This window comes from Nonomuraea sp. NPDC003709, assembly GCF_040610775.1.
GTDB classification, from domain to species: Bacteria; Actinomycetota; Actinomycetes; order Streptosporangiales; family Streptosporangiaceae; genus Nonomuraea; species Nonomuraea angiospora_A.
Genome location: NZ_JBEXMW010000003.1, coordinates 464567 through 521631, shown reverse-complemented (window position 1 = coordinate 521631; position 57065 = coordinate 464567). Strand labels below are relative to the sequence as shown.

At 68.0% G+C, this 57065-nt stretch carries 54 protein-coding genes, 2 tRNA genes and 4 pseudogenes (1 of these 60 cut by a window edge); 20 read left to right on the top strand and 40 right to left on the bottom strand.

The genetic code is table 11. The features are described from left to right. Positions 1-484, top strand: the 3' portion of a protein-coding gene (locus tag ABZX61_RS11095; protein WP_355193511.1) for an alpha/beta hydrolase. 629 nt of this gene lie to the left of the window's left edge; 484 of the gene's 1113 nt are visible here — the last part of the coding sequence; the start codon falls outside the window, past its left edge; it ends in the stop codon at positions 482-484. On the opposite strand, the gene ABZX61_RS11090 is transcribed toward ABZX61_RS11095, so the two are convergent. The 7 genes from ABZX61_RS11090 to ABZX61_RS11060 all read right to left on the bottom strand — a co-directional run bounded on the left by ABZX61_RS11090 (position 459) and on the right by ABZX61_RS11060 (position 6691). Next, positions 459-983: a DUF305 domain-containing protein gene (locus tag ABZX61_RS11090; RefSeq protein WP_350723817.1), complete on the bottom strand. Its 525-nt coding sequence runs from the start codon at positions 981-983 to the stop codon at positions 459-461. The genes ABZX61_RS11095 and ABZX61_RS11090 overlap by 26 nt on opposite strands. Positions 984-1020: 37 nt before the next feature. Next, complete coding sequence (locus ABZX61_RS11085) at positions 1021-1581, bottom strand: dihydrofolate reductase family protein (protein WP_350723819.1); 561 nt, start codon at positions 1579-1581, stop codon at positions 1021-1023. 29 nt (positions 1582-1610) lie between these two features. Beyond that, the gene (locus tag ABZX61_RS11080) at positions 1611-2558 is read right to left on the bottom strand and encodes a phosphotransferase (protein ID WP_355193509.1); all 948 of its coding nucleotides are present in this window, start codon (positions 2556-2558) and stop codon (positions 1611-1613) included. A 31-nt stretch (positions 2559-2589) separates the two neighbouring features. Further along, complete coding sequence (locus ABZX61_RS11075; RefSeq protein WP_355193507.1) at positions 2590-3756, bottom strand: WD40 repeat domain-containing protein; 1167 nt, start codon at positions 3754-3756, stop codon at positions 2590-2592. Between the two features lie 14 nt (positions 3757-3770). Further along, positions 3771-4397, bottom strand: a complete 627-nt coding sequence (locus ABZX61_RS11070; protein WP_355193505.1) for a class I SAM-dependent methyltransferase — start codon at positions 4395-4397, stop codon at positions 3771-3773. Positions 4398-4548: 151 nt separating this feature from the next. After that, a complete protein-coding gene (locus ABZX61_RS11065; RefSeq protein WP_355193503.1) occupies positions 4549-5184 on the bottom strand; it encodes a response regulator transcription factor in 636 nt (211 codons plus the stop codon). A gap of 160 nt (positions 5185-5344) precedes the next feature. After that, positions 5345-6691, bottom strand: coding sequence for a histidine kinase (locus ABZX61_RS11060; protein WP_355193501.1), 1347 nt, complete (start codon positions 6689-6691; stop codon positions 5345-5347). A 163-nt stretch (positions 6692-6854) separates the two neighbouring features. Here ABZX61_RS11060 and ABZX61_RS11055 point away from each other — a divergent pair, with 163 nt between their 5' ends. Beyond that, positions 6855-7844, top strand: coding sequence for a hypothetical protein (locus ABZX61_RS11055; RefSeq protein WP_355193499.1), 990 nt, complete (start codon positions 6855-6857; stop codon positions 7842-7844). 222 nt (positions 7845-8066) lie between these two features. On the opposite strand, the gene ABZX61_RS11050 is transcribed toward ABZX61_RS11055, so the two are convergent. Further along, complete coding sequence (locus tag ABZX61_RS11050; protein ID WP_355193498.1) at positions 8067-8315, bottom strand: hypothetical protein; 249 nt, start codon at positions 8313-8315, stop codon at positions 8067-8069. Between the two features lie 140 nt (positions 8316-8455). After that, positions 8456-8914, bottom strand: a complete 459-nt coding sequence (locus tag ABZX61_RS11045; protein WP_355193496.1) for an ArsI/CadI family heavy metal resistance metalloenzyme — start codon at positions 8912-8914, stop codon at positions 8456-8458. Positions 8915-8997: 83 nt separating this feature from the next. Between ABZX61_RS11045 and ABZX61_RS11040 the strand changes: the two genes are divergently transcribed. From ABZX61_RS11040 to ABZX61_RS11025, 4 genes are read left to right on the top strand one after another with little or no spacing between them, the layout of a single operon-like run. Beyond that, positions 8998-9381, top strand: coding sequence for a metalloregulator ArsR/SmtB family transcription factor (locus ABZX61_RS11040; protein WP_350723836.1), 384 nt, complete (start codon positions 8998-9000; stop codon positions 9379-9381). Then, complete coding sequence (locus ABZX61_RS11035; protein WP_355193494.1) at positions 9378-10100, top strand: MIP/aquaporin family protein; 723 nt, start codon at positions 9378-9380, stop codon at positions 10098-10100. Before ABZX61_RS11040 ends, ABZX61_RS11035 begins: the two co-directional genes overlap by 4 nt. Before the next feature lie 21 nt (positions 10101-10121). Continuing rightward, positions 10122-10547: an arsenate reductase ArsC gene (locus tag ABZX61_RS11030; protein ID WP_355194063.1), complete on the top strand. Its 426-nt coding sequence runs from the start codon at positions 10122-10124 to the stop codon at positions 10545-10547. Between the two features lie 2 nt (positions 10548-10549). After that, complete coding sequence (locus tag ABZX61_RS11025; RefSeq protein WP_355193492.1) at positions 10550-11071, top strand: N-acetyltransferase family protein; 522 nt, start codon at positions 10550-10552, stop codon at positions 11069-11071. A gap of 150 nt (positions 11072-11221) precedes the next feature. Here ABZX61_RS11025 and ABZX61_RS11020 read toward each other — a convergent pair whose 3' ends face one another. The 5 genes and pseudogenes from ABZX61_RS11020 to ABZX61_RS11000 all read right to left on the bottom strand — a co-directional run. Continuing rightward, entirely contained in the window at positions 11222-11632 is a 411-nt protein-coding gene (locus ABZX61_RS11020; RefSeq protein WP_350723842.1) for a hypothetical protein, read from the bottom strand. Between the two features lie 461 nt (positions 11633-12093). Further along, a complete protein-coding gene (locus tag ABZX61_RS11015; protein WP_355193490.1) occupies positions 12094-13533 on the bottom strand; it encodes a hypothetical protein in 1440 nt (479 codons plus the stop codon). A gap of 726 nt (positions 13534-14259) precedes the next feature. Beyond that, the gene (locus ABZX61_RS11010) at positions 14260-14796 is read right to left on the bottom strand and encodes a hypothetical protein (RefSeq protein WP_355193488.1); all 537 of its coding nucleotides are present in this window, start codon (positions 14794-14796) and stop codon (positions 14260-14262) included. After that, positions 14793-14930: pseudogene (locus ABZX61_RS11005) on the bottom strand (hypothetical protein); the annotation flags it as partial. The pseudogene ABZX61_RS11005 and the gene ABZX61_RS11010, both read right to left, overlap by 4 nt. Before the next feature lie 320 nt (positions 14931-15250). Beyond that, a pseudogene (locus ABZX61_RS11000) lies at positions 15251-15456 on the bottom strand (IS5/IS1182 family transposase); the annotation flags it as partial. A 286-nt stretch (positions 15457-15742) separates the two neighbouring features. On the opposite strand from ABZX61_RS11000, the gene ABZX61_RS10995 reads away from it, so the two are divergent. The 3 genes from ABZX61_RS10995 to ABZX61_RS10985 all read left to right on the top strand — a co-directional run bounded on the left by ABZX61_RS10995 (position 15743) and on the right by ABZX61_RS10985 (position 17952). Further along, entirely contained in the window at positions 15743-15862 is a 120-nt protein-coding gene (locus ABZX61_RS10995; protein WP_355194061.1) for a hypothetical protein, read from the top strand. Positions 15863-15957: 95 nt separating this feature from the next. After that, positions 15958-17076, top strand: a complete 1119-nt coding sequence (locus ABZX61_RS10990; protein WP_355193486.1) for a site-specific integrase — start codon at positions 15958-15960, stop codon at positions 17074-17076. Positions 17077-17271: 195 nt separating this feature from the next. After that, positions 17272-17952 carry a hypothetical protein gene (locus ABZX61_RS10985; protein WP_355193484.1) on the top strand — a complete coding sequence of 227 codons (681 nt, stop codon included), beginning with the start codon at positions 17272-17274 and terminating at the stop codon, positions 17950-17952. 128 nt (positions 17953-18080) lie between these two features. On the opposite strand, the gene ABZX61_RS10980 is transcribed toward ABZX61_RS10985, so the two are convergent. The 10 genes from ABZX61_RS10980 to topA form a co-directional block, all read right to left on the bottom strand. Next, a tRNA-Thr gene (locus ABZX61_RS10980) sits at positions 18081-18157 on the bottom strand. Between the two features lie 56 nt (positions 18158-18213). Beyond that, positions 18214-19044: a regulatory iron-sulfur-containing complex subunit RicT gene (gene ricT / locus ABZX61_RS10975; protein WP_350724339.1), complete on the bottom strand. Its 831-nt coding sequence runs from the start codon at positions 19042-19044 to the stop codon at positions 18214-18216. A 68-nt stretch (positions 19045-19112) separates the two neighbouring features. After that, on the bottom strand, positions 19113-20198 hold the full coding sequence (locus tag ABZX61_RS10970) for a permease-like cell division protein FtsX (protein ID WP_355193482.1): 1086 nt from the start codon (positions 20196-20198) through the stop codon (positions 19113-19115). Further along, positions 20195-20668, bottom strand: coding sequence for a SigE family RNA polymerase sigma factor (locus ABZX61_RS10965; RefSeq protein ID WP_350723851.1), 474 nt, complete (start codon positions 20666-20668; stop codon positions 20195-20197). The genes ABZX61_RS10970 and ABZX61_RS10965 overlap by 4 nt, the downstream gene beginning before the upstream one ends. A gap of 106 nt (positions 20669-20774) precedes the next feature. Beyond that, positions 20775-21689, bottom strand: a complete 915-nt coding sequence (locus ABZX61_RS10960) for a permease-like cell division protein FtsX (RefSeq protein ID WP_355193480.1) — start codon at positions 21687-21689, stop codon at positions 20775-20777. Between the two features lie 40 nt (positions 21690-21729). After that, the gene (locus ABZX61_RS10955; RefSeq protein WP_355193478.1) at positions 21730-22902 is read right to left on the bottom strand and encodes a DNA polymerase III subunit delta'; all 1173 of its coding nucleotides are present in this window, start codon (positions 22900-22902) and stop codon (positions 21730-21732) included. A gap of 135 nt (positions 22903-23037) precedes the next feature. Further along, positions 23038-25107 (bottom strand): dTMP kinase, encoded by a 2070-nt coding sequence (tmk, locus tag ABZX61_RS10950; protein ID WP_355193476.1) that lies wholly within the window; start codon positions 25105-25107, stop codon positions 23038-23040. Between the two features lie 132 nt (positions 25108-25239). After that, positions 25240-25785 carry a helix-turn-helix domain-containing protein gene (locus ABZX61_RS10945; protein ID WP_350723860.1) on the bottom strand — a complete coding sequence of 182 codons (546 nt, stop codon included), beginning with the start codon at positions 25783-25785 and terminating at the stop codon, positions 25240-25242. A gap of 75 nt (positions 25786-25860) precedes the next feature. Next, positions 25861-27075 (bottom strand): metallophosphoesterase, encoded by a 1215-nt coding sequence (locus ABZX61_RS10940; protein WP_350723862.1) that lies wholly within the window; start codon positions 27073-27075, stop codon positions 25861-25863. Between the two features lie 58 nt (positions 27076-27133). Beyond that, positions 27134-29818, bottom strand: a complete 2685-nt coding sequence (gene topA / locus ABZX61_RS10935; RefSeq protein ID WP_355193474.1) for a type I DNA topoisomerase — start codon at positions 29816-29818, stop codon at positions 27134-27136. A 190-nt stretch (positions 29819-30008) separates the two neighbouring features. Between topA and ABZX61_RS10930 the strand changes: the two genes are divergently transcribed. Beyond that, positions 30009-30194, top strand: coding sequence for a DUF5703 family protein (locus ABZX61_RS10930; protein WP_192788874.1), 186 nt, complete (start codon positions 30009-30011; stop codon positions 30192-30194). A 118-nt stretch (positions 30195-30312) separates the two neighbouring features. Here the strand turns inward: ABZX61_RS10930 and ABZX61_RS10925 are convergent, their stop codons facing one another. Together ABZX61_RS10925 and ABZX61_RS10920 are read right to left on the bottom strand one after the other, a co-directional pair. Beyond that, positions 30313-32328, bottom strand: a complete 2016-nt coding sequence (locus tag ABZX61_RS10925; protein WP_355193472.1) for a chaplin — start codon at positions 32326-32328, stop codon at positions 30313-30315. Between the two features lie 280 nt (positions 32329-32608). Next, entirely contained in the window at positions 32609-33205 is a 597-nt protein-coding gene (locus tag ABZX61_RS10920; protein WP_355194059.1) for a hypothetical protein, read from the bottom strand. A gap of 351 nt (positions 33206-33556) precedes the next feature. Between ABZX61_RS10920 and ABZX61_RS10915 the strand changes: the two genes are divergently transcribed. Further along, positions 33557-33642: transfer RNA gene (locus tag ABZX61_RS10915), tRNA-Leu, on the top strand. Positions 33643-34173: 531 nt separating this feature from the next. Here ABZX61_RS10915 and ABZX61_RS10910 read toward each other — a convergent pair. The 3 genes and pseudogenes from ABZX61_RS10910 to ABZX61_RS10900 form a co-directional block, all read right to left on the bottom strand. Beyond that, positions 34174-35286 (bottom strand): annotated as a pseudogene (locus ABZX61_RS10910) (recombinase family protein); the annotation flags it as partial. 222 nt (positions 35287-35508) lie between these two features. Next, positions 35509-36519 carry a site-specific DNA-methyltransferase gene (locus ABZX61_RS10905; protein ID WP_355193470.1) on the bottom strand — a complete coding sequence of 337 codons (1011 nt, stop codon included), beginning with the start codon at positions 36517-36519 and terminating at the stop codon, positions 35509-35511. Further along, entirely contained in the window at positions 36516-36980 is a 465-nt protein-coding gene (locus ABZX61_RS10900) for an XF1762 family protein (RefSeq protein ID WP_355193469.1), read from the bottom strand. Before ABZX61_RS10900 ends, ABZX61_RS10905 begins: the two co-directional genes overlap by 4 nt. Positions 36981-37236: 256 nt before the next feature. Here ABZX61_RS10900 and ABZX61_RS10895 point away from each other — a divergent pair, with 256 nt between their 5' ends. The 7 genes from ABZX61_RS10895 to ABZX61_RS10865 all read left to right on the top strand — a co-directional run bounded on the left by ABZX61_RS10895 (position 37237) and on the right by ABZX61_RS10865 (position 46482). Next, positions 37237-38394, top strand: a complete 1158-nt coding sequence (locus tag ABZX61_RS10895) for a hypothetical protein (protein ID WP_355193467.1) — start codon at positions 37237-37239, stop codon at positions 38392-38394. A 5-nt stretch (positions 38395-38399) separates the two neighbouring features. Beyond that, a complete protein-coding gene (locus tag ABZX61_RS10890) occupies positions 38400-39980 on the top strand; it encodes a conjugal transfer protein TrbL family protein (RefSeq protein ID WP_355193465.1) in 1581 nt (526 codons plus the stop codon). After that, positions 39977-40906, top strand: coding sequence for a PrgI family protein (locus ABZX61_RS10885; protein ID WP_355193463.1), 930 nt, complete (start codon positions 39977-39979; stop codon positions 40904-40906). Before ABZX61_RS10890 ends, ABZX61_RS10885 begins: the two co-directional genes overlap by 4 nt. 149 nt (positions 40907-41055) lie before the next feature. After that, a complete protein-coding gene (locus ABZX61_RS10880; RefSeq protein WP_355193461.1) occupies positions 41056-42639 on the top strand; it encodes a DUF87 domain-containing protein in 1584 nt (527 codons plus the stop codon). Next, positions 42636-44981 (top strand): TraM recognition domain-containing protein, encoded by a 2346-nt coding sequence (locus ABZX61_RS10875; protein WP_355193459.1) that lies wholly within the window; start codon positions 42636-42638, stop codon positions 44979-44981. The genes ABZX61_RS10880 and ABZX61_RS10875 overlap by 4 nt, the downstream gene beginning before the upstream one ends. Continuing rightward, entirely contained in the window at positions 44978-45811 is an 834-nt protein-coding gene (locus tag ABZX61_RS10870) for a replication-relaxation family protein (RefSeq protein WP_355193458.1), read from the top strand. Before ABZX61_RS10875 ends, ABZX61_RS10870 begins: the two co-directional genes overlap by 4 nt. After that, positions 45808-46482, top strand: coding sequence for an NlpC/P60 family protein (locus ABZX61_RS10865; protein ID WP_355193456.1), 675 nt, complete (start codon positions 45808-45810; stop codon positions 46480-46482). The genes ABZX61_RS10870 and ABZX61_RS10865 overlap by 4 nt, the downstream gene beginning before the upstream one ends. A 146-nt stretch (positions 46483-46628) precedes the next feature. Here ABZX61_RS10865 and ABZX61_RS10860 read toward each other — a convergent pair whose 3' ends face one another. The 6 genes from ABZX61_RS10860 to ABZX61_RS10835 form a co-directional block, all read right to left on the bottom strand. Continuing rightward, a complete protein-coding gene (locus ABZX61_RS10860) occupies positions 46629-47114 on the bottom strand; it encodes a hypothetical protein (RefSeq protein WP_355193454.1) in 486 nt (161 codons plus the stop codon). A gap of 200 nt (positions 47115-47314) precedes the next feature. Continuing rightward, complete coding sequence (locus tag ABZX61_RS10855) at positions 47315-47671, bottom strand: hypothetical protein (protein WP_355193452.1); 357 nt, start codon at positions 47669-47671, stop codon at positions 47315-47317. 348 nt (positions 47672-48019) lie between these two features. Beyond that, positions 48020-49126, bottom strand: a complete 1107-nt coding sequence (locus tag ABZX61_RS10850) for a DUF932 domain-containing protein (protein ID WP_355193450.1) — start codon at positions 49124-49126, stop codon at positions 48020-48022. Then, on the bottom strand, positions 49123-49653 hold the full coding sequence (locus tag ABZX61_RS10845) for a hypothetical protein (protein ID WP_355193448.1): 531 nt from the start codon (positions 49651-49653) through the stop codon (positions 49123-49125). The genes ABZX61_RS10850 and ABZX61_RS10845 overlap by 4 nt, the downstream gene beginning before the upstream one ends. A 133-nt stretch (positions 49654-49786) precedes the next feature. Continuing rightward, positions 49787-50845, bottom strand: a complete 1059-nt coding sequence (locus ABZX61_RS10840; RefSeq protein WP_355193446.1) for a DUF4192 domain-containing protein — start codon at positions 50843-50845, stop codon at positions 49787-49789. Between the two features lie 432 nt (positions 50846-51277). Further along, complete coding sequence (locus ABZX61_RS10835) at positions 51278-52087, bottom strand: hypothetical protein (RefSeq protein WP_355193444.1); 810 nt, start codon at positions 52085-52087, stop codon at positions 51278-51280. 519 nt (positions 52088-52606) lie between these two features. On the opposite strand from ABZX61_RS10835, the pseudogene ABZX61_RS10830 reads away from it, so the two are divergent. Continuing rightward, positions 52607-52981, top strand: a pseudogene (locus ABZX61_RS10830) (lipase); the annotation flags it as partial. A 183-nt stretch (positions 52982-53164) separates the two neighbouring features. On the opposite strand, the gene ABZX61_RS10825 reads toward ABZX61_RS10830, so the two are convergent. Beyond that, entirely contained in the window at positions 53165-53800 is a 636-nt protein-coding gene (locus ABZX61_RS10825) for a LysE family translocator (protein WP_355193442.1), read from the bottom strand. 87 nt (positions 53801-53887) lie between these two features. Beyond that, on the bottom strand, positions 53888-54802 hold the full coding sequence (locus ABZX61_RS10820) for an alpha/beta hydrolase (protein WP_355193440.1): 915 nt from the start codon (positions 54800-54802) through the stop codon (positions 53888-53890). A gap of 105 nt (positions 54803-54907) precedes the next feature. Here ABZX61_RS10820 and ABZX61_RS10815 point away from each other — a divergent pair, with 105 nt between their 5' ends. Beyond that, the gene (locus ABZX61_RS10815) at positions 54908-55324 is read left to right on the top strand and encodes a MarR family transcriptional regulator (protein WP_355193438.1); all 417 of its coding nucleotides are present in this window, start codon (positions 54908-54910) and stop codon (positions 55322-55324) included. Positions 55325-55636: 312 nt separating this feature from the next. Here the strand turns inward: ABZX61_RS10815 and ABZX61_RS10810 are convergent, their stop codons facing one another. From ABZX61_RS10810 to ABZX61_RS10800, 3 genes are read right to left on the bottom strand one after another with little or no spacing between them, the layout of a single operon-like run. Further along, entirely contained in the window at positions 55637-55906 is a 270-nt protein-coding gene (locus tag ABZX61_RS10810) for a winged helix-turn-helix domain-containing protein (protein WP_355193436.1), read from the bottom strand. Continuing rightward, positions 55903-56241 (bottom strand): helix-turn-helix domain-containing protein, encoded by a 339-nt coding sequence (locus tag ABZX61_RS10805; RefSeq protein ID WP_355193434.1) that lies wholly within the window; start codon positions 56239-56241, stop codon positions 55903-55905. Before ABZX61_RS10805 ends, ABZX61_RS10810 begins: the two co-directional genes overlap by 4 nt. A gap of 19 nt (positions 56242-56260) precedes the next feature. Further along, positions 56261-56842 carry a stage II sporulation protein M gene (locus ABZX61_RS10800; protein ID WP_355193432.1) on the bottom strand — a complete coding sequence of 194 codons (582 nt, stop codon included), beginning with the start codon at positions 56840-56842 and terminating at the stop codon, positions 56261-56263. Between the last annotated feature and the right edge of the window lie 223 nt (positions 56843-57065).

Genomic DNA, 57065 nt, shown 5'->3' with positions numbered 1-57065 from the left:
CATCTCCTACGCCCGCGGCCAGGGGGCGACCGGGGTGGTGCTGTACGGGTTCTCGATGGGCGGGGGCATCGCCCCGATGGCGGCCAGGATGTTACCCGGCGAGCCGATCAAGGGCCTGATCCTGGACAGCCCGGTCATGGACTGGAACGCGCCCATCGACCTGGGGGCGCGGCAGCGGGGGGTGCCGGGGTGGCTGGCCTCGGTGGGCAAGTTCGTGGTGGAGCGGCGTACGGGGATCTCGCTCGACGACCTCGACCACGTGCGGCACGCGAAGGAGTTCAGGCAGCCGATCCTGCTCTTCGTGGACGACGACGACACCAGCGTGCCCGTCGAGCCCTCGCTGCGGTTCGCGAAGCTCAGGCCGGACCTGGTGACGCTCGTACGCACGAAGGGCGGCGGCCACGTGGGCTCCTGGAACGTCGACCGGGCTCGCTACGAGCGGGCCCTCCGGGACTTCCTCACCGCTTCAGCAGCTTCATCATGATCTCGATCTGCCCCTTGCGCGAGGTCCGCACCTGCCCCGCCCACTGCTGAACGGCCGGATTGGCCCCGCCCGCCACCTCGGCGGCGGCCAGCTGCACGGCGTCGTCCTGATGCGCGATGAGCAGGTTGAGCAGGTCGTGCTCGAAGCTCTTGGACTTCCGCAGCGCCTGGATCCGCTTGACGTCGGTCTCGGGCATGCCTCCGTGGTGATCGTGCGCACCGCTCGGGGGCGTGAGCGGCTGGTCCCAGGAGTGCAGCCAGCGCAGCATCCGCTCGACCTCACTCTGCTGCGTGCCGGCGATGGCCGCGACCAGCGTCCTGAGCTCCGGCGTGGTGGCACGCTCCGCCCCTACCTTGGCGAGCTCGATGCCCTGCCGGTGGTGCGGCACCATCATCTGCACGAACATCACGTCCTCGGCGTTGACCGGGGCCTCCTGGGTCCGGGCCGGGCCGCAGGCCGTGATCAGCAGCAGGGCCGCTAAGGCGGGCAGCGCGCGCATAATCGATAGGAAACCTTCCTAAGGGTTTCCTGTCAGGCTACGTGACTTCGTAGCGAAGGTAAACGATCCCCGAGGGGAACGCCCGGGTTTCCAGCAGCCGGGTCCTGATGGAGGCGTCGAGCTGGGGGAAGAACGGCTTGCCCGCGCCCAGCACGAGCGGGTGGACGAAGATGCGGAACTCGTCCACCAGCCCGAGCCGCAGCACGCTCCACGCCAGCGTGGCCCCGCCCAGGTCGAGGTCGCCGCCGTCCTGCCGCTTGAGCCTGGTCACCTCCTCCTCGAGGTCGCCGGTGACGAGCGTGCTGTTCCAGCCGACCTGGTCGAGAGTCTTGGAGAAGACGTACTTGGGCATGGCCCGCCAGATCCTGGCGAAGTCGACCTCGAGCGCGTGGGCGTCGGGGCTCTGGTCGGCGGTGGGCCAGTAGGCGGACATGTTCTCGTAGAGGCGCCGGCCGTACAGGGATCCGCCCATTTCGCGGGACATGTCGTTGATGAACGCGTGGACCTCTTCGTCGGGCGCGGACCAGCCGATGTCGCCGTTCGGGGACTCCACGTAGCCGTCGAGGGAGATCAGCATCGAGTAGATGATTTTCCGCATGCCCTTAAGACTGCTCCGGCCCGCGGAACTCATCGCCTTCTCGTGAGGAACTCCAGCGCCTCCCCGCTGTGGAACTTCGAGATCCCCAGCATGAACTCCCGGTCCGGGAAGTCGCCGTCGAGCAGCCGGAGCGGCCCCGCGGTGAGCGACAGATGCTGGGCCAGCTCGTACAGCCTCAGCCGGCCCTCGTCCAGCCCGTCGACGCGCAGCCGTTCGTAATGCTCGTGGAACCGGATCCGCAGGAAGACGTGCTCCCATTCGACGTCGAAGAACATCGTGCCTTCGATGTCGATCAGCACCGGCGCGTCGTGGTCGTCCACCAGCACGTGGTCGGGCCCGAGTTCCCCGTGGATGAGCCCGTGATCCACGCGCGGCCGCACACCCGCGGCCATCTCCCGCAGCGCGCTCTCGAACTCCTCCCGGACCGCGCCGATCCCCCCGACCCGGACGGCCGCCTCGTCCAGGTCCCGCAGCGCGTGCTCCAGCACGACCTCGACCGCGGATCGCCGTCGGATCCCCTCGATCTTCCCCACCCACGGGGCCCGCTCCCGCCCCATGGCCTCAAGGCTCTCCGCCAGCCGATCCATCACGCGGCCCGCCCGCGCCGGGTCGTCGCGCAGCAACGCCTCCAGCGTCCCGCCGCGTACGTCCTCGACCACCACGACGTCGCCCGGCCGGTCCACCAGGTAGACCTCGGGCACCCGCACCCCGAGGCCGCTCAACCGCCCATGGGCGACCTCGAAGAACCGCAGCCCGGACGCATGGCCGAACGGGGTCTCCGCGTCGGCGTTCGCCGCGGCGGGCCAGAAGTCCTCCTCCTGGGACCAGACGTAGACGATCGCGCCGGGCCCGTCGTCGTCGAACGAGAGCCGATAAACGCCCTTCTTGCTCCCACCCTTGAGCCGCTCGACCCCTGCCGGCCGGCGCCCTTTCCCGAAGGCCGCACGCGCGATCTCGGCGAACCGCTGACCATCCATCACATGCCCCTCATCGCTGTGCCGTGGATCCTCAAGCGCCCAGACTCCACACCCGGATGGTCTTGTCGAGGCCGCTCGAAATGGCGACAGGGGTGCCGTCGCTGCGTTTCCCGATCGCCAGCGCGAATATCGCGCGAGTGTGCCCGGTGAAAACTCCGCCGATGCGATCTCCCGTGTCCAGGTCCCACACCGACAGGCTCCCGTCGCCATCGCCGGAAACGATGACCGGGGAGCCATCGCCTTGCTGCCCGACCGCGACCTCCATGGTGGTTTCGCTCCGGGAGGTGATGGATTCGCCGATGGGCTTGCCGGTGTCCAGGTTCCAGATCCGGATAGAGCTCTTGGGGGTGCCGCCTTCCTCGGCGGGACCTGGCGGGATTTCACTGGTGACGGCCACCGGAGTGCCGTCGCCGCGCTTGCCTACGGCGAGCCCTTCCACCAGGCAGATGCCACATCGGCTGAGAGATTTGCTGAGGGGCTTGCCCGTGTTCGTGTTCCAGATGCGCGCCCTGCCGTTGGTCGCGCCCGTGACGAACACAGGGGTGCCGTCGCTGCGTTTACCGGTCACCAGTTGGGTGACCGTGAACGCGAAGGGATTGACGGACGGCTTGCCGATGAGTTTTCCCGTGTCCAGGTTCCAGATTTCGACGTCCCTGGTCAGGGCGTCACCGCTGGAGATGATGACCGGGGTGCCATCGCTGCGCCTGCCGGTCGTCACCGCCCAGACAAGCCCGTTCCGAGCCTTGAGGGGCTTGCCGATCGGCTTGCCGGTGTCCAGGTTCCAGATCCGTATGTCATCGGCGGCACCGGAGACGATGACCGGGGTCCCGTCGCTGCGTTTGCCGACGGCGACATCGTAGATCTCACCCTTGTGGCCCTTGAGGGGCTTGCCGAGGGCCTTTCCGGTGTCCAAGTCCCAGATCCGCACGGTCTTGTCGTAGCCGGCGGAGACGATGACCGGAGTGCCGTCGCTGCGCTTGCCCACCGCCACCGCCTCCACCTGGGCTGTGTGCCCTTTGAGGGGCTTGCCGATGGGCGTGCCGAGGGGCGGGACATCGGCCCGCGACGAGGCCACGACAGCCGTACTGACCTGCTCGCCGGACGCGAAGTCGCTTCCCGCTGCCGGATCAGACAATCCGACGATCATCAACGCGCCGATTGCGATCGCTCTGGCCGACACCCTGCGGATTCCCCTCATAGTCCCAAAGCTGATCATCCAGATCGCCGCAACGTGAGCGACTGGAACCGGAGTTTGTCAGATCCCACGATGTGGAAATCCACCACCTCGAAAGTCTTGCGTGCGTACTCCTGGAGCTGCTCATCGCTGCGGAAAGAGAAGAACCGAGGAGGATGGTGATCGTCCCCTTCGAAGGGACCCTCACCCGTCACGCTGCCTCCGCCGTACACGCCGAGAAAGAAGAGGCCACCGGGCCGCATCAGCGTGTGGATCGTATCCAGTACCGCTGGAAGGTCGCTGTTGGGCACATGCAGCAAGCAGTTCAGCGCGTACACCGCGTCGAACGAACACGGTGCGAAATCGAGGCTCAGAAAGTCCATGACATGCGCTTCAATGCCCTTCTCCCGGCAGAGAGCCACCATGGCAGGCGACAGATCGACGGCCACGACTTCCAGGCCGTTTTCCTGAAAGTACGCGCTGTCCTGGCCCGTTCCGGCGCCGACCTCCAGCAGTCGCCCGCGACGGTCGCCCTGCAGACGGCTCAGGAACGCCTCCCGCTCCGCCAGCTTCCACGGGGCTTTGCCGCTGACCTCACGTCGCTCGGCGCCATCGTCATATGCCGTTCGGAGGGGGCCGATCACGTCGTCGTAGCGCACGCTCATCGCGCCATGATGCCCTACGAAGGATCTTCGACAACAGGCACCCGTTGGCCTGGAGCCGCCTTGGGAACGGCAGGACCTGCGACCGCCAGGGATGCGGCTCAGCGCGGCCTCGCCGGACGGCGGCACGAGGCCGGAGCCGGCCGGCGCTGTCCTATGAGGCGTCGTGGACGACCAGGGCCAGCTGAACGCGGTTGTCCAGACTCGCCTTGGTGAGGATGCGGGAGATGTAGCCCTTGACCGTGCCCACGCTCATGTGCAGCTCACCGGCGATGACGGCATTGGATTTGCCCTGCCCGACCGCGAGCGCCACCTCCCGTTCGCGCTCGCTGAGTGCCGACAGCACCCGCCGGGCGTCGGCCCGCCGCCGGTTGTCCTCCTCGGGCACCAGGTGGGCGATCAACCGCCGGGTGACGCTCGGCGACAGGCTGGGCTCACCGGCGGCGACGCGCCGGATCGCCTCGACGATCCCCTCGGGCGGCGTGTCCTTCAGCAGGAACCCGCTGGCTCCCGCGCGCAGCGCCCGGAACACGTGCTCGTCGGCGTCGAACGTGGTCAGGATGATGACCTCCGGCGCGTCCTGGCGGGCGCGCAGCCTGCGGGTCGCGTCGATGCCGTCCACGCCGGCCATCCGGATGTCCATCAGCACCACGTCGGGAGAGTACTCGCCGACCGCGGCCTGGACCTGCGCACCGTCGGCCACCGCGCCCACCACCTGGAGGGCGGGCGCGCCCTTGAGCATCAACGTCAGCCCGGTACGGACGAGCGCGTCGTCGTCCACGATGAGCACCCGGATCGCGGCGAACGCACCCCCGGACCCGCCGAGGGCCGCACCCGCAACCTCACCCCCGGCCGCACCCGCAGACTCACCCCCGGGCGGACCCGCAGCCCCACCCCCGGCCGCACTCGCAGACCCACTCACGGGCGGATCCGTGGACCCGCTCACCGGCTCACTCATGGGGCCGCTCACGTGGCCATGGTAGCCGCGCCGCCAGCCGGAACCCGCCGCCTTCGGTACGTCCCCGCTCCAGGCGCCCGCCCGCCAGCGAAACCCGTTCCTCCAGCCCGGCCAGCCCGGCCCCGCCCCCGGTCGTGGCCAGCTCCGCCGCCTCCCGCCCGGCGGCCGGCGGGTTGCGCACCTCGACCGTCAGCTCCCCACCGGCCGCGCCGGAGACCACGACGGTGACGGGCCGACCGGGCGCGTGCTTGCGCGCGTTGGTCAACCCCTCCTGCACGACACGGTACGCCGTGCGCCGCGTCGTCTCCGGCAGGTCGGCGAAGCGTACGTCGTGCTCGTACAGCTCGATGCGCATCCCGGCCCGCCGCGACTCCTCCACCAGCGGCGCGAGCCCGGTCAGCGGGAGCTCGGCCGACGAGCTCTCGCGCAGCACGGAGATGACCGCGCGCAGCTCCTGCAGGGCCTGGTGGGCGCTGGTCCGGATCACCCCGGCCGCCTCGGCGACCTCGTCCGGCCTGGCACCGGCATTGAACTCCAGCGCCCCGGCGTGCACCGCCAGCAGCGACAGCCGGTGGGCGAGCACGTCGTGCATCTCGCGGGCGATGCCGAGGCGTTCGGCGCGGCGGGCCTCCTCCGCGCGCAGCCGCTGGTCGGCCTCGGCGCGGCGGGCCCGTTCCGCCAGTGACGCCAGCAGCTCCCGCCGGGTCCTGGCCAGGATGCCCCAGCCGGTGATCGCCCCGCCGAACAGCACGCCGACCAGCGCCCACACCGGATACGACGCCAGCCCCGGCGGCCGCCAGGCGAACCTGACCAGCGTCGCCGCCACCCACGCCACCCCCACCGCGACGGCCATCGGCGGTCGCCGGTACAGCGCCGCGACGAGCGTGGCGATCCCCGCGGCCACCGACGCGGCCGCGGCCGGGACGGACAGCGCGATGACGACCAGCGAAGCGGCCACCGGCCACCGCCGGCACAGCCACAGTCCCACGCACGCAAGAGCCCCGCCGACCACGTCGGCCCACAGATACCAGCCGGGCGTCCCCGGGACCAGATCCCCCCAGACCACCGCCCCGGCCCCGGCCACGGCGAGCACGATGCCACCGGCCCCGACCGCCCAATCACGCCGCGACCGCCCCGCCCTGGCCACCGCTCCCGCCCCCGATCCCCAGCCACTCCCGCCCTGGCCACCGCTCCCGGCCTCGCCACCGCTCGCGCCCTCGCCACCGCTCCCGGCTGCGCGGTCCCGTCCCGAGCCGTCGTCGCCTGCGGTTTCTCCACGCCTCCGGGATTCGCCGTCGCGGCGGCCCCCGTCCTGGCCCTGTGCCTGTGCTGCGAACACAACTGCAGATCGTATCCGCCGGCCTTACACCTGGTAAGCAACCAAGGTCACCATCACCGCCCCACCATGGCAACCAAAGTCACCACCCGGAAGCGACCGAAGAGGCCAAGGACCGGCCTGACGGCAGCAGCGCCCCGCGCCCGCCGCGGGAGACCGTAAGCGCATGGTCACCTCACGAGCACGCGGCCGGTGGGCCGCGCTCCTGCTGGCCGGGCTCACCCCGGTCGTCGCCGAGCTCACGCTCGGCAATCCGCCCCTCCGCCAGGCGTGGCTGCTGCTGTTGTGGGTGCCGATCTACGGCGCCGGCACCGTACTGATCCGCGAACTGGTACGCCGTACCGGCCGGGGCTGGCTCGCCATCCTGCTGCTCGGGGCGGCGTACGGGATCGTGGAGGAAGGGCTGGCGCTGCAGGCGCTCACCAGCCCGACCATCTACGGCGTGGCCGACTGGGCGCCCAGGATCCTCGGCCTCAACAGCGCCTACACCGAGCTGAACATCCCGTACCACGCGGTCTTCAGCGTGGCGCTGCCGATCCTGTTGGTGGATCTCATCGTCCCGGATCTCCGCCATCGTCCCTATCTGGGGCGGACCGGGGTGGTCGTGGCGGGGGTGGTGTTCGTACTGGGCGCCCTGCTGCTGCGGTGGACGACGGCCTTCATCGACCCCGGCTACCAGGCCCCGCCGGCGGTGCTGGCGGCGTTCGTGCTGGCGATCGCGGTGCTCGCGGTGCTCGCGCTGCGGTTCGTCCCCCGCCCGACGGACGTGCCGGCCGCCGCGCCCCGGACGGTTCCCGCGCCGCCGGTCGTCGCGTGCCTGGCCGGGGTGATGGCGTTCGGATATCTCGCGCTGCTGTTCCCCTTCGGCGGCGCCCAGCACCCGGCCTTCACCCAAGGCGGCTGGGTGGCGGTCCCGATGCTGGCTGCGGCGCTCCTGGCGGTGGTGGCAGCGGTACTGCTGCGCCGATGGACGGCACCCGGCGGATGGCACGACCGGCACAGCCTGGCGCTGGCCGGCGGTGCGCTCGTGGCGCACACCGTGTTCGGGGTGATCGCCAACGGCGAGAACACCACCGACCGCCTGTCGCTGGCCGCGCTCGGACTCGTCATGACCGTCCTACTGGCCCTCCTTAGTCGGATCCATCGCCCTGCTTGACCAACCCAGACCGTGGCCGGGTGCGTGTGCGCGGTGGCGCGGTTGTGTCAGCGTGGGAGCGCCGCAGGTTGGTCACGAGAGGATCCCGGATGGGAGATCCGATCCTCATCCAGATCTTGGGCATACATACCAGGAGACGCTCCGCTCAACGCCTCCAGCCAACCCCGCGCCAAGCGAGCCGCCCCCGGCACCCGGCGGCGCACCCGAGCCGGCCGCGGCGTCCTAGGGCATCGCGCCAGTACGGCGTCTCCGGGGCACGTCCACGGACGCGGCGAGGATCTCCGGGCGGCCGTCGGCGTTGATGATGCGGCCGCCCTTGCGCACCTTCTGGGTCAGCGCGTCCAGCCTGACGAAGGTGTCCTTGCTGCTGGGGAACCCCGATGCGAGTAACGCCGAGACGGTTGGCCTGAGCGCTCGCCCTCTCGAAGAGACCGAGGACGTCCATGATCGAACGTCTTCGTTGTCACCCACTTCGTCACCCGGCCGGGACCCTCGAGTGCCAGGCACAAAGATGCAGCTCAGCGTGCCCAGCTTCGCAGAAGAGCGCGCCTACAGGGATGGCCTGCAAGCCTGTAGCGCGCCGGCCACAGCGAGAGAAGAGAAGCCTGTAGTCAGCAACAGTTGGCCGAGGCGCTGACCGGCTCGGTGGCCTGCTCGCCGGCCGGGGTGCAGCAGGCCGGATCGGATTCCCTGGTCAGCGTGTCGGCGTCGCCCTTGACCACGTACACCTCCCATGGCTCGGCGCCAGGACCGTGTACCCAGACCTTGTCCTGGAGGGCGTAGCAGCAGGAGGTGTCGTTCTCCTCGAAGGTGGCGAGCCCGGCGTCCTTGAGCCGCTGGGTGGCGGCGTTGACCTGGGCGGTGTCCTCGACCTCGACGCCGAGGTGGTCCATGCGGGTCGGCTCGCCCTCCTCCCCCTCGATGAGCACCAGCTTGAGCGGGGGTTCGGCGATGGCGAAGTTGGCGTAGCCGGGGCGGCGCTTGGCCGGTTCGGTGCCGAACAGCTTGGAATAGAACGTGATCGAGCTCTCCAGATCGGCGACACGGAGGGCGAGCTGGACGCGAGACATGACGATCTCCCATCGTTGTTTCGACGGATGTCTAAGTAGTGCCGAGTTTGCGCCACTGCTTAGGAATCTGTCAAATTAGAGATATGTCGAAACAGGAGCTGCCGGTGCTCGCCTCCGAGTGCTGCGCACCGCTGATCGCGGAGCCGATCGCTGAAGACGAGGCCGCGGAGATGGCTCGCGTGTTCAAGGCGCTCGGCGACCCGATCCGGTTGCGGCTGCTGTCCCTGATCGGCGCGCAGGAGAGCGGCCGGCAGATCGGCGACGGGGTGTGCGTGTGCGAGTTGACCGTTGCCTTCGCGGTCACCGCGCCGACGATCTCGCATCATCTCAAAGTGTTGCGTGAGGCCGGCCTGATCGACAGCCAGCGGCGCGGCACCTGGGTCTACTACTGGATCATCCCGGCCACGCTGAAGCGCCTGACCGGCGTACTGGCCCTGCCCGAAACGCTCGTCGCGGACGCGCGGTGAACCTGGCGCGCCGGGCGCTTGCCGAGTTCGCCGGCACCGCCGCCCTGGTGGCCGTGGTGGTCGGCTCCGGCATCATGGCAACCGATCTTTCGCGTGACGTCGGCGTACAACTGCTGGCCAACAGCCTGGCCACGGCGGCAGGTCTGGCGGTGCTCATCTTGATCCTCGGGCCCGTGTCCGGCGCGCACTTCAATCCGGTCGTCTCCGTGGCGGCCTGGGTACTCACCCGACGCGACGCTGCCCCGGCGATGCGCGGACGAGAAGTGGCGGCCTACCTGCCCGCCCAGGTCACCGGAGCCGTCGCGGGGGCAGTCCTGGCGAACGCCATGTTCGCGCTCCCGGCCGTTCAGATCTCGGCTCATGACCGGTCGGCCCCTCACCTGCTGCTGGGTGAGGTGGTGGCCACCGCGGGGCTCATCGTGGTCGTCTTCGCGTTGGCCCGGCAAGGCCGCGCCGCGCTCGCCCCGGTCACGGTCGGCGGCTACATCGGCGCCGCCTACTGGTTCACCAGCAGTACGAGCTTCGCCAACCCTGCTGTCACCCTGGGCCGGGCCTTCACCGACACCTTCGCCGGGATCGCTCCTGCTTCGGTGCCCGCTTTCATCGTCGCCCAGTTGGCCGGAGCCGCGCTCGGCGGCCTGCTGCTGGTCGCGCTCTACCCGAACAGCCCGCAGCCCGCTGCGGAGCCCGTCCCCGGCTCCGCCTACCAGCCTCGATAGGAGGAACCCGTGCCGAACCAGATCGACGCGCCGCCGCAGGTGTTGTTCGTGTGCGTGCACAACGCGGGCCGCTCCCAGATGGCCGCCGCCTTCCTGACCCACCTGGCCGGCGATCGGGTACGCGTGCGTTCGGCCGGTTCCGCGCCCGCCGATCAGGTGAACCCGGCCGTGGTGGAGGCGATGGCAGAGCGTGGCATCGACATCTCCGCCGAAATTCCCAAAGTGCTCACGGTCGATGCCGTCCAGGCCAGCGACGTCGTGATCACCATGGGTTGCGGCGACGCCTGCCCGATCTTTCCCGGCAAGCGCTACGAGGACTGGGTGCTGGTCGACCCGGCCGGCCAGGGCGTCGAAGCCGTGCGCCCGATCCGCGACGCGATCGAGGCCCGCGTACGTGCGCTGATCTCTGACCTCACCTCCACTGCCGCGGACACGGCGACCAGGTGAGCGTGGACGGGACGGCCCTCGGGCCGGTCATCGAGTCCATGCGTGCCACTCATGCCGATCAGGTTCTGGCCGTCTACCGGCTCGGCATCGACGAAGGCCAGGCCACCTTCGAGACCACCGCCCCGACCTGGCCCCAGTTCGACGCATCCAAGCTGCCCGACCACCGCCACGTCGCCCTCGGCACCCTCGACGGCACGCCTGATCGGCTACTCGGCTGGATCGCCGCATCGACCGTTTCGGCCCGCAGCGCCTACGCCGGGGTGGTCGAGCATTCGGTCTACGTGCACCCCGGTGCCCGCCGCCGTGGCGTCGGCCTGGCGCTGCTGCGGGCACTGATCGCCTCCACGGAGGCCGCGGGCATCTGGACGATCCAGTCCGGCATCTTCCCCGAAAACACCGCCAGCCTGACCCTGCACGCTCGCGCCGGTTTCCGGGTGATCGGCATCCGCGAACGCATCGGCCGCCACCACGGGATCTGGCGGGACGTCCTACTGATTGAACGTCGCAGCCCCATCGTCACCTGACCTCGCTACCGGGTCCGGCCGCAGTTCGAGGCTTCCCCGACGTCGGGGTCTCATCTGGGAGCCGGAAAGGGGGCCGACTTGGATGGGGTCGGCCCTTCGCGTTTACTGCCTGAAGGAGGGCGCAGTGGCGATGGATCGAATCTTCGGCGATCAGTGAACCTGTGCCGTGGTTGGCCGACGTCCCTGCCTCAGTCTCCGATCTCTGATCACCGCAAGCACAAGGAGATGAGTCAACAGGCCAATACCCAGGATCAGTCCAGCGACCTGAAACGCAGGCGTCGTGAGCTCACCGGACAGGGACTTGAAGGTCAAGGCAAACCCCAGCCAGAGCTGAGACCCGCCCCCGAGGCGTGCTCGAACCCAGGGAATGCTCCGCAGAACAGCCGCCGCCGAGATGACAAAAGCAAAGATCAGGAAGAACGCGGCAAGGTCGTGGGGAGGATTCATCAGCAACAGCGCCATCCCGCCCACGAGACCCACCGCTGATACTGCGACCACGATCACGCGCTGCGGCACGGTCAGAGCGTCAAACCACGACCTCTTCTGATCAACTGGCTCCACGGGCTCACTGTCCCACAAGTGGCCATAAGCGACCACCCGCGTCCCGACACCACCTTGCCAGGGAATCCTTAGACGTCCAAAAGCCCCTCGCGATCACGCGGGGGGCTTTTGGCCTGGAGCCGCCTTGGGGCTTCGAACCCCAGACCCTTCATTACGAGCAAAATCAAGGACTTGCTCATCCTCCCCCGCCGAGGAGGTGACCTGCCTTTTGCCGTCCGTCAGAGTCCGTGGACGTCCATGATCGAACTTCCTCGTTGTCACCCACTTCGTCACCCAGTCGGGTTGGCAAGACCTTCGGGTGCCAGGGACAAAGACGCGGCTCAGCGCGGCTTTGCCGACCCGATCGGTCCCAGGCCGCATGCCTGGTGGGCGACAGGCTCACGGCTGGGTGACGGCGCCCTGCGCCACCGCCCCTTGATCCCTTGAGATCCATTCGGCAGGGCGCTGGACGCCGTTTGGCCTCATTCCTTCAGTTCGGTCTTGGCGGCGAACAGAGTTCCCCGTTCCGTGCCCTGCCCCCGGCGAATGTTCAGGCCCTCCTTGCGGAAGCTGATCCATCCTTCACCGTCAGTCAGTCCCCGCACGATTCTGGTTTTCACGATGTCGTGAGTCGCATAACCGACGTCCAGATGAGTCAGGTGGCTGTCGTCCTTCCGGTGGACTTTGAGCCCCTCCACGGGGAAGGTGATCCATCCGTCGTCGGTGCTTCTTCCCTGCACCCATTCGGTGTTGATGCCGTTGAGATCGGCCTTGTCGGCGTGCACGGTTCCCCAGGCGTGCCCGGCTCCCTTACGCACGTCCAGCCCGTCCTTGGAGAAGCCGATCCATCCGTCGTCGGTGCTTCTTCCCTGTACCCATTCGGTGTTGATGCCGTTGAGATCGGCCTTGTCGGCGTGGACGGTTCCCCATGCCCCGCTTCCGTTGCGGACGTCGAGCCCGTCCTTGGGGAAGGTGATCTTCCCGTCGTCGGCGCTCCTCCCCTGCACCCACCCGGTGTTCACACCGTTGAGATCGGCCCTGTCGGCAGTCACGGTCCCCCGCCCACCAGAGTTGTCCGAGATCTCCACCCCTGTACCGGTGAAGGTGACGCGCCCCTTCTTTCCGTCCGCCGCCCCCTGGACCCAGGGCGTGTCAATGCCGGTGGTGGCGGTGAGCGTTTCCAGGACGGGGAAGCGCACTTGGACGGTGGTGGTGAGGAAGTGCTGCTTCTGGGTGACGGGGTCGGTGGCGACGAGCGTGTAGGTGGTGGCCCGCTTCGGCGCGTCGGGCGGGGTCCAGGTACGCCCGTCCGAGGAAATGTCCTTCTGCCCGCCGGGGAACAGGATCTTGTAGTCGAATTCGGGGGACCCCTCCCAGCTCAGCGTGAGGTTTTCGCCGACGCCCACCATGCCCTTGTCCGGGTGGAAGTCACGCGGCGCCGGAATCTCCTTCGGAGCGGTCTTGACCAGTGCCACCGACGTGTAGCGGGTGTGCTCCCCGTCATCGTCTTCGGTCTTCTCTCTCACCGTCAGCACGGCCGGCCCGGCGGTGGCGGCAATGGTGACGTTCTCCATCGTCAGCACCAGGTAGTCGCCGGGTTTGAAAGAAGCTACACCCCCGCTCTTGGGGGTGACTTCAAAGACGTTGGTGTCCCGCTGCGGGTCGACCTTCACCTCCTGGGTTATCGCCTGGGTTCCCCACCGGTTGTCGGTGTACTTGCCCTTCATCTCCGGGAGGTTCGGGGTGAGGTCGCCAACGCCGTCGCCGACGGGCACCCTCACCTCGATCCTGGACCAATCCGTCCTCCTTGCGGTGTTGGTGATGACCAGGTACACCGTCCCTGTGGATTTGGACCTCCGTCCGGCCGCTGACGCCTCCACGGACGCCGGGTCGGTGAAGACGGTGTAGGTCAATGCGGTCATGATCACGACTCCTTTTTGGAGGACGGCACAGGCCGATGAGCCGCCCGCCCCGAGCGCACCGGGGGCAGGACAGGCAGCGACGCTGGGACACATTCGAAACCCCCCGCTTGGAGATACGCCCCAGAAGATCGCCCTTTAGATCCAAACGTGCGCATTGGAGCGCGACAATAGAATGCAAGGCGGCCATAGCAGGGCGATTCAGCAATACCTTCAGCGTCTTGACAAGCATTCGGTCCATGCGCCACTGGCGCGCCGCGAAATGCCTGCCAAGCCGTGCGCCTGCGCGAGTGTCCCGGTTGCCGTCAGGATGGATGGCGTAAAGCCGGAACCCCGCCTCTCTTACGAAATACGGGCCGTCCTCGATGCTCAGGCCATGTGGCTGTGACTCCCCGAGAAGCCGCTCATGCGCACAGGCCTCTGGTCTTTTCCCGAGGACTGGGGCACGCTCTTCCCACCGGCCAGGCCGCCAGCCCGTTCACCGCTGCACTCGCCGAGCTGCTCGCCCTTCAGTCAACCAGTTACACATACGATTAGCGACGACGGCCCGGCCACCAACGCCAAGCTGCACAGCCCTGAGGGTGGCATTGATAGGCGGGGATCGGGTCTGGCCCACCAGCCCGAGAACGCTGGATAAGCACAGGTGAGAGGCGTATCCGTTGGATCCTGCGCCATTACTACCGGGACCCCTAGAAGCTCACGTAGGTGGGCACCCCAGCGATTGCCGGTCTAGTCGCTGTCCTGGGCGATGAACTCGGCGTAACCGTCCGCGTCCCAATTGAAATCGGACTTGGGCTTGTGGTCATGGATCTCCATCTCAAACAGCCAGCCCTCGCCGTAGGGGTCCCTGATGAGTAGCTCCGGAGTGTTGGCGAGCTCGGTGTTGACGGCGACGACTTTCGCCTCGACTGGTGCGCAGAAATCGCTCCAATCCTCGTCAGGAGCAGCATCCCCGTCCTCCCACTCCTCGTCAGAATCAGCATCCCCCTCCTGACTCCAACTGACCCGACCGAAGTCGTCACCCAACTCGACGTAGCTACCTACCTCAGGCAACTGCACCCGCAGCCCTCTGTCGGGGATCTGACCAATGAAGAAGGTGGTGAAGCCGACCCTCACCCGGTCGCCAGGCGTGTCCAGCTTCCTGTTGCGCTTGAACCACTCCCCGTTGCCCCACATGTGCAGCTCACCGGCGTACAGGCGATCCTGGGGGTACTCGCTCACTTCTTCCTCCCGTAGAAAGGCAAACCGAACTCTTCTGATCTTCACCGGCGGCGGCCATAGTGTCGAGGCCCCCGGACGGAGCGGTGCTGGACGACCGCCTTGGCGACCCTGTAGCGGGAGTAGGTCGCCCACCCGCGTAACATCCGGTTCAGACTCGTGATCGCTCGCCTGGCGGGCCGTCCCTTCCGAGCGGCCCGCCGGCGCCAAAACCTGCTGCAACCCCGGGGGCCCCTAGGGTGTTACAGCCTGCCTTCCGCGCGCAGCGCGCTCAGAAAGGCGTGCGAAGCACCATCGACTGGTCGGAGCATAGTTCGCTTGCCTGGGATCGCAGCTTGAGAGCGGCTGTTGAGGTCCCTGTCTTGGACTGCGTTAGTACTGGTCGCAGCACGTTCAGGGACGGCAGGGACACTGACGGCCGAGTCGCGTGTGCCCCATCTAGGGGCCCATGGGCTTCATGCCATGAAGCTCCAGCACCTGCCCGACGGCCGGCGTGCGCGGGTTTCGAGCCCGGCTTGGCGCAGTCGACCGGGCTCGGCCCGGGTCTGGGCCACCCTTGAGCGCCCGGACGTGCGAGCTGTCGATCACCGCCTTGGACCAGTCGAGCTGACCGGCGGCCTGCAATTCGGCGAGCAACACCTGGTGCAGCCGGTCCCAGACACCGACCGCGTGCCAGTCGCGCAGCCGCCGCCAGCAGGTCATCCCTGACCGGCGCACGCGCCGAGGAGCTTCGGGCGCTGCAAGGGGATGCCTTGGTCTGACAGCTCCGAGTAGCGAGACAGCACTTTGTTCTCACCGAAGAGGTCACTCACGGACGCCTCCCCCTCTTCGACGAAGACACCGTCCTGGTGATCAGCGAATGGGAGTAGCAGGCAAGGGCTACTCCGCTGGCGATCAACTCCTCGCCGCGGCCCTCACAGGAACACCGTCGCCGACGGCCCAGGACACCGTAGGGAGCCGCCCATGACCCGGCTCCTACTCACCCGCCGAAGCCCTGTCCATCTCCCGCAGCAAGCTCTACCAACTGATCGCCTCCGGCGCGGTCGATTCCATCCGCATCGACGGCGCCCGCCGCATCCCCGTCTCGGCCCTCACTGACTACATCGCCGCATGACCAAGACTCTCGTCGGCGCATCGGACGAGCAACCGCGTAAGAAGGCGCCCAAACTACGCGACGGCGTCATAAAGCGCGGAACCACCTGGGCTTACGTGATCAGAGTCCGAGACCCTGAGACAGGAGAGAGCAAGCCCCGATGGGTAGGCGGCTTCGCCACCGAGGACGACGCCAAGACCGCCCGCGATGAAGCCCGCGTCAACGCCCGACGCGGTGAGTACGTCGATCGCAACGAAATCACGGTCGCCGACTACCTGGACATGTGGATCGAAGATCACGCTATGGAGATCAAGCCCGGCACCTTGGAGGACTACCGGATCGGCATCCGCCTCTACGTCAAGCCGTACATCGGCAAGATGCGCCTCCAAGCGGTCCGCCCGTCCACGATCACCAAGCTCTACCGCGATCTTCTGATCACGGACCGCAAGAACGGCAAGCCGCTCAAGGTATCAACGGTCACCCACACCCATGCGATTCTCCGCCGCGCCTTCCGCGACGCCGTACTCGTCCACGAGTACATCAGCAGCTCACCCGTCGAGAAGGCGAAGCGCCCGCGGGCGGGCATCGACGCACCTGGAACGATCTGGACGCCCGCTCAGCTCCGTATCTTCCTCGGCCTGGCCCGCTCACACCGCCTCTACGCCTTCTTCCACTTGGCCACCTACACCGGTGCCCGTCGCGGCGAACTGCTCAACCTCCGCTGGAGGGACATCGACCTCGAAGGCAAGCGCATCACCATCAAGGGCTCCGTGGGCGTCGTGGAGGGTCAGCGTGTCGAAGGCACCACGAAGAGCGGGAGAACTCGCGTGATGAGCATCGACGCCACCACGGCGACCGTGCTCCGCGAGCACCAGAAGGCCCAAGAAGCCGAGAAGGCCCGCGTCGGCAACTCCTGGAAGGGCACCGACGACACCGTGTTCACGACGGCCTGGGGCGGCTCTATCTACCCCACGACCGTCACGGGCCTGCCGCGCAAGCTCATAGAGGCCCATAACAAGTCCACCACCGACCCACTACCGATGATCCGCCTGCACGACCTACGCCACGTAGACGCGACCCTGCTGCTCCTGGCCGGCGTCCCCGTACACGTCGTCGCGGCCCGCCTCGGCCACGCCGACCCCGCGATCACCCTCCGCGTCTACGCCCACGTGATCCGCTCCGCAGAAACCGCCGCCGCCGACATCTTCGCCAAATCTCTGGACGACACCTTGTAGGACGTTTCCGATTCAGAGGCCCCTTGATCACCAAGGGGCCTCCGGCGCGTAGGGGGGTTGTGGTTCGGAGGGCAGCCGCTGCATCAGATCGTCAGCCGCCGCGAAGGATCAAAGGCGCATAATGGGAACTGGCTGACATTCGTCACCGTTACCCCCTTGTCGCCATGTGAATCATGGACCTCAGCGGAGGCATGCTTGCTCGCGGAGCTCGGAGACCTACTACTTGACTTATTGACTGCCCTCGGGACTCTCACCATTGAAGCCCTTGAGTTCTTGGGCAAACTGTTCATGTACAGCCTGGATCTGCCTCTTGGGCTCGGGCGTCTCCCCACGTGGGTAGTTATTCTTGGCGCAGCCGCCATCGGTGTTGGGCTGGCTTGGCTCACAGACCGCCCGATGGCGGATCGCGTCAACATTGTCATGGCCATCGTGACGGTTGCTGGCCTTGGATTTGGGGTCTGGCAATGGCGCTCGCAGGTTGATCGAGACGAGTTGCGCCGTCACGCGGACTTCGTCAGCCGCGTTGCCGTGGTGACGTACGCCGTTCCGGAGGGGTTGCGGGTAACAGTTCGTAATGCCAACTCCGCCATGGCAAGTGTCGTCTTCTTGTCGCTGGCGCGTGGCACACGCGCGCCTGAGAACTGGGAGATCAACGTTGAGCCGTGTACACAGCGCTCATTCACTGTCACACCACGTGCGACCTGGAAACCGATTGTGCGAAAGGGCGGCAAGGACTGGTCGACTGGCGCCGACCCCGCCGAGATCTCGTTCGCGTCGCTCCAGGACACCTACGGCATCAAGGACGCCAATGGTGTGAGCCAGGTTCTAATCGGTGGAGCTGCCAGCCTGAGCGAACCTGTGAGCGACTGCGCGTAGGCGCCGCTTGCGCATGTCACGGACAACAGCACCTCGAGGCCCAAAAGGGCCCAGTGGGCGACCCTGATAGCTGTTAGCAGAGGTGTTAGCAAAAAGCCCTCCCGGACGATCCGGAAGGGCTTTTGACCTGGAGCCGCCTTGGGGATTCGAACCCCAGACCCCTTCATTACGAGTGAAGTGCTCTGGCCGACTGAGCTAAGGCGGCGTGCTCTGCGACTTGCAAGAGTCTACAGGAGCCGGAGGGGTCCTCGCTCCCCTCGATCACGCCTCGGCCGGATCCCCGTACGTCGAGTCGTACGCCTTGCGCGGCGCGCACACACTGGCCTTCGAGCAGGCGCAGCGCCGCCCCCCGTCGTTGAGGCGCACCACCACGGAGTCCGACGGAACGTTGTGGCCGACCACGACACCAGGCCCCTGCGGGGTCTCCACGTTCGCCCCCGCCCGCGGGGCAGAGGCGCGGAACTCCTGGTAGAGCGGGTGTTCGTACTTCAGGCAGCACATGAGCCGGCCGCACGCCCCAGCGATCCGCAGTGGATTGACCGGAAGGTCCTGGTCCTTGGCCATGCGTACCGAGACCGGCTCGAAGTCCTTCAGGAACGTGGCACAACACAGGTCGCGGCCGCAGGGCCCGATGCCGCCCTGCAGCCGCGCCTCGTCCCTCGGCCCGATCTGCCGCAGCTCGACCCTGGCCCGCAGGTTGCGGGCCAGGTCGCGGACCAGGGCGCGGAAGTCGACCCGGTGCGGTGCCGAGAAGTAGACCGTGTAGACGTTGTCCTCGTCGAGGTAGTCGATCCCGACCACCTTCATCGGCAGCGTGTGCCGCTTGATCAGCCGTTTCGACACGCTGCGGGCCTCGGCCCTGCGGCGCTTGTTGGTCTCGTCGCGAGCCAGGTGCTCCTCGCCAGCCAGGCCCGCGCACAGGGGCAGGCCGTCGACGTCCTCGCTCGTGTACTGGGGCGCCCAGACGCACTCCGCCACCTCGGGGCCCGAGTCGGTCGGCACGAGCACCTTGTCGCCCACTTTCGGGCTGTGCTCGCCGGGATCGAGGTAGTAGAGCCTTCCGTAACGGGTGAAGCTCACGGCCATGATCATTCCCATGGGCTCGAGCTCGCCTCCTGACGCCTAGGGGTCGTACGACCTTCCCTGCCACATTACGTGTGTCAGCCCGCCGTGGGAGAGGGGCCAGGGTCCGGATGTTCGCGGGATCGCTTGTCCATCGGGCACACCTTGCTCTCGGGCAGGATCAACCCGTAGCGGTCGATCAGGCGGCTCCTGTCGTCCGCGCATCCTTGGTAGATGACCTGGCTCACCCCTGGTTCCTGCCTCAACCTGCTGACGACCTTGCTCCAGTCGGCCTCAGGCAGCAGCACCACTCTGAACGATTGGGGCATGTCGCTGACTTTTGTGGCGTCGAGCAGCGCCTTGTTGTCCTTGTACAAGCGGCGGAAGTTCTCGTAGGCCTCCTCCTGGTCCTCGAAGAACACGTCCTTGACGCCGGGCATCGAGAGGATCAGCTTCTGGATGGCCTTCATCTGCTCGAGCGTGACGCCCCTCCCCCCCTTCGTGACAGTGAAGCTGCCTTTGCCGTCAGACTTACGCTCAGCGCCGCACGACGTCATGCCCGACGAGGGAGAACAGAGGAAGACGCTCACATCGAATTTGCTCACCGGAGTGGCGTCATCGGATGCCGATTCCTGAACGTTCAAAACCCCTTGCACCCCGCGCAGCGCCTCCTTCACGCGGAGTGGATCGACACCCTTTGTGAGGGTCAACCGCAACGAATCGGGGATGTCGTCGACGTCTACAGCGGCCAGCAGCGCCTTGTTGTGCGCGAAATCGCGCCGGAAGTCGGCGTACACAGTGCTCTTGTCCGCGTAGATGATCTCTCTGACCCCCGGCACCTGCTTCAGCTTCGCCACGATCTCCTGCGTCTCCTCCTCACTGACGGCGCCCTGGCACGACGTCTGCTCCCGGTCCGACTTCGCGCACAGGAAGACCATCACCTTCCGCTCGGTAGGCGGCGGATCCGCCGCCACCGCGCGGTTCTCGTCACCCGGACCGCTCAGCAGCCCGACAGTGGTCGCCGCCCCCGCGAGCACCACGGTCGCCGCCACCGCCACCAGCCGGAAATCCACCCTGAACCGCCGCCGCTCCGACGCCCGCAACGGCCTGAGCGTGGCGGCGTCCACCGTCGCCCCAGCCTCGGCGAGGGCCTCCCGCAGCCTGTCTTCCATGGCGCTGTTCATGAATCCTCCCCAAGTGCCCGGCCGAGGGCGGCCAGCCCCCGCGCGATCGTGGACCTGACCGTGCTGGCGCCGATCCCCATGGTGTCGGCGATCTCCTGGTCGGACAGGTCGAGGTAGTAGCGAAGAGTGAGCGCCTCCCGCTGCCTGCGCGGCAGCTCACGCAGGGCGAGCAGCACCCCGCGCCGCTCCTCGCCCATGAGCGCGGCGCTCTCCGCCGACCAGACGGGCGGTTCGTACGGCACCGCCCGCCGGAACACGGTCGCCCGCCTGCGCAGCACCGACCGGCACCCGTTGAGCACCGCGGAACGGACATAGGCCAGCGCCTTGTCGGCGTCGCGCAACCTGCCGCGCCCGGCATGGGTGCGCGCGAACGCCTCCTGTACGACGTCTTCCGCGGTCGCCTGATCGCCGACCATGATCAGGGCAAGCCGCACGAGGCCCACGTGGTGCTCGGCGAAGATCGACGCCACGTCTATTCGCTGCCGCGCCCGGGCCTCTTGTTGGGTGAGTAGTTCGACTTCCACGTATCAGAGACGCCCGTCAGCCCCATCTGCTGCTCGCGTCACCCGACGGGGTTCACTGACGCGGCGCGCAGACCTTGCTGTCGGGCAGGTCACGACGCCCGTACTCCACGATCAGTTTGAGCTGGGCGCCCACACATCTGTCATTGAGCACCTGGCTCACCCCTGGCAGCCGCGCCAGCCTGCGGCTCGCGGCGTTCCAGTCGGCCTCGGGCCGCATTCTCAGCCGGTACGACTCGGGCATGTCCGACACCTTGACGGCGTTCACGAGCGCCTGGTTGCCGGCGTAGGTCTCGGCGAAGTTCCGGTACGCCGTCGCCTGGTCCTCGAAGACGTACTCCTCGACCCCCGGTGTCCGCTCGATCTCCGCGACGATGGCCTTCTTCTCCTTGAGCGTCGCGGCCCTCCCCTTCGCCTTGCCGCGACCGGACAGGCAGGGCGACATGAGGGAGTCCTTCCCGCAGAGGAAGACGGACATGTTCCAGGCCGGCGACCCGGCCTCCTGCTCATCGGCAGAGAGCTCGGCCTGGTCGATGGCGTCGCTCACGCCGGGCCGCCGCACAGCCGCGTCTCGTACGCGATCCCGGTCGGCCCCCTTCTTCACCCGCAGGCGGAACGACTCCGGCAGATCCTTCGCCCGTACGGCCTTCAGCAGCGTCCTGTTGCCGGCGAAGTCCCGCCGGAAGCTCTCGTACGCGCTCGCCCGATCGACGAACCGGACCCCGCTCAGCTCCGGCCTGGACTCCAGGAACGTCCTGAGCGCCTGCTTCTGCTTCGCCGTGGCACCGCGCCTGTGGCACCCGTACGTGGTCGGAGTGCACAGGAAGACGGCGATCTCCCACTCGTCGCTCGTGCTGACCTCCGGGGCGGTCACCGGGTCCGCCGCGGCCGGCGTGCCCACGAGGACCGACATCCCGGCCAGCAGCATGGCGATCAACGACCGTAAGCCCGAGGGTGCCTCGTCAGCCACTGCCACTCCTCATCCCCGCCCAACGCCCCATGATCACGAGTCAGGAACGCAGCGACAGCATCATCGCCTCTACGGCCATCTGCGGGTTGACGTTCGCCGCCAGCCGCTCCCTGCACTGCATGATCGCATCGATCCGGCGCAGCGTCTCCTCGGGCGTGGCCACCTTGGCCAGCTGGTCGAGGTCGAAGCGGAGATCGTCGTTGGCCAGCTCGACCCCGGCCCCGAACTGCATGGCCAGCACGTCCCGGTAGAACGACACCAGCTCCAGCAGCGCCGCGTCCAGCGAGTCGCGCTTGATCCGCGTGGCCCGCGACTTCTGCCGGTCCTCCAGCTCCTTCAGTGCCCCGGCCCCGCCGCGTACGAGCCCTCGGTTGAGCCCCTTGCCCGTGGATCCCTCGCCGTAGAGCTTGCGCAGCTCGGCGGTCTCGTTCTCGTTGAGCGCGGCCGTGGCCGCGGCGGCCTCCTCCTCGGCCGTCTTGACCAGCCGCTCGGCGGCCGAGACGCACTCCCCCACCCCGGTCAGCGAGCGCGGGATGCCCAGGACGGCCTCACGACGCCGCCTGACGCCCTCGTCGAGCGCCAGCGCCCGCGCCCTGCCGATGTGCCCCTGAGCGGCCTTGGCGGCGAACCTGGCCACGTCCGGCGGCACGCTGTCGCGCGTGGCCAGCACATGGGCGACGGCCTCCGTGGCCGGGGTGGTCAGGTTGACCACCCGGCAGCGCGACCTGATGGTGATCATGAGGTCGTCGGGAGCGGGCGCGCACAGCAGCCAGACCGTACGTGGCGGGGGCTCCTCGATGGCCTTGAGCAGGGCGTTGGCGGCGGACTCCGTGGCCCGGTCGGCGTCCTCGAACAGGATGACCCGCCACCGCCCCTGCGTCGGCGCCCCGGCCGCCCGCAGGATGAGCTCGCGGGTCTGCTTGACGCTGTAGGACAGGCCCTGGGGGCGTACGGACTCCAGGTCGGGGTGGGAGCCGATGAACACCTGGTGGCACTGGTCGCAGTGGCCGCACCCGCCGTCGGGGCAGAGCAGCGCGGCGGCGAAAGCGCGGGCGGCGTCCTCCCGGCCCGAGCCCGGCGGCCCGGTGAACAGCCACGCGTGCGTCATGCCCGCGCCGCGCCCGCCCCTGACGACCTCTCCGGCCGCCGCCGCGGCCCGCGACAGCACGGCCACCGCCTGGTCCTGCCCGACGAGGTCATCGAAAACTGCCACGACGTAAGGCTAACCGCCGACGGCAGTCCCCACGCCCGTACGCGACTCTCGCCGACGCGCCCGCCCCGAAAGAAGACCCCGAAAGAACCCGGGCGACATCCGCCATCTCCCGGGGCTCCGCCCACGCGAAGAGGTCTAGTCGCGGATGGTGGGCATCGTCCAGTCGCCGCGGATGGCGGGCATCGTGCCCGTGGCGTCCTCGGACTCCTGCGGCACCGGGTCCGGCAGGATGTCGCGGATCCGGTCCTGGATCTGGCGGGTGATCACCTCGGGCTCCAGCGTGCCGTCCACCACCAGGTAACGCTCGGGCGCCGCCGCGGCCAGTGCCCGGAACTCCCTGCGTACCCGCTCGTGGAAGTCCAGCGGCTCCGACTCGATCCGGTCGGCGGCCCCGCCCAGCCGGGTCAGCCCCACCTGCGGCGGGGTGTCGATGAGCACCGTCAGGTGCGGCACCAGCCCGCCGGTGGCCCAAGCGTTGATCTTGGACACGTCCTTCGGGTCGAGCGCCCGCCCGGCCCCCTGGTAGGCCAGCGAGGAGTCCACGTAGCGGTCGGTGATCACGAGCGAGCCCCGGTAGAGCGCTGGACGGATCACCTTCTCCACGTGCTCGGCCCGGTCGGCGGCGTAGAGCAGGGCCTCGGAGCGCGCCGACAGCCCGCGCTCGGCCGCGTCGAGCAGGATCGCCCGCAGCCGCATGCCGACCTTGGTCGAGCCCGGCTCACGCGTCTGCACCACGTCGTAGCCCTGGTCACGCAGCCAGATGGCGATCAGCCGCGACTGGGTCGTCTTGCCCGACCCCTCGCCGCCCTCGAACGCCACGAACAGCCCGGGCACCGCCTCGGCCGCCTCAGCCGGGAACCGCTCGCCGCGCACCGCCGCGATCAGGTCGCCGGACAGCGAGACGCCCTTCCTGTCATCCATGTGCCGCAGCGCGAGGACGCCCACGACCATGGCGAGCACCCCGCCGATGACCAGCACCAGGTTGGAGCCGTCGAACCGGTAGGCGATCGTGCCGAACCGCAGCCAGTGGACGTCGAAGATCGCCGCCAGCGGGTTGGCCACGGCGACCACCAGGAGCAGGGTCACCCGCGCCGTGGACTGCAGGAACGAGAACGTACGGCCCCGCAGCCCGTCCTCGACCTCGAGCCCGATCAGCGTGTAGCCGATGATCCACGCGATGCCCGCGCACGCCCCCAGCAGCACGGTCAGCATGACCACGATCACCAGGTTGTGCACCAGCGCGGTGGCCACCAGCACGAGCCCCGCCACGGTGATGGCCAGGCCGAACAGCCGCCGCCGCGACAGCTCGCGCAGCAGCCTGAGGCCGAAGAACATGCCCAGCGCCATGCCGACGAAGACCGCGCCGAACACGACACCGTAGGCCGCGTCTCCGCCGCCGAGCGCCTGGACGTAGATTTTGGCGACGCCGACCACGGCCCCGCCCGCGGCGAAGGCCCCCAGCATGCCGATGATCAGCCCGCGCACCAGCCGGTTGCCGCCCACGAACCGCCAGCCCTCGACGATCTGCTTGAGCACGGAGGGCGTGGAGATGGCGCCGTCGCGCTTGGGGATGTCGCGCAGCGTGAAGATCAGGACGGCCGAGACGAGGTAGGCGCAGGCGTTGACGACCAGCGCGAGCGACGTGGCGTCCTGGCCGGCCATGGACGGCACCATGCTCGTGATCACACCGCCCACCACGGACAGCGCCGCGAACAGCAGGGCCGCGACCGGCGCGGTGCCGTACGTGACCAGCAGGTTGAGCCGGTTGGCCGACTCGAGCTGATCCTTGCGTACCAGGTTGGGCACCGTGGCGTCCTTGGCGGGAACCCAGAACAGGTTGACGCACTCGACCAGGACGGTCGCGACGATCACCCACTGGTAGCTGCGGACGAACGGGATCGACAGCACCACGGCGAACCTGAGCAGGTCGGCCACGACCATCATCAGCCGCCGGTCGAACCGGTCGGCGAACACCCCCGCGAGCGGCCCGAGCAGCACGGCGGGCAGCATCTTGGCGATGAACACCCCGCCGACCGCCAGCGACTGCAGACGGTAGTCGTTCTGCGTGAGATTACCGGCCAGGGCGGTCAGCGCCAGGATGTTGAGCCAGTCGCCCAGGCTGCACACCGACATGGCCATCCACAGCCGTCGAAACGGCGCATTGGCCAGCACGTGGGCCGGGCGGCTTCGACCAGGGGCAGTCATGATTTCAGCGTATCCAGGAAGTGGGAGGACAACAGACCAGCCGGATATTCCCGGCCGACTCGGGGCTGAGGGTATTACGTTCGCGGGCCAGCGTGCAGGGTGCAGACCTCGAATAGGCCCCCAAAAGCATCATCAATTCATAACTCCGGCCTCAAGTCGGGCCTCTTCCACCAACGGCCCCCACTCCGCGCGGATCTCCTCGGGCAGCTCCAGCTCGCCCCACAGCTCCACGAGCAGCACCCCGTCCACGTGATCGAGCAGCTCCTGAGGCTCGCCCTCGCACAGCAGCACGGTGTACGCGGCCCGGCGCGCCTCCCGGTCGGCCAAGTCGTAGACCCGCTCCCGCAGTCGCACGACGCCCAGCGCCGCCCCGACCGGCAGCCGCCGCAACCGGCTCGGCACGTGGAACGTCCGACCGTCGCCCGCGCGGGCCGCGAACTCGACCTTGGCCTCGAGCGCCAGCCGGAAGCCGGCCGCGTCGAGAATGCGCCCCGCGGTCTCCAATGTCGGTGACTTCCTGCCGTGCTCGTAGGCCGACAGCGTGGTCCTCGACGTGCCGCTCACGCTGGCCAGGACGCGCTGGTTCATGCTCGCCGCATGGCGGGCCTGCTTGAACAGCTGCCCGCCGCGCTCGGCCCAGAAGGCGGCGTGCGCCGCCTCCATAGGCGAGGAGACCATCCCCCACCTCCGATCAGTATCCGGTTGGATACTCTACGCCATCATGACCGCAGGTGACCAGTGGATCGCGGAAAGTCAGCGCAACTCAAGCAGAGTGATCTCGGGCGGCGCCCCGACGCGCACCGGCGGGCCCCAGAACCCGGCGCCCCTGGTGACGTACACCTGCACCCCGTCGACCGTGGCCAGGCCGGAGACCACGGGCTGCTGTAGGCCCACCACCAGGTTGAACGGCGCGATCTGCCCGCCGTGCGTGTGGCCGGACAGCTGCAGGTCGACGCCGTGGCGAGCGGCCTGGCCGACCTGGACCGGCTGGTGCGCCAGCAGCACCGTGGACCGGCCGGCGTCCCGGCCGCCCAGCGCCTTGTCGAAGTCGGGCCCGTCGCCCGCCGAGGCGCCGTTGAGGTCGTTGACCCCGGCGAGGTCCAGCACGGCGCCCTGGTGCCTGATCTCCACGCGCTCGTTCCGCAGCGAGCGCACGCCGAGCTGATCGAGCTCCTCGATCCACTCCAGGGGCCCGCTGGGAGCGAAGTATTCGTGGTTGCCGGTCACGAAATATGCCCCGTAACGGGACTCCAAGCTCTTCAGCGGCTGAGCCAGCGGCCCCAACTGGGCCACCGACCCGTCCACCAGGTCGCCCACGATCGCCACCACATCGGCCTCCAGGCCGTTGATCATGCGGACGATCCGCTCGGTGTGCCCCCTGCCCGTGAGCGGCCCCAGGTGGATGTCGCTCACCACGGCGAACCGCAGGCCGCTGAGCCGTGAGTCCAGCTTCGGCAGGGCCACCTTCACGCGTTCGATCACGGGGTCGCCCAGGGCGCTCGTCATGCCGTACCCGACCGTGCCGAGCGCTCCCACGCCCGCGATGGCGGCGGTGGTCCGCCCCAGGAAGAGCCTCCTGCTGATCGGGGCCACCACGGGAGCGGGCTCGGGGGGCGCCGGGGCGCCCGCCATGGCGGGCACGGGCACCGGCGCCGCCTCGCGCGTCACGGCCTTCCGCGAGGACCTGCGCAGGACGAGCGCGGCCACCGCCCGCGGCACCTCCAGCACCACGAGGAAGACGATCAGGTAGAACATCAGCGCCAGCCAGACGTAGCCCGGCCAGGCCAGCCAGTGCCCGAAGTCCATCCGCGTGGCCGCGAACGTGGCCACGACGAGCACCGTCAGCCCCACCACACCCCACGTCAGCGCCTTGCGCAGCCGCCCGGGAGCCGTGGTGGAACGGACCATCCGCTGCCACAGATAAAGGTGTGCCAGCAGGATCAGGCCCGCGAAGAACAAGACGATCACAGCGTCGATGCTACTTGCGGGGCCGCGTCCTGCGGCCCCGCCAACCTCGCGGCTCGCCTTACGACTTGGCCGCCGGCTTCTTCGCGGGAGCCTTCTTCGCCGGCGCCTTCCTCGTGGTCGTCTTCTTGGCCGCCGGCGCCCGCTCGCGCCGCTCGGCCAGCAGCTCGGCCGCCCGCTCGGTCGTGATGTCCTCGACCGTGTCGTCCTTGCGCAGCGACGCGTTCGTCTCGCCGTCGGTCACGTAAGGCCCGAACCGCCCCTCCTTCACCACAATGGGCTTCTTGGAGTGGGGGTCGGCGCCCAGTTCGCGCAGCGGCGCCGCCGCCGCGGCCCGCCGGCCGCGCTGCTTCGGCTGCGCGAACAGCTCCTTGGCCTGCTCGATCGTGACCGTCAGCAGGTCTTCTTCCGAGGCCAGCGAGCGCGAGTCGGTGCCCTTCTTCAGGTACGGGCCGAACTTGCCGTTGGAGGCCACGACCTCCTCGCCCTCCAGCTCACCCACGAGCCTGGGGATCGACAGCAGCTTGAGCGCGTCCTCGAACGTGATCGTGTCCAGCGACATCGTCTTGAACAGCGACGACGTGCGCGGCTTGGGCGCGTCGGCCTTCTTCGTCCGCCTCTTGGGCGCCTCGTCCTCGGGCGGCTCGGGCAGGACCTCCGTCACGTACGGGCCGTAGCGGCCGTCCTTGGCCACGATCATGTTCCCGGACACCGGGTCGCGCCCGAGCTCCCGGTCGCCCGTCGGCCTGGAGAACAGCTCCTCGGCCTTCTCCGCCGTCAGCTCGTCGGGCGTCATGTCCTCGGGCACGTTGACCCGCGCGCCGTCCCTGTCGAGGTAGGGCCCGTAGCGCCCGACCCGCAGCACGATGTCCGTGCCCTTGACCGGGAACGAGCTGATCTCCTTGGCGTCGATGTCACCGAGGTCGGTGACCATCTCCTTCAGCCCCTCGTCGCCGTCGGAGCCGTAGTAGAAGCGCTGCAGCTCCGGCACCCGCTCGGCCCGGTCGTTGGCGATGTCGTCGAGGACCTTCTCCATCTCGGCCGTGAAGTCGTAGTCGACCAGGTTGCCGAAATGCTGCTCCAGCAGGTTGACCACGGCGAACGCCAGGAACGACGGCACCAGCGCCGTGCCCTTCTTGAACACGTAGCCGCGGTCGAGGATGGTCCCGATGATCGAGGCGTACGTCGAAGGCCGCCCGATCTCGCGGTCCTCCAGCTCCTTGACCAGCGACGCCTCGGTGTAACGCGCGGGCGGCTTGGTCGAGTGGCCCGCCACGTCGAGCCTGGTGACGCTGAGCGCGTCGCCCTCCGCCAGGTTCGGCAGCCGCTTCTCGGAGTCGTCGCGGTCGGTCGAGGGGTCGTCGGCCCCCTCCACGTACGCCTTGAGGAACCCGTAGAACGTGATCGTCCGCCCGGACGCGCTGAACTCGACGTCCTCGCCCGACGACGACCTGCCGCCCACCTTGACCGTGACCGACTCGCCGACCGCGTCCTTCATCTGCGAGGACACCGTGCGCTGCCAGATCAGCTCGTACAGCCGGAACATGTCGCCCGACAGCCCGGTCTCGCCCGGCGTGCGGAACTCCTCGCCCGAGGGCCGGATCGCCTCGTGCGCCTCCTGCGCGCTCTTCACCTTGCTGCTGTAGACGCGCGGCTTGTCGGGCACGTACGCGGCCCCGTACAGCTTGATCGCCTGGGACCTGGCGGCCGCCACGGCGGTCTCCGACAGCGTGATGCTGTCGGTACGCATGTAGGTGATGAAGCCGTTCTCGTAGAGCCGCTGCGCCACCTGCATGGTGTACTTCGCGGAGAAGCCCAGCTTACGGCTGGCCTCCTGCTGCAGCGTGGTCGTCCGGAACGGCGCGTACGGCTTGCGCGTGTACGGCTTGCGCTCCACGGACTTGACCGCGAACGACGCGCCCGTCAGCCGCTCGGCCAGCTCGCCCGCGGCCTCCTCGGACAGGTGGAGCACGTCGACGTTCTTGAGCCGCCCGGTGCTGGCGAAGTCGCGGCCCTGCGCCACCCGCTTGCCGTCGACCCCCGTGAGGGTCGCGGTGAAGTCACGCGGCCGCTCCTCGGGCTTGTTCGTGTCGAAGAGCGCCTGCAGGTCCCAGTAGTGGGCGGGCGTGAACGCCATGCGCTCCCGCTCGCGCTCCACCACGAGCCTCGTCGCCACCGACTGCACGCGGCCGGCCGACAGGCGGGGCTTGACCTTCTTCCACAGGACCGGGCTGACCTCGTAGCCGTAGAGGCGGTCGAGGATGCGCCGGGTCTCCTGGGCGTCGACCAGGCGCAGGTTGAGATCGCGCGGGTTGGCCACGGCGTCCTGGATGGCCTGCGGGGTGATCTCGTGGAACACCATGCGGTGGACCGGGACCTTGGGCTTGAGGACCTCGCGCAGGTGCCAGGCGATGGCCTCGCCCTCGCGGTCCTCGTCAGTGGCCAGATAGAGCTCGTCGGCGTCCTTCAGCAGCTGCCGCAGCTTGTTGACCTGCGACCGCTTGTCCGGGTTGACGACGTACAGCGGCTCGAACTCGTGCTCGACATTGACCCCGAGGCGGGCCCATGGGGCTCCCTTGTACTTCTCGGGGATGTCGTCGGCCCTCTCCGGAAGGTCACGGATGTGGCCGATGCTCGATTCGACGATGTAGCCGCGCCCGAGGTACCCGGCGATCGTCTTCGCCTTCGCGGGCGACTCGACGATCACCAGGCGTGTTCCGCCGGCGCTGCCGTTCTTGGCTGGCACGCTGCTTCCTACCTCGCTGTTCGCTTTGCAAATCCCCCTGCCGGGAGTCGGTACAGACTGAAAGGTAACCCGACTCGCGGAAATTTCCTTCCCCCGGGCTACCCACTAGCTTCCGGGTCCACCCACAAGCACGCAGAATAAGCCCCATCGAGCGGCATGGCGCCCTGACTCACCCTGGAGACTAATCGTTGTGCTCGACTACTCCTACATGGATATCTTCATTCCACGCGATCTCACTCGTGAAGCAGCACGTCAGCTGCTGACCGAACACGCAGAGTACGGGCAGTGGGAGCTGGCCCGCGTACGCGTCTACCCCGACGGTAGCCGCCACGTACGGCTGCGTCGCAAGGTCATGCGGGTACGCAGCACGCTGTGAACCCCGGACATGGCTTTGCCCGCCCCGGGCCGCGCCCCCGGAACGGGCAAAGCGTCTAACGCTGACCGCTCACAGGCTGTGAGCGGTAGCCGTCCTTGTTACGTGCTGCCTGATTCCCTTACTTCCGGCCGATCCGGAACCGGCGAGCGGTCCCGAACAGCGTCGCCGAGGCGGCGAACATCGCGCCGATCATGAGGGCGAGCAGGGAGCTGGAGTTCATCCCCCCGAGGCCGGCGGGCTGCTCGGCGCTCATCAGGCCGCTGACCGGAAGGCCGCGGGTGGCCGAGGTGACGGCGCCGCCGACCGGGGTGCCGGCCACGAGACCGGTCGCCGGGTCGAGCACGGACACGGCGCCGCTCGAGGAGGCGGGGCGCCCGGCGCCGTCGACCTGGCCGGCCGCGTGCTTCTTCTTCGGCTGGGCCGGGGTCTGCGCCTGGCCGGGCAGGCCGGGCAGCTCGGGCAGGCTCGGCAGGCCGAACGTCTGGGCGGCGTCCTCGACCAGCGGCACCGAGGTCAGGCCCGTACCCGTGACCTCCTGCAGCTTGCCGGTCACGCCCAGTTGCTGGGGAACCCCGGCCAGGTCGTTGCCCTTCTGGGTGGCGCCGGCGAGGTCCTGCACGCCGCCCAGGACCGGGACGGCGGGCAGCATGGGCAGCAGCCCGCCCTTGGAGCCCTTGCCGGCCGTCCGCTCGACGCCGCCGCGGACGTATCCGTGCCCGTACTCGGGCCTGCCGACGTTCGCCCCACCGAGGCACCCGGCCGCGGCGTCGCCGAGGACGGCCGCAGCGTTGCCGCAGACGTTGATGGGAGCGGCGATCGGCGCGATGATCTGGTTGCCCGCGAGCACCCCGGCGCGGCCGGAGGTGTGGTTGCCGCCGCCGCCGGTGCGGTCGACCTTGGCCCCGCCCTTGCAGTGGGCCCTGGAGGCGCCGAGCACGGCGGCCGCGTTGCCGCAGATGTTGATCGGGGCGGTGATCGGCGCGATGACCTGGTTGCCGCTCAGCACGCCGGCCCGGCCGGAGGTGTGGTTGCCACCGGCGCCGGTGCCGCCGTTCTTCACGCGGGCGCCGCCCTTGCAGCCGGCGAACGCGTGCCCGACCAGGGCCACCGCGTTCCCGCAGACGTTGATGGGCGCGCTGATCGGCGCCACCACCTGGTTGCCGCTGAGGACGCCCGCCTGGCCGGAGGTGACGTTGCCGCCCGCCCCGGACCCGCGGCGGGTGTTCTCGACCTTGGAGCCGCCCTCGCACCTGGCGGCGGCGTTGCCCACGGCGTTGCCGCAGACGTTGACGGGCACGCTGATCGGGGCGATCACCTGGTTGCCGCTGCCGACCCCGAAGCGCCCGTCGGTGTCGTTGCCCGAGGAGCCCACGGGGCCGCGGGGGCCGTGGTAGCCGTGCCGGTGGCCGCCGCCGTTGGTGACGGTCGAGCCGCCCTTGCAGCCCGCGAACGCCCGGCCGACGACGGCGACGGCGTTGCCGCAGATGTTCACCGGCGCGGAGATCGGCGCGACGACCTGGTTGCCGCCCAGCACGCTGGCGTTGCCCGAGGTGCGGTTGCCGCCCGCGCCCACTCCGGTGTTGTGGACGCTGGAGCCGCCCTTGCAGCCCGCCGTCGCGCTGCCGAAGATCGCGACCGCGTTGCCGCAGACGTTGATCGGCGCGGAGATCGGCGCGGTGATCTGGTTGCCGCCGAGCACGCTGGCGTCGCCGGAGGTACGGTTACCGCCCGCGCCGCCCTTGCCCTGGTTGCGAACGGTGGCACCGCCCTTGCAGCCCGCGTCGGACCTGCCGATCAGCGAGACGGCGTTGCCACAGGCGTTGACCGGGGCGCTGATGGGCGCGTTCACCTGGTTGCCGCCGAGCACGCTCGCGTTGCCCGAGGTGCGGTTGCCCGGGATGCCGCCCTTGTTGACGACCTCGGCGCCGCCCTGCGAGGAGGCAGAGGAGCTGCCGACCGCGCCGACGGAGTTGCCGCTGATGTCGATGGGCAGGGAGATCGGCAGGTCGACCTGGTTGCCGCCGCCGACGGACGCGTCGCCCGAGGTGTCGGCCAGGGCGGTGCCGCCGCCGAACGACATGACGGCAACGGCGAGCAGAGCCGCGGGAGTAGATGCCTTTGCCCACGTACGCATGATGAATGCTCCTAGTGGTTCTTCTTGGGGGGATAACTTCTTGGGGGATAACTTCTTGGGGGATAACTTCTTGGGGGATAGCTTCTTGGGGGATAACGGAACGGTTCGCGGGCAGCCCGAGGCCGTGCGAGGTTTCGCGCACAGCGGAGACCTCGGGTTCGCGAACAGCTGAACTGACGTGTTTGTGCACCCGCCGGCGGAGAGGCGTCTCAGACCGCGCTCAACCGCGTTACTTCGGAAAGGGGCCGGTCAACGAAAGGACCGGCAGCTGCAAGGCGGGTCAGTCAGGCGAGAAGGAGGGGTCGTCCGCCGCTGTGCGGACGACGGGGGCAGGCACCCGCGCCACGAGGGCGCGCAGCACCTGCAGCCGCGGGTCGAACACAGACCTCGCGACGTCCCCCGCAGCGGCCCCGAACGAGCCGCTGCCACCGCCGTTGGGCACCAAGCCATTGGTGTCCAGGATCTTTCCGGCGGTGGATGGCGATGGCAGGCCAGGATCCTGCTGGCTGTTGAGCCCGTCGACCGTACGCCCGGCCATGGCCTCGGCGTTGTCATCGGGGCTGGTGAGGGAGTGAGGCACCTGAGCGGACGCGGCTCCGTCCACGGTCTGCGCGGCCGTGGTCTTCGCTTGCGCGTCCGCCGTAGGAGTCGCCACTTCGGCCGCCGCCGGGGCGGCGGTGAGCATGCCGAAGATGACGGCGAACAGCCATCCGGCGGCTACCAGGGCGCCGACAGTGACTGCCCGCACGACGAGCCGCCGGGCACCGGCCGCGAACCGCGCCATCCGGTCAACCCGAACGGTGGTCACGTCATGCGCCGGGACGGTCACGGGCAGGCGATGCACACCGAGGGCCACAGCCCTCCGCCGCACCACCATGCGCGCCACGTGACCTCCCGCACTCCAGAACCGGCCTCATTTGTCGTGAGGCCGGTCCATGGACTCACCCCTCAACGGTCCGTAACCGTAGCAGCACTCAAGGTGGCCGCAAGAGCTTTTCAACGGAGACCCAGAAATTCGCCAACTCCCCATGGGCCAAACCGCCACCAACTGCCGCAACACCCTCTGGCGTACGTCAGCAAGGCCCCATCAGGAGCTCCCGCCCGCCCCATATTCCGGCCGGCGGAGACGCCTCGGAGGGGCGAGCTGATTCTTGGTATGACGCACCCCTCAGAGTTTGCTAACCTTACTGAGCCGACGCGAGATGACGGTCTAGCGTGCAGGCACCAAGTCCGGGTGGCGGAATAGGCAGACGCGCTAGCTTGAGGTGCTAGTGCCCAGTGATGGGCATGGGGGTTCAAGTCCCCCCTCGGACACACTTTGGTACATGATCGCCCAAGCTCGGCTTGGGCGATCACTGTGTTTCGGGCCGGTTCATAGGTCAGGCGCAGACCGAGCTCTCCGTACACTTCGGCCTTGTCCTGCGGATCCGCAGTACGAAGTGCCCTTCGCATGTCTCCGATCGTGGTCACCATCTCGGCTATCTCCTCTTCGGTGAGTCGTTTCGGGATCTTGCTCGTCACCTTGTCCAGGCGCATCTGCTCGACCTTCCGCTTCGCCTCTGTCTCGACGATCCAGCCGGCGACCACAGCCGGATCGCTCCCCGCATCGACGAGGGCGCGGTAGGAGGTCAGCTTTCGCTCACACTCGGCCACGGCCTGGCGGACCGTTTCGAGTTCTGCCAGGCGGTGGTCGTCGGTGAGCTGGGCGCCGGACATCGTGCGGATCGTGTCCGGCAGGTGTGCGGGATCGAAGATCGTGGCCAACCACTCATCCAGTGGCTGGACTATCAGCTCCTCTCTCACATAGACGGAGCGCGGGTGGTCTATCTGGTTGGTCTGCGCGTACTCGCGTGGGAAAACGCAGCGGTAGTGCGGCTTGCAGTTGTTCCAGCTGCCCTGCATGCGCCGCTCGCAGATGCCGCAGAACAGCAGCCCTCGGAAGACGTACGGACGAGGAGTCCGGCGAGGCTTACGCCCCTCCTGGGCGCGTCCAGGAACCGCCAGCAGCGCCTGAACCTGAGCGAAGGTATCGTCCTCCACCAGCGCCTCATGAGCCACCTGCTGGGACCAGATCCAGTTGTCCGATTCGTTCCAGCGAAGCTTGGTCATATGGCCGAGGGCGACGTCATTGACGTCGATGAGCACCTCATCCTTGCGCTGCCGGTTCCAGACCTGCCGACCGGTGTAGCGAGGGTTGAGCAGGATCGCTCGGACCGCCGCTTTCGACCACGCGACCCCGCTGCGATGGCGGTTTCTGGCCCGGTCGTAGGCCGAGGGGCACAGGATGCCGTCGCGCGTGAGCCCTTCTGCGATGGCGAGTAGTCCCTTGCCCCCGAGAAACTCGGCGAAGATGCGCTGAACCACAGGGCCGGTGAGCGGATCCGGCTCGAGGCGACGCAGGCGCTTGCCGTCGGCGGCCTTGGCCGGGTTGGGGTGTGGACCGGCATCGACCAGGCGATAGCCGTACGGTGGACGCCCTCCGAGATAGCGGCCCTCCACCTGGGCGAGTGCGGCCATGGATGTGCGAACCCGCAACTTGATGCGATTCCGCTCCCCCTTACTGATCCCGCCGAACATCGACATGATCAGCTCGTGGGCCTCGTTGACGGGATCGACAGGTCCCCCGACCTCGGGCACCCAGAGCGGGACGTCGAAGTGCTCGAACAGCGGGAAGGTCAGTCCGAACTGGTTGCCGTAGAAGGCCCGCTGCGGTTCACCGACCACGACGGCGTCGAACCCTCGTGCGGGGTTACTCAGCTCGTCCAGCAGGACCCCGGCCCGTGGCCTGCGTTGCGGCGGGATCGATCGTGACTTGTCGATGTCGAAGAACTCCGCGACGATCACACCGCCACAGGGCTCGATCAACGCTCGTGACCTGGATAGTTGCCAGTTCCTCGATGAGGTGGGGTCCTGGTTGTCCTCTGTGGACACCCGTCCCCAGAAGGCGAACGGGATCATTCAGTGTCCCTCGCTTCCTGCTGACGTTCTGTCAGCGCGCTGTTGCATTTCAGGAGGATCCGCAGGAGGGCACGAGCCGCTCCGGCGGTCAGACATGGGCCCTTCTCAGGAACCTCCACTCGCAGTTCGCATCGCTGCACGCTGGTCCCGGACCGTGCGGGCCCTGCAGAGTACGCCTCTGAGCCCGTTTCCGGAGGCCCTGAGCAGGCCCTTTGTAGCTGGTCAGACACCCTGGCCTCCTGAGTCAGCGAGGCGGGTGCGCGCCAGGTCGCAGTAGGCGACGTTGAGTTCGATGCCGGAGAAGGTGCGGCCGAGTTGCCGGGCGGCAAGGCCGGTTGTGCCGCTGCCCATGAACGGGTCCAGGACCTTGCCGCCCGAGCGGCAGCCGGCGGCAATGGCCCTGAGCGGGATGTCGATCGGGAAGGCCGCGAAGTGGGCCGCCCGTAGCGGGCGAGTGGGGATCGACCAGACGTCCCCGGGGTTCTTGCCGTCTGGGTGAGCGGCGGCATGCCGCCTGCCTGTGGGGCACATTGCCGCGCCATGGCGGGGGCCTGCCGCGTCCTGGCTGGTCATGCCGTACTTGCCGGTCGGCGGCCAGGCGGTTCTGATGCTGTTCGGCTTGTTGCCGCCTGAGCGTGCTCTCCTCGTGAGCGGGCGGTCTCCTGTGTACGGCTCGCGGATGGGATCCAGGTCGAACCCGTAGTGCCGCTGTTTGACCAGTAGGAAGAGCAGCTCGTACCGGTTGGTGAGGCGGTCTCGGACGGACTGCGGCATCGCGTTCGGTTTGTGCCAGACGATGGCGTTGCGCAGGATCCAGCCGTCCTCCTGGAGGGCGAAGGCGACCCGCCAAGGCATGCCGAGCAGGTTCTTCGGAGGAACCGACTGGCGGGCTCTGGGCCGCACGAGGGGCTGGCGCGGGTTGAAGGCCGCCCCGCGGGCACAGCCGTCGGGGTTGGCGGCGTAGACGTCGCCGAGGTTGAGCCAGCAGGTGCCGTCGTCCGCCAGGACCCTGCGAGCCTCCGCGAAGGTGGAGCGCAGGGTCTCCACGTACGCCTCGATCGTGGGCTCCTGCCCGTACTGGCCGTCGCAGTAGTACCGCAGCCCCCAGTACGGCGGGCTGGTGACGATGCAGTCCACCGAACCTGCGGGCATCTCGGCCAGCACCTGGCAGGCGTCGCCGTGGTAGATGGTCGCCTGCTCGTCGCTCCAGTACGGCTCGCGCAGCGCGGTCATCGGCGACCTCCCGCCGTGCTGGCCTCCCACACGATGCAGGAGTCACCGGCCGGCCGGAAGCCGGCGGCGCGCAGGCTGGTGCTCCGCTCATCGGGGCGGCTGAAGGCGATCAGTCGCCGGTAGCCCGCCGCCCTTGCTGCCCGCCGGGCAGCGCCCAGCAGGGCCGAGCAGGCGTTGGGCGTGCCGTCGGTGGACAGGCAGACGATCTCGGCCGTGACCTCGTCGTCGGAGCTCCAGCCGTCGACGAACACGACGCCCACCAGAGTTCCGTCATCGGTCTGGACACCGAGGACGATCTCGGCCTCGGCCTGTGGGGCGAGGTGGCGACGTGTCCAAGCGGTGAATGCCCGTGCGGTCTGAGTTGCGACCGGAGTAACCGTCAGACGCTGATTACGCAGCCTGAGCGGAATGGCCGGGCGGCCGTTGTGCGCGTTCGCGCGAATCTCATTGTGGTTCTCCATTTTCGTTGTCGGGACACGTTTTCCGGATGCGTGCCGCCCGGGGGCCCGAAGGATGGGCCTGGGTGGCTGGTGACCAGGCAAGCAGCAGGCTCAGAGTCCGCTCAGAAGCCAAGAGAGAGGGGCTCAGAAGTCACCCGGGCGTATGAGGTTCTGGCGAATTTCTGAGCGGATTCCCAGCTTTCTTCTCAGCCATTTCTGAGCAGGTGCGTACACCGGTTTCGAGACCACAGAGATTCTGCTCGATCGGGAGTACGACATGAGCGCTCATCGCCTTGATGAATCGCCTTTGGACACCGCGGAGACCTCGTTCCGGCTGCTGACCACCGGTCCGGGGAGCCTGTCCCTGGACTGCTCCCCGGCCGGCCTGCCCCGAGGTCCGATCGTGCTGATGAAGCTGCGCGAGTTGCTCACCAGCAATGAGGTAACCGATGACACACGCGATGTCGTCTGGCGGGAGCTGGTCCTGCGGGCTCGCCGATCCGGGCCGTCCTGGACGGTCGCGGCCGTCGGGATGGCGATGCCTGCGCTGCGCCGGATCGCGCTCTCGCTGACCCGCGACCTGCCCTGCGGGGACCCCGTGGATGTCGACATCGCGATCCTGGCGGGCTTCCTGCGGGGAATGCACCGTGTGGACCTGCAGCTGGCAGATATCCGCCCCCGCCTGTGCGAAGCAGCCCGCTGGTCAGGTGAGAGCACCCGTCGCTACATCGTCGGCAGGGCGCCGGCGAGTGAGCCGCCGCTCACGCCGCGCCCCTGGTACCACCCCGAGATGGCGCTGATCGACGCGATCGCCGACGGCGTGCTCACCGAACACGAGGCCGAGCTGATCAGCCTGACCCGGCTGGAGCACACACCCCTGCGCCCTCATCCCCTGACCGCTTCCCCGCCTGTTGGGGAAGCGCCCACGAATTCCGCATGGAGCCAGGCAAATCCGGATGCAGACCAGGCAACCGACAGCAAAGGAGGCGGGGACACTACCCCTGGCTCCGTGCGGATCTCCCCGAACCACCCGTCCGTAGCCGGGCGGGCCAAGCGGCGGCGCACATCGCGGCCGCCCCGGAGTAGGAAGCGACACCTGTGTGGCCTCGCGGCGCCGCTGATTGCCGCGGCGGCAATCGCGGTCCTGCTGATTGCCGTGGCGGCAACCAAGGCGCTTGCCGCGTACCCAGCGGCTGCCGCTCCCGCGGATCTGAACACGGTGTTCACCAACCTGCGGAACTGGCTGATCGGGCTGCTGGCCACCCTGGCAACGCTCATGCTGACCATCGGCGGGCTCCGCTACCTGATCGCAGGCGGCGACCCCGGAGAGATCCAGAAGGCCAAAGCAGCGCTCAAGGCATCGGCTTTTGGCTACGCCCTGGCCGTACTGGCGCCGCTGTTCATGAGCGTGCTCAGGCGAATCGTAGGCGGCTGATCCCGATGCCGCGCAGCGACCTCGTTTCTTCCGCCACCACCGTTTCTGGTCCGTTCTGCTTGCCGCGTCCACTCATCGGTATTTCCGCTGGGCGGACAGCGGTGCGGCTGGCCCTTGCCGCTGCCGTCGTCGCCGGTTCCGTTGCCGCGATGACGACTGCCGCCGCTGCCGCCACGCCATCTCCTGTTCCTGGCCCGTCCCCATCGCCGGGGGATGTCTCGATCGAGAATCCCGGAGGCGGGTTCGGCATCAGCGACTGGATCGCGGGCTGGATCAACTCGTGGTTCTCCAACTTGGTGGCGCTGGCGATCGAACCCATGCTGAAGGTCCTCGCAGTGACACTGCTCACCACCCCGGACGTCACTGGCAACGCCAGGGTGTTCGACCTGTGGAAGGCGAGCACTGTGATCGCCAACAGCGGGTTCGTTCTGCTGGCCACTATCGGTGCGATCGCGGCGATGGGGCATGAGACGGTTCAGACCCGGTACGCGGTCAAGGAAGTGCTGCCCCGCCTGCTCCTCGCCGTCCTGGCCACCAATACGAGCTTCACGCTCTGCGGCAAGATCATCGAACTCGCCAATGTGCTGTCGCAGGCCCTGCTGGGGCAGAACTTCGACGGCCGGCGTGCGTTGACGACGCTGCGATCCATGATCTTGCCACCGGCGCAGGACGAGAGCTTCTACATTCTGCTCGCGCTGGTCGCCGTCATCCTGATGGCCCTGCTGCTGATCGCCTTCGTGATGCGGGCCGCTCTGGTACTGCTGCTGGTCGTGGCCGCGCCGCTGGCGCTGGCCTGCCTGGCACTTCCTTACACCGATGGGCTGGCCCGGTTCTGGTGGCGGGCCTTCACTGGGCTGTTGATCGCTCAGATCGCCCAGTCCCTGACACTGGTGATGGCAGTACGGATCTTCTTCAACCAGGACGGGCGCCTGCTGCTCGGGCTCGTACCGTCCGGCCAGCTCATCAACCTGGTCCTCGCCATATGCCTGTTGATCATTCTGGTGCGCATTCCGCGCTGGATGTCGCGCCGGATCTTCGCTCAAACGGCGGGCCGTGGCTCATCGGTCATGAAGATCATCAAGTACGCCGTGGCGTACAGGTTCGCCTCACCTGTGCTGAGCGCGCTGCACCTGACACGAGGTACTCGCCGCCGAGCTTCCACTGGTGTCCGGGCAGGGCAGGGCATCCAGGGCAGAGTGCTGCCCCCACGCCGTCCACCCGGCCCCTCCACTCCAGGAGGCCCTGGCAGTTCGGGCACTCCTCGTCCGCCTGCCGGGCCGGCTCCCCGTAGCGGTCCAGGCCAGCGTAGTCATCACCCCAGCCACCAACGGCGCTCGACATTGATCACACAGTCATCGCCCACTCCGCCGAGCCACGGCACGAGCATGAGCGGCGCACCCCAACCGTGGTGGCAACCACCTCGTCCTTTCAACACCGGACCGGGCCAGGCACCACGCGGCCAGCACCTTTCCCAGCCTGGCCGCCCTCCAGTTCCACCGGCCGTGTTCCTACCGCCTGTCTATCCCGGCAGCACGACGAGCTCCGGGCGGCGTACTCCGCCTGGTGCAGGAGGTGAACGCAGGTGAGCTGGTCGGTACGGATCCCCGCTGACGTCGAGCAGCAGGACGACCGGATCGTCGGAGGGTTCACCGCGCGTCAGCTGGCCATTCTCGGCGGCACTGGGGCATTGCTGTACGTCGCATACCTGATCGCCGGTGAGCACATCGACCTGCTGGTGTTCGCTGCCGGATCTTTGCCCATTGCGGCGGCGGGGCTGCTGTTGGCGATCGGGCGGCGCGACGGTGTCCCGCTGTACCGGTACCTGCTGGCCGCGCTGCACCACCTGGTCTCGCCCAAAGCCCTTGCCTCCACGCCCGAGCAGGCGACGGCGGCTCCCGTGTGGGTGACCGCTCGCCCTGGTCCCAGGTCTGCGCCACTGCGGCTGCCTGCTCGCGGGGTGATCGGTGACGGGTTGATCGATCTCGGACCGGACGGCGTCGCCGCTGTGGCCGAGGTGTCCACGGTCAATTTCGCCCTGCGCACGCCCGAGGAGCAGGACGCGCTCGTGGCGACCTTCGGACGCTGGCTCAACTCACTGTCCGGCCCGGCGCAGATCCTGCTGCGCGCCCAGCGGGTGGATCTCGCTCCGACGGTCAACCAGTTGGTGGAGGACGCCGGTGCCCTTACTCACCCCGCGCTGGCGGCCGCCGCGCACGAGCACGCCGCGTTCTTGGCTGATCTGTCCGCCCGGCATGACCTGCTGCGCCGCCAGGTCCTACTGATCGTCCGCGAACCCGCCGACGGCGGACAGGACGCGGCGGCGGCCCGAGCGCTGCGGCGGGTGGAGGAGGCCGCGCGACTGCTCCCAACGTGCGGCGTCACTGTGCAACTCCTGAGCACTGAGGTCACCGGCGCCGTGCTGGCGTCGTGCTTCGACCCGGCGGCACCGCCCCTGCGGGCCGATCAACTCGCCGGAGCCGACGAGGTCATCACAAGGGGAGAACACCGGTGAGACTCCGACGTACGAAGTCACCTCGTAGCCAGCTTGGTCCGGAGGCAATCCTGGTCAGGCCATCCCATCTACGGGTCGGAGGTGGGCTGTGCGCGACGCTCGCCGTCAACGGGTATCCGCGAGAGGTCGCCTCCGGGTGGCTGGAGCCCTTGCTCACCTATCCCGGCCGTCTGGACGTGTCGCTCCACGTGGATCCGGTGCCGTCCCTGGTGGCCGCCGATCGGCTGCGCAGACAGTTGGCCCGGCTGGAGTCCGGGCTGCGCAGCGATCAGCAGCACGGGCGTCTCCTCGACCCAAGCGCCGAGGTGGCCGCGGAGGACGCCCAAGAGCTCGCCTCCCGAATCGCACGCGGACAGGCCCGGCTGTTCCGCGTCTCGATCTATCTGACCGTTCACGCAGCCACCCAGAACGAGCTGGACGAGGCGTGTGCCCAGGTTCGCGCGCTGACCGCGTCGCTGCTCCTGGACGCCCGCCCGGTCGCATTCCGCCAGCTGCAGGGATGGGTGTCCTCGTTGCCGGTGGCCTTCGACAACCTCAATGCCACCCGCACGTTCGATACTCCGGCCCTGGCCGCCGCGTTCCCATTCACCAGCCCGGACCTGACCGCCGCGACGGGGCCAACAGCCGTCCTATATGGGGCGAACGCGGCTAGTGCCTCCCTGGTGACCTGGGACCGGTTCGCCCAGCCCAACCACAACTCGGCGATCATCGCCAGCAGCGGGGCCGGCAAGTCGTACCTGGCCAAGCTGGAGGCGCTGCGCTCGCTGTACACCGGGGTCGAGGTCGCGGTCATCGACCCAGAGGACGAGTACGCCCGGTTGTGCGAAGCCGTGGGCGGCGCCTACCTCCACCTGGGCGCGCCCGACGTACGGCTCAATCCCTTCGACCTACCCGCCGACGGACGAGATGCGCTCACCCGCAGAGTGCTGTTCCTGCACACGTTGGTCGCCATCATGCTCGGGGAACCGCTGGACAAGACGGGCAGAGCCGCACTGGATCGGGCCATCCTCACCGCGTACAAGCAGGCAGGAATCACCTTCGACCCGGCCACCTGGGACCAGCCCCCGCCGTTGATGCGCGATCTGGTAACCGCTCTTACCGAAGATGGATCCGCTGAGGCTTCCGAGGTGGCCGCTGGGCTCATGCCGTACGTGACGGGCAGCCACCGCCGGCTCTTCGATGGACCCACCACTACCCGGCCCGACTCCCACCTGATCGTGTTCTCTCTTCGGGACCTGCCTGAAGAGCTGAAGGCCGTCGGCACGCTGCTCACCCTGGACGCCGTCTGGCGGCGCGTGTCCAACCCCGACCTGCGGCGTCCGCGACTGGTCGTGGTTGATGAGGCGTGGCTGCTCATGAAGGACCCGGAAGGGGCGAAGTTCCTGCTCCGGATGGCGAAGGCGGCCCGCAAGCACTGGGCCGGGCTGTCAGTGGTCACCCAGGACGCGGCCGACCTGCTCGGCTCCCCCGCTGGGCAGGCGATCATCGCCAACTCTGCCACGCAGATCCTCCTGCGGCAGGCACCCCAGGCCATCGACACGATCACTGACGCCTTCAACCTGTCAGAAGGCGAACGCCAGCTCCTGCTGTCCGCCGACCGCGGCACCGGCCTGCTCGCCGCGGGCTCCGGCTCCTCCCGGGTCGCCTTTCACGTCCTGGCCAGCCCCACCGAACACCGCCTCGTCACCTCCTCCCCTCAAGAACTCGCCCAGTACGAAGAGGAGGATCTGTGACGCTCTACGACCCAGACGCCCTACTGAACCTCGGGCTGGTGTGGCTCCGGACACACGGCCAGCAGGTCGCGATCTTGATTCTGTCCAGCGTGCTCGTAGCGAGTCTGGGCCGGTTCCTGCTCGTACGGCTGCGCCACCACGCCGCCGCCCAAGGAGCACGCTGCCTGCAGATCTTGGCCCCACCGGTCGCGGACCTGCACGGCGCCGAAGCGCTGTGGAGCAACCTGCTCGGTCTGCTACGCCCAGCCTGGAAGCGAGTCCTCTTCGGCCAGCCGCACCTGACCTTCGAGTACGTCTTCGGTGCTGGTGGGGTGCGGATCCTCATGTGGGTTCCCGGCACCGTCCCGCAGCACCTGGTGGACCATGTGGTCGAGGCCGCCTGGCCCTCCGCGCGTACGACCGTCGTGGAGGCGACCACGCCGGTGCCGTTGAGGGGGCGTGCCACCGGCGGGTGGCTGATGATCGCCCGACAGGAGCGGTTGCCGATCCGGCACGACCACGACCAGGACCCCCTCCGTGCCTTGCTCGGCGCGGGGGTGGGCATGCCAGCCTGGCAGCACGCCACAGTGCAGATCCTGGTCCGTCCCGCCACCGGCCGCCGCCTCTCCCGCCCAGGGCTCCCTGTGACGCTGCTGCGCGCCGCCCTCGACCTCGCCATCCCGGGGCATGCTCGCCAGCACCGGGAGTTGGATCACGCCCTCCGGCTGGAGCATTACGCCGAGGCCCGCGCCATTCGAGACAAAGCCCTCCGACCCCGCTATGAAGTGGCCATCCGCTACGCCGTCCAAGCGGACGATGACAACGCGGCCAAGCTGCGCCGCCAGGCCATTCGCGGGCGGGCGCACGCGATCGCCGCCGCATTCGCCCTGTACTCCGGACACAACCGGCTGGAACGGCGCCGGCTGCTTCGACCGGCGCAGGTGCTGGCGTCACGCCGTCTCGGGCGCGGCTTCCTGCTGTCGATCCCCGAACTCTCCGCGCTCGCGCACCTTCCGACCGATCCTGCCGTCCCGGGCCTGCAACGAGCCGGCGCGAACACGGTCGCCCCCACGCCACGAGTCGCCCAGCACGGCAAGGTGCTCGGAACCGCAGACGCCGGCCACCAGCGCCCCGTCGCGCTTCGCGTGCCCGATTCCTGCCATCACGTGCACATTCTCGGCCCGAACGGCACCGGCAAGAGCACCCTGCTCGCCCAGATGATCCTTTCCGACATCCAGGCCGGACGCGGCGTCGCCGTCATCGACGCCAAAGGCGACCTGGTCGCCGACCTCCTCGGCCTCATCCCCGAAACCGCCGGGCAGCGCATCGCGCTCATCGACCCCGACGACCCTCATTCCCGGCCCGCGCTCAATGTTCTGAGCGGCCCGAACCAGGACACCCTCGTGGACAATCTGGTCGGCATCTTCCACAAGATCTACGCCGACTCATGGGGGCCACGCAGCGACGACATCCTGCGGGGCTGCGCTCTCACCCTGTCCCGCAGCGGCGGAACCCTAGCCGACATCCCCTCCCTGCTCACCGACCCCCACTACCGTCACCAGCTCACCGAACGCCTGAACGACCCGTTCCTGGCCGGTTTCTGGACCTGGTACGAACGCCTGTCGGAGCAAGCTCAGTCCCACGTCACCGCGCCGATCATGAACAAACTCCGGGCGTTCCTGCTCCGCCCTTTCGTCCGCGACATCCTCGGCTCCGCCCAATCCACCTTCGACATCGGTGACGTCCTGAACGGCAAGATCCTGCTCGCTCGCCTACCCAAAGGCGTCCTCGGCGACGACACCGTCCGCCTGCTCGGCTCACTCCTGCTCGCCCAGGTCTGGCAGGCCGCCTCCCACCGCGCCCGCCTCGGCCACAGCCGCGCCCCCTCCGCCCTGTACGTCGACGAAACCCAGAACTTCCTGAATCTCCCTCGCGCCCTGTCGGAGATGCTCGCCGAAGCCCGCGCCTACGGCCTCTCGATCGTCCTGGCCCACCAACATCTGGCTCAGCTCCCCCGCGACCTCCACCAGGCCATCAGCTCGGACGCCCGCAACAAGGTCTACTTCTCGCTCTCTCCCGAAGACGCCCGCGAGACTGAACACCACTTCAGCCCGTACCTCACCCGCCACGACCTGGCCAATCTCGGCGCCTACCAAGCCGCCGCCCGCCTCATCGTCCGTTCCGGTGAGACCCCGCCCTTCACCCTGCGCACCCGTCCCCTCCCCACCCCGGATGCCGACCTCGCGCAGCGCGTCCGGGCCGCCGCCGCCCAAGCCCACGGCCGTACCCCGGTCCGTCCCAAAGCCCTGCCGCACGACGACCCGCGGCAGCAACCCAACACCGAAGGAGACGCTCACCCATGAACGAGCACTACACGCCCGCCGTCATGGCCTCACTCGCCACCCAACTCACCAGCCGCGACCGGCGCCTGCTCCGCCTCGTCTGGACCCACAAGGTCCTGACCAGCCACCAAATCACCCTCATCGCCTTCAACGACGCGACCACGGCACGCCACCGCCTGGTCAAGCTGCATCACATCAGCGTCCTGAACCGCTTCCGCCCCAAACCGCCGGCCGGTTCCGCCCCTTGGCACTACGTGCTCGGCGAACCTGGGGCCGTCGTGCTGGCCGCCGAAGACGGCACCGAGTTGGCCGAGTTCGGCTACCGCCGCGACCGCGTCCTGTCCATCGCCTACAGCCAGCGTCTGGCCCACACCATCGGTACCAACGACGTCTTCGCCCACCTGTCCGGCACCGCACGCCAAACCAGCGGATGCCACCTGCACACCTGGTGGCCAGAAGGACTCTGCGCCACCCAGTGGGGAACGCACGTCCGCCCAGACGCCTACGGTCGATGGACCGAGAACGGCCGAACGGTGGACTTCTTCCTCGAATACGACACGGGCACCGAAACCATCGGCCGGGTCGTGGCCAAGCTGGACGGCTACGCCGCCCTCACCGCAGCCACCGGCATCACCACACCCGTTCTGTTCATGACCAGTTCCGCACGCAGAGAGAGCACCCTGCAGGACCGCCTCCAACTGCGCGCCATCCAGACTTCGGTACCCTGCGCCACCGCGGTCACCGACTCCAGCCCACATGGTCCCGTCTGGCTCCCCCATGACCGCCGAAGCCAGCGGCTGCGGCTGGCCGAACTCGCCAGCCACTGGCCTCAACCGGGCGCGCCCTGTTGATCGCAGAAACCGGTTTGGCGCCGATCATCACCGCAGCCGCCGGCCTTATGGGCGCCGTCGTCCTCCTCGCCGTACTCGCCGGAGGCGCCCGCCTCACAGCCATCACGACCGTCGCAACGTGCGACGACACCAGCCAGCCAGGGCAACCTGAACCCCTCTCAGCGGAACCATGTGGACGACGCCCCGCCGTGATGCCTATTGAGGGGCTGGCTGAACCGGGGCATGGTCTGATCGCCGTGCAGGCCGCGCTGCTCATGCGCGGCGTCCCGTATTCCTGGGGCGGCGGAAACGCCAACGGGCCGAGCTTCGGCATCGAACAGGGCGCCCACATCCGCGGGTTCGACTGCTCCGGTCTGGCCGAATACGCCTGGGCCAAGGCCGGAGCCCGAATCGGTGGACACACCTCCACTCAATGGAACGCAGGTGTCCGAGTTCACAGAAGCCAGATCCGCCCAGGAGATCTGATCTTCTTCGCCACCAACCCCGCCCGTCCGGCGACTATCCATCACGTAGGCATCGCCGTTGACGCCACCCGCATGGTGCACGCCCCCTCCACCGGCAGCACCGTACGCATCGTTACCTGGGCGGGCGTTCCCTACCGAGAACACGAATTCATCGGCGTCATCCGACCCGCCACCATCCGCACAGCCGCGAGCCATACGACGCCGTAGACACGAAGATGAGGACGCCGCTCTGCCCTCCCGCCGACATCCTGGCAGCCCTCATCAACAGGCGGTAAGCTCGCGTCGACTGGCCTCTATCTGCCTTTGTTCACAGATGTGAAGTCGGTCAAGGGCCGGTTCCTCAGAGCCGGCCCTTACTCTTCGGCCAGGAATCGCTGCAGCAGAACGAAGCCGGGCATGGTCTCCGCCGGCCGGACGCCGACATCGAAGATTTCTGGGTCTTCGAACACGGGCTCTCCGTTCGGGCGACGCACGTACGCCACCCGTCCGTAATCGACACCGTCTTCCCGGTCGAAGCTCATCCAGGTGATGGCCTCTTGCTCCCCCTCCCGGAGAGGGTGGTTGGAGACGGCCCGGACGGCGATCGTGCTCGGCGGCTTGAACAACCACACTTGCGGAACGGCCAGCACCCAGCGAACGGCGTCGATCTCCAGGGCCCTCTCCGCCGCCCTGCTCTCGATCGCCTCCGCCGATTCAGCGTCGCGCAGGTAGTCGTAGTAGCTCAGAGCAAGCTTGTCCCTGCCCTCCATGGCGACGATGGCCGGACACTCCCGGGCCATGATGTCCTCCTCCATACGCTCCACCGCGTCAAACAGCAGATGCGCCGTCGCCTCGTTCATGTTGTCTCCGCCCGCCTCGTCCGCAGCATCAGCCAGGGTTTCAGAAACCGCCGGACGCGGGCTCAGAACTCACGAAGCTTTCGCAGTATGGCGTCAGGACTCTGGCGTTCTGTCAGAACCAACCAGGGTGCTGGAAGGCATGGACGCGCTGTGGCCGGGCCGTCGCCAACGCGCTCGGGTACGCGGTCAGAACGAGCTCGTCACCGCTCCAGGTGGTGGGGCCGGATAGTGGTGCTGGTGGCGTGCAGTATCACGTCGCGGACGCGGAGGAGATCCACGTAGCAACGGGCGCACCGGATCAGCCGCATCCGGTGTCCGGACCAGCGGTTGATGTGGGTGGCGTCCGTCCACAGGTGGGTGTCCCACAGGCACCCCATGCACGTGATCACGTCGGCACCGGTCGGCATCGGAGCCAGCCAACGCGTAATCACGTATTCGCGTTCTGCGTCCGGGTCGGCCGCTGAAGCCAGCGTTGCCGTGTCGTCTCGGACTTCCCCGATCGCCACGATCCGCACAACGCGCCCGCCATCGGCAACGGTCAGATCTCCGACCGTCATGCTCGTCTTCCTCCTTGATCTGGGACGACGGACATAGGTGCCAGGAGACGCCCGGCATCTCGGCACAAGCTGCGGAATTTCAGCGCGACGACTTGCACCGAGGGCCGACAGCGCTGGACAGCAACTTGGATCTTGCTGCCGGACCGAAACCCGGTTTGCCAGGCGCGAAGCGCGCGCTGTTCTGTACTTCTGTGTCGTTTCTCACGAGGACGTGGTCGGCGCCGCCGGGCATACCGGGCAGCAGGTGCGCGGAAGTTCCTCGCAAGGGGGTACGTCCACAACACGGGTCTCTCCCTTCGGTCGGCTCCCGGCACAGGCCAGGAGCCGCACCACGTCATCAGCGGGGTTTCAGACAGAGATGGTGAGTGAGCGGTCCAGCACCTTGGAGAGGGCGCTCAGGGTGTCGCGGTCGAGTTCGTCGACTCCGCCGGTGACCGCGCGCAGCATGTTGCGCTCGGCGCGGTCGGCGCCGCGTACCTGCTGTTCGTGGTGGGTGAAGGTATTGACTGCCTGCACCACACCCCAGGCCGTCCCCTGCCAAGGCGACACCCTCGGGTCGTGGTTCCAGAGTCTGGTCAGAGTGTCGCGCTTGTTCTCGGCCATGGTCCGGCTGCGACCTGGACGGTTGGGCATCGGGACGTGCGCCTCCAGGAAGGCGTTCCACTGCCATCGGCTTACCGGGACCCGGCACAGGTCTCCGACGGCCCGTGAGAATGCGTCGGCCAGGGTGTAGACGATGTTCAGTGCTTCACGTGCCTCGGTGATCCGGAACTTCGAGTGCCGCGAGTGCTTGATCTTGACCTGCTGGCCGCGTTCGGCGAGCCCGGCAGCCATCGTGTTGTCGCACACGATGTTGGTCACCGCTCGCTTGAAGGTGGTGGCCAGGGACCCGTCGAAGGAGGTGGCCCCGAACAGATGCGGGCGGAACTCCACCCCTTCAGGCGTCTGGATGTTGTCGGGAACCTCGACCGACACCCAGGCGACCGCGCCGCCCTTCAGCAGGCCAGCCGAGCCGATCGACAGATCGGAGTCCAACAGGCGGGATATGTTGCCGACCAGCCATTCCACGTACGGGTGTGGTTCGTAGCCGTCGGAGAAGACCCCCATGACGTGGCCGTTGTCGCTGCGCAGGATCGCCTGCCGTCCGGGAACCTGGGCGAGCCCTCCACGTGGATCCTCCACGTAAACCGGGCTGGAGAGCGCCTGCCAGCCGAACAGGCGTCGCTTGACGTCATCGACCGGGATCGGGCCTGTGTAGTGGTTCGGCTCCTCTCCCTGCATGCTGGCCCGGTAGTGCCAGGCGGTACCGCGTTTGTCGGTGTGGCCGATCAGCGTGTTCGCGTTCAGCCACTCCAGGGACTCACTGGACATGATGCGCTTCCTCTCTTTCGGCCGGGCTGAAATGAGAAAGGCACCGGCGGAACCGGTGCCCGTCGCTACGTCTGGCGCGCTCATGTGGAGCGCTGGTTGATCGCGTACGCGACTCGTTCGGCGAGTTCGCGGTCCGCGTTGCGGATCTCGATGCTGGTGGCGTGGTCGCGCACCTCGAAGACCCCGTACATGCAGCCGAGGCGCCAACGGATGACGGCTTCCTGCTCAGCTGCGGTGACGGTGTTGCCGGGCAGGAAAGCCGCCAGGGTTTCCACCAGGTCGGACCGCTCGGCGTGCATGACCGCTCTGGCATGGTGCCGCTTGAGGTCGCGTAGATACCTCGGCAGGAGCCGGCGGACGATCTTCTTCGCGATGTGCTTCGGCCCTCGCCTGGTGGTCACGGTGATCGAGCGCCCTCTCAGATCGGGGGATTCGATGGGATAGAGCCCCGTCACCACAATCCACTCTGTTCGTCCCATCAGTAGGTGCACAGCCAGGCGTGCGCCGTCGGGTCCCATCAGGTACGGCGTCCCCCAGAGCGTCTGCGGGGCGAACCCGTCCAAGTGCCTGGCGATCATGGGCACCAGGTCGTTCACGTTGAGGTTGTCCATCGAAACCCTCTCGCTTCGGTGCATGGCGGGATAGCAGTCGTTGATCGCTTGCTGCGCCCTGTCTCAAGGCGCGGCGGGCGGCGTGATGCGGCGTGCATGGTCGGCGAGCCGGTTCAGCCTGCCGACAGGGCGATCACCAGCCCTCGGGAAGCAGCGGCCAGGCAGCCGAAGGGCACTCCTGTACCTGTGCGGTGATGTCGTCGGCCAGTTCGCTCCAGTCGCGAGCGAGCACCTCGGTCGGTGACAGCCCCACCATGAGCCCTTCTATGAGCAGAAGCGCGAGACTGTAGCGAGGGTTGGCTGACAGCGCCCGTTCGAGCGCGATGCTCGCCAGCGGCCCGTCTCCCCGGCACATCGCGGCGAAGGCCAGAAGAGTCGCGGGAGCAGCTGCGAACGCGGACTGGACCTTGCGTGTGACCTCGGTCCACAAGCGCACGTGCGTCGCGATGTCGTACTGCTGCACGTAGGTCATGGCCATGTCGCGTACGGGCTTCGCGGTCAGGCACACGCCGAGCCAGGCCACTGCCTCAGGGCCGAGATCATCCCCGGCCTGGACTTGATCCAGAGCAGCGACGACCCGTTCCACACTTTCCGCGAACCACTCACCGCCCGCCTTGCTTGCTTCCTTCGCCTGAGAGCACACCTCCCGCGTGACGCTCTGGGCGCGGTCCTGATCGAGCCCTTGGGGCGGATCCAGGGTTGCGGCCAAGGCCGCCCGGTCGGGGAACGCGTGTCTCCCGGCCACCACGGCCGCAGCAGCGGGCGCGCTACAGGACGGGTCCACCGGCACCCCCTCCGGAGGACAGCAGGCGATATCCGTGCAGATGTAGGACCAGTAGCGGCCGTCATCGACGCGGATCGCCTCAACGATGACGATCCCGGCTCCGTGAACGGCCGCCCTGGCCGCGTCCATCATCGGCGTGACACTGGAACCTGGTCCGTAGCCGACCAGCAGTGCCTCGCTAATGTGATTACCCTCCAGCACCTTGACCAGATGCGCCGTCCGCTCCGCCATCTCGGCCGAGTCCTGAGCCAGATCCAGGCGCACGACGCCCGTCAACTTCTCGTCGTCGATCACCACCGCCACCAGACTTTTGGAGGGGTGGAACCCGAGCAGGTAAGGCACGATGCCGACGACATCGGCCAGTTTTCTGATCGTGATGGCGTGGGTGAGGTCGGATGCAGCGCTCATGGGAAACCTCCAGGGGCATGAGAAAGCTCCGGCCGATGACCGGGATGGATGAGACGGATTCAGCACCGCGCTAACACAGGCGCCTGCTGCACGGGATCGCTGAGCGCGTTACACACTGCGCCGGTTACAAGCACTGCGACGTTGTAACCTCGCGAAGTTGCTCTCACTTAAATACGGTGAGCGAATCAGCTCAACCGTCCGCGATCGGAGATTTCCTTTCACGAGAATCCGAGGATGACAGCAACACCGCTCACGCCAGGCGCGTAGCAGCGCGTCTCGCTCTCATCTAAATACGGCTACTCCGACTGCCGAACCGTCCACACCGTCGGCCTTTCTTCGGAGCGCTTCCCTCTCGGGCGTTCATCGCACGGGAAACGCCACCAGGAAAAGGGCCTCAGAAGTGCTCTGAGGCCCTTTTCCTGGTCCCTTCGGTTACTCCTCCGAGGATCCGCCGTCGTACGTGAGGGTGCCCCTGGCGTCGTCTATACGCTCGGACAACTCCCTCCACTCCGCGCGCGCCGCGTCACGCGCCCGGATCACGGCCCGCCGGGAACCGTACGCACCGCCGTACCGCTTCTGAGCGACCTTGCTCAGAATCCCCGTCCGCCCCAGATCATCTGCCTGTGCCGCGATCTCCATCACGTCTCGAAGGACCGGGAAGTCCTGACCATCTCCGAACGCCTGCCGGAAGACGACCGCACTGTTCTGAGCAGCGCAGAAAGCCGTAGCCGCCCTCGTGACGTTCTCCGCGCGCGGTACCGGCCGCATGAGCTGAGCACCGGGCGTGGCATCGAGTTCGCTCGGAGGCACGTCGACCCGGTAGCCGTTCCGCGCGGCTGCGTCGCGAACGGCCCACCTGCGCAGCGTCGTACGCGAGATCGTCGTCTCGCCCCCGTCGCGCCGGACGTAGACCCACGCGGGAGCCTCCGCTGTGCTTTCAGGAGCCTCACAGCACGAAGCGGAGATGTCCCTGAGCCGTTGAGCGAAGAGAAGAACCGCATCTTGGGTGACGTCATCCGAAACGTCGTCGGTGCCATACGGCGCATGCCCCTGCTTGACGATCGTGGCGCTTCCGTCCATTCGCTTACGGGATCGCGTGGCGTCCACCGTGCGGCAGTAACCGCGCGCCAGCCGTTGAATATCCGCCCAGTCCTCCGGCGCCACCCGCGCCATGTCTTCCGGCGTGAGACTCTCACCGGGAACGTTGGAGAAAACGCTCTTGCCAGAAGTCGAGTACGACATGATCTGCCTCCGTTTTCTGCGACACACTTTGCGTCGCACTGCCTTTGTTCAATTCAATTAAATCCCGGAACGGAGCACGGATCAACGACATTCGGCGAGTCTTTACCAATATTCCCAGAACCGAATAACGGCAGACCGGAGGCGTCGAAGCGCGAAAACAGAGAAAGAGGGAGGCCACCAATTCAAGCCATCCAGAGAAACAATGAAAACAAATCAAGAAGAGAAAAGAATACAGTGTCGACGAATGAGTCGGATTAAATTCAGAGCGCCGAGAGGCGCGCACCTCTTCTGAATGCTGGGGTACACCAGCACAGTCGGGGCGGCGACCGGCCACCCCTCATGCCGCGCCGACCAGGGGTTATGCGGCAGCCTCGGTCGGCCACCCAAAAGCGGCCGCCCATCGGCCTACGACCGGTCATTCGACTGGCTGAGACTGGACGGCGTTCCCGAACTGCTCCTACGGGCGAGACGATGGCTCCGCGATCGGGTCGCGCATCGCCACCAACCCGGCAAAGCCGCTTCGGCCCGGCCGTGCACGGCCTCCTCGACACCATCCGCGAGGGGCACCCCGACAAGCCCCTACTGGTGGTGTCGCCGATCCTCTGCCCGATCCACGAGCAGACGCCGGGTCCGGGGCGGTCGACTTCAGCACTGGGACGCTGCGGTTCCGGGCGACAGGCGACCCGGCCGAGCGTGCCGCGGGGAAACTGACCCTGGAAGCGGTGCGTGAAGAGCTGGCGCGCATCGTGGCACAACGCGCGAAGGACGACCCCCAGCTGTTCTACCTCGACGGTCGCGAACTCTACGGCGAGGCGGACGCTGGCGAGCTCCCCCATGCCCGACGAGCTCCACCCGGACACCGCGACCCATCGGCGTATAGGCGAGCGATTCGCCGGGCTGACCTTCGCCGGAGGGGGCCGTTCGAGGCCTGAGGCGCCCGGCCGGGATGCGGGAAAACGGGCACCCACCCTGGTTGAGAGGACCCGCCGACGGCCTCCGAGCCGGGCTGATCGACGCCCTGACCCACCTGTGCGCGCGCACGTGGGGGACCACCGGTCGGGCCGCGGGTAGCTTCGGCTATCGGCTCGCCACGTCCTCTACCGCGAGCAGCCCGGCGAGCCCGAGGAAGCAGATACCGCTGCCGAGATCGATCCTGCTGCGGGTCCTGGCGGAGATCCCGGTGGCACCGATCCGGCTTCCGATCGTGATGTAGCCGAGGCCTACGAGGAGCTCGATGCCGAGGTAGACCGCCCCGAGCAGGGCGATCCGCAGGTCGGCCCCGGGTCCCGGCTCGCCGGCGAACTGGGGCAGCAGCGCGGCGAACAGCAGCAGCGCCTTGGGGTTGCTGATCGCGACGACGAACTCGTTGCCGACCAGCGGCCACACGCCCCCTCCGCTCGGTGCGGGTGGTGCCTCCGCGCCCGACAGCGCCTGCCGGGCCTGCCACAGGCTGGAGATCCCGAGCCAGGCGAGATAGCCGACCCCCACCCACTTGATCACGGTGAGCGCTGTGGCCGAGGCAGCCAGCGTGGCGCCGAGCCCGGCCACGACCAGCCCGACGAGTACGACGAACGCGGCCAGACGCCCGCCGATCCCGGCGAGCGCGGCCATGGTGCCGTGCCGCACGGCGTTGCTCAAACCGAGGAGCTGGTTCGCCCCGGGGATGAGGGACACCAGCAGGGCTGCGGGTACGAAACCAATCCAGTTGGTCACGACTGTCTCCTGGGCTTGACCTTCAATCTCGGTCGGTGCGGTCCATGGCCGTGGTGGTGGCGGTGCTCGGGTCCTGGCGAGGTGGGCCTACAGGTTGTCCGAATAGAAGTCGGCGAGCCGGTCGACGGCGGCGTCGACGTACTCGGGCTCGTCGTACATCTCGTAGTGGCCGGCGCCCTCGATCACCATGAGATCGACCGGGTTGGGTGCCAGTTTCCACAGTTGCATGCCGGACTCGTAGGAGCCGGTGTTGCCGATGCGTCCGGCGAGGATGACCTGCAGCGGCTGGGTCATGAGCTGATCGACCAGGTGATACGCGTCGTAGCCCAGCAATAGCGAGTCGCTACGTGCGAGGCGGCGGTTCGTCGAGTGCTCGTTCCTGCCCCGCTCGGTGCGGTAGAAGGTGATTGCCTGGGTCGTGTCGATGTCGGTCAGCCCGGCTGCGACGGCGTCTTCCAGGGTGTCGGGCAGCCAGTTCGCGCGGGTCAGTTCGCCGGTGCGGGTTTCCTCGATGCGCGCGTCGGCCATGGTGTCGAGCGCGGCCGCCGGGCCGTCCGGCTGGAAGCTGCGGAACGACGTGCCGATGTTGCTGGGGACGACCGTGCCGACTGCCTTGATGCGGTGGTCCGTGCGGGCGGTGTGCACCGCGTAGCCTCCGCCGGCGCAGATGCCGAGGACGCCGATGCGGTCCGGGTCGATGCCGGGGATCGCGCTGAGTGCGTCGATCGCGTAGGAGATGTCCTCACCGCGGCGATACGGGTCCTCGAGGTCGCGGGGTTCACCGCCACTCTGCCCCTGATGGGCGGGGTCGAACACGAGCGCCGCGATTCCCCGGGCGGCGAGGCGGGATGCGTAGTTCGCGCCGATCTGCTCCTTCACGCTGCTGCCGGGGGTGGAGAGCACGACGGCGCGCAGTGTCTCGGCTTCGCCACTGCCGTCGGGCAGGTAGAGATCGGCCGCGAGTTCGAATGGCCCGCGCGGGATCGCGATGTGCTGAAGCACGTGGGGACGCCTTTCGCGTAGGATTTGTTCGGTCATCGGCCAGTCCGAAGTCCATACTAGTTCAATACTGAACTAGTATAGAACTGTACCACTTGAGGGGTCCGCGTGTCGGTCAATGCCGCTCAGCTGTGGACGCTGAACCATCGCTTGCTGACCGTCGTGCTGGACGCCTGCGGCGACGAACTGGCCTCGCTCGGGTTGGACCCGAAGGAGTTTTTCGTGCTCGCCGAGGTGGCGGCGTCGCCGTATCCGGCCGAGTTGGCGGCGGCGCTGGTGATCCCCAAAGCCAGCGTGACGGTCTACGTGCGCAGCCTCGTCGCGAAAGGATTCCTGCGACGCGAGATCGACGACACGGACCTGCGGCGCCACCGGCTCACACTGACCGCCGAGGGGGAGGCGGCACGGGACCGCGCGCTCGCAGCACTCGCGACGGAGTTCGACCGCAGGCTGGCGAGGATTGAGCCTGGCGATCGCACCGAGCTGCGGCGGATCCTCCTGGCGCTGCTCGAGCCCGCGCAATAACTCAGCTACTCGCTACGGGGCCCGGCCATGCAACTGGTGGTGTGCGGCTGTGAGCAGGGCGGTTATAGTCGGCCTCGGAGAAGCTACGGCGTTCTCCCTTACGACCCCGGTGGATGATCACCCGGTAGAACAGGGGGCTAAGCGAACCGGGCCGGCAGCAGACCACAAGGGCGATCGAGACCCGGCCTGATCCCTTACCCGACACGGCAATCACGGGTGTGTGTCCGCGGCGGGACCAGGTGCGGGCCTTCGGGGGACGCAGGGCTTGCCCTACCTCGTCCTCACCACAGACCCATGCCCCGGTCTCCGCCGCTAACCTCGAACCTTCGCCCAGGTCTCGGTCCGCCAGGCGATGATCGCGTCCTCGTCGCGTTCCACCGCGCGGTGCGCGGGGACCTGAGGGCTCCAGTCGATGCGGTGCAGCAGGTAGGAGGTGCCGCGCAGGGTGTAGGACACGTGGAACAACCGCCCGATCAACCGGGGCACCCGGGCTAGGGTCCAGCGCTGGTCCTCACTCCACCCGTACGCGGCGGGACCGGCATCCAGCGCGGTGGCCGGCCGGGCCTGCTGGAGGAGGCTCAACCGGCAGCCGGCACGGGTCCGCCCGGTCCGGTCGAGGCCAGCGCCGCAGTCCCACCCGCGTGCCAGCGGCGGCGCCACTGATAGGCGGACTTGGTGCTGACCCACAGGTCCCCAGCGACCTGAACCGGGGTGATGCCGTGTTCGAACAATGCTGCGGCGTGCAGGCGGACCTGCTCACGGCGGGCCCGTCCCGAGGCGGTCAGACCGCCACCATCCGGATACCTCCGAACCCTAGTCTCGGACCCACGCCAAGGAAAGATCACGCCAACACGCCGCTGGTCACCGGACCAAGCCAACGAACTCGCAGCCACGACGGCCGCGGTCTTCCCGACCATGCGCGACTACCGACGATGGTTACAGGAGCAGCTGACTGAGCGGGTGGATGACGTATCGCAGTGTGTATGCCTCCCATACCGCGCCGACTACGAGCAGTGCGAGCGCCGGCAGCGCCAGCAGGCCGATCCTCTGCACACCTCGGACGTATCCCTGGCGTCGGTTCTTCGCGTCGATGGTGTGGGGGAACAGCCAGTACCTGCCTAGGAGAAGGACGCCGAGCAGAAGAAGCACGTAGGCCTGGAACTCGATGACGAAGGTCAGCGAGTGGGGGATGAGCGCCACCCACCCCTGGGGGGAGGTTGGAACGAGCGTGATGCCGGTCTCGACCGCCCAGTAGCCGAAGAACGCGAGCCCCGCGAAGGGCACGATGAGCGACGGCAGCACGATGGTCAGCAGGCCGAGTCGGAAGAGGTTGACGCCGAGGATCGTGAGCGCGAACAGCGGCGGGATGTTCACCAGCTCGCGCACCAGCTCGCCGGTGCCGTCATCCTCCAAGGCAGTGGCTCGCGCCGCGGTGAGGTCGGGGAAGATGAGTCCGATCACGAACCCAATGATCGCGAGGCCGTACGCCACCGCGTTGATGATGAGGTAGACGTGCATGTTCTCACGGATGACCCGGAAGGGTCGCCGCCGAAACGGCACGTGGGCGGGATGCTCGATAGGAGCCGGACCGGATGTCATGCTCTCTATCGCATCCCATTGGCTGCCGCACGTGCAGGGGCGTGGTGTCACCAGAAGATATGACACCACGTCACTACCCAGGCCGCGCGGTGGCGATGATCGTGGAAAGACCATGAAATCCCCGACCTCGCGCTCAAGGCGA

Coding starts and splice junctions, on each gene's coding strand:
- ABZX61_RS11090 (WP_350723817.1), bottom strand. CDS start 983: ATGCGCGCGCTGCCCGCCTTAGCGGCCCTGCTGCTGATCACGGCCTGC.
- ABZX61_RS11085 (WP_350723819.1), bottom strand. CDS start 1,581: ATGCGGAAAATCATCTACTCGATGCTGATCTCCCTCGACGGCTACGTG.
- ABZX61_RS11080 (WP_355193509.1), bottom strand. CDS start 2,558: ATGGATGGTCAGCGGTTCGCCGAGATCGCGCGTGCGGCCTTCGGGAAA.
- ABZX61_RS11075 (WP_355193507.1), bottom strand. CDS start 3,756: ATGAGGGGAATCCGCAGGGTGTCGGCCAGAGCGATCGCAATCGGCGCG.
- ABZX61_RS11070 (WP_355193505.1), bottom strand. CDS start 4,397: ATGAGCGTGCGCTACGACGACGTGATCGGCCCCCTCCGAACGGCATAT.
- ABZX61_RS11055 (WP_355193499.1), top strand. CDS start 6,855: ATGGTCACCTCACGAGCACGCGGCCGGTGGGCCGCGCTCCTGCTGGCC.
- ABZX61_RS11045 (WP_355193496.1), bottom strand. CDS start 8,914: ATGTCTCGCGTCCAGCTCGCCCTCCGTGTCGCCGATCTGGAGAGCTCG.
- ABZX61_RS11040 (WP_350723836.1), top strand. CDS start 8,998: ATGTCGAAACAGGAGCTGCCGGTGCTCGCCTCCGAGTGCTGCGCACCG.
- ABZX61_RS11015 (WP_355193490.1), bottom strand. CDS start 13,533: ATGACCGCATTGACCTACACCGTCTTCACCGACCCGGCGTCCGTGGAG.
- ricT (WP_350724339.1), bottom strand. CDS start 19,044: ATGATCATGGCCGTGAGCTTCACCCGTTACGGAAGGCTCTACTACCTC.
- ABZX61_RS10970 (WP_355193482.1), bottom strand. CDS start 20,198: ATGAACAGCGCCATGGAAGACAGGCTGCGGGAGGCCCTCGCCGAGGCT.
- tmk (WP_355193476.1), bottom strand. CDS start 25,107: ATGACTGCCCCTGGTCGAAGCCGCCCGGCCCACGTGCTGGCCAATGCG.
- ABZX61_RS10945 (WP_350723860.1), bottom strand. CDS start 25,785: ATGGTCTCCTCGCCTATGGAGGCGGCGCACGCCGCCTTCTGGGCCGAG.
- ABZX61_RS10925 (WP_355193472.1), bottom strand. CDS start 32,328: ATGCGTACGTGGGCAAAGGCATCTACTCCCGCGGCTCTGCTCGCCGTT.
- ABZX61_RS10920 (WP_355194059.1), bottom strand. CDS start 33,205: ATGGTGGTGCGGCGGAGGGCTGTGGCCCTCGGTGTGCATCGCCTGCCC.
- ABZX61_RS10905 (WP_355193470.1), bottom strand. CDS start 36,519: ATGACCGCGCTGCGCGAGCCGTACTGGAGCGACGAGCAGGCGACCATC.
- ABZX61_RS10900 (WP_355193469.1), bottom strand. CDS start 36,980: ATGGAGAACCACAATGAGATTCGCGCGAACGCGCACAACGGCCGCCCG.
- ABZX61_RS10895 (WP_355193467.1), top strand. CDS start 37,237: ATGAGCGCTCATCGCCTTGATGAATCGCCTTTGGACACCGCGGAGACC.
- ABZX61_RS10890 (WP_355193465.1), top strand. CDS start 38,400: ATGCCGCGCAGCGACCTCGTTTCTTCCGCCACCACCGTTTCTGGTCCG.
- ABZX61_RS10870 (WP_355193458.1), top strand. CDS start 44,978: ATGAACGAGCACTACACGCCCGCCGTCATGGCCTCACTCGCCACCCAA.
- ABZX61_RS10860 (WP_355193454.1), bottom strand. CDS start 47,114: ATGAACGAGGCGACGGCGCATCTGCTGTTTGACGCGGTGGAGCGTATG.
- ABZX61_RS10855 (WP_355193452.1), bottom strand. CDS start 47,671: ATGACGGTCGGAGATCTGACCGTTGCCGATGGCGGGCGCGTTGTGCGG.
- ABZX61_RS10850 (WP_355193450.1), bottom strand. CDS start 49,126: ATGAGCGCGCCAGACGTAGCGACGGGCACCGGTTCCGCCGGTGCCTTT.
- ABZX61_RS10845 (WP_355193448.1), bottom strand. CDS start 49,653: ATGGACAACCTCAACGTGAACGACCTGGTGCCCATGATCGCCAGGCAC.
- ABZX61_RS10840 (WP_355193446.1), bottom strand. CDS start 50,845: ATGAGCGCTGCATCCGACCTCACCCACGCCATCACGATCAGAAAACTG.
- ABZX61_RS10835 (WP_355193444.1), bottom strand. CDS start 52,087: ATGTCGTACTCGACTTCTGGCAAGAGCGTTTTCTCCAACGTTCCCGGT.
- ABZX61_RS10805 (WP_355193434.1), bottom strand. CDS start 56,241: ATGGTCGGGAAGACCGCGGCCGTCGTGGCTGCGAGTTCGTTGGCTTGG.
- ABZX61_RS10800 (WP_355193432.1), bottom strand. CDS start 56,842: ATGCACGTCTACCTCATCATCAACGCGGTGGCGTACGGCCTCGCGATC.